Source organism: Phytobacter diazotrophicus (assembly GCF_052061655.1).
Lineage (GTDB): Bacteria > Pseudomonadota > Gammaproteobacteria > Enterobacterales > Enterobacteriaceae > Phytobacter > Phytobacter diazotrophicus.
The window spans coordinates 171,322-228,692 of the sequence record NZ_CM125428.1 but is presented as its reverse complement, the minus strand read 5'-3'; the positions used below and the strand labels follow the sequence as shown (position 1 = coordinate 228,692).

The 57,371-nt window shown below is 54.7% G+C and carries 50 protein-coding genes, 1 tRNA gene and 1 other RNA gene (1 of these 52 running past the window's edge); 23 read left to right on the top strand and 29 right to left on the bottom strand.

Features of this window, described 5'->3' with window-relative positions; genetic code table 11:
- The 4 genes in view from bcsB to bcsO are tightly spaced (at most 17 nt apart) and all read right to left on the bottom strand, a layout consistent with a single transcriptional unit that may run on beyond the window.
- A protein-coding gene (gene bcsB, locus ACS0RQ_RS01090; RefSeq protein ID WP_271849365.1) for a cellulose biosynthesis cyclic di-GMP-binding regulatory protein BcsB crosses the window boundary here: on the bottom strand, positions 1-1,063 show its beginning. 1,232 nt of this gene lie to the left of the window's left edge; only the first 1,063 of its 2,295 coding nucleotides appear in the window; the start codon lies at positions 1,061-1,063; its stop codon lies beyond the left edge, outside the window.
- The gene (gene bcsA / locus ACS0RQ_RS01085) at positions 1,060-3,174 is read right to left on the bottom strand and encodes a UDP-forming cellulose synthase catalytic subunit (RefSeq protein WP_110296465.1); all 2,115 of its coding nucleotides are present in this window, start codon (positions 3,172-3,174) and stop codon (positions 1,060-1,062) included. Before bcsA ends, bcsB begins: the two co-directional genes overlap by 4 nt.
- Before the next feature lie 17 nt (positions 3,175-3,191).
- Complete coding sequence (gene bcsQ / locus ACS0RQ_RS01080) at positions 3,192-3,995, bottom strand: cellulose biosynthesis protein BcsQ (protein ID WP_271849366.1); 804 nt, start codon at positions 3,993-3,995, stop codon at positions 3,192-3,194.
- Positions 3,986-4,573 (bottom strand): cellulose biosynthesis protein BcsO, encoded by a 588-nt coding sequence (gene bcsO / locus ACS0RQ_RS01075; RefSeq protein ID WP_271849367.1) that lies wholly within the window; start codon positions 4,571-4,573, stop codon positions 3,986-3,988. Before bcsO ends, bcsQ begins: the two co-directional genes overlap by 10 nt.
- A 574-nt stretch (positions 4,574-5,147) precedes the next feature.
- On the opposite strand from bcsO, the gene ACS0RQ_RS01070 reads away from it, so the two are divergent.
- Positions 5,148-6,059: a LysR substrate-binding domain-containing protein gene (locus ACS0RQ_RS01070; protein ID WP_271849368.1), complete on the top strand. Its 912-nt coding sequence runs from the start codon at positions 5,148-5,150 to the stop codon at positions 6,057-6,059.
- On the opposite strand, the gene ACS0RQ_RS01065 is transcribed toward ACS0RQ_RS01070, so the two are convergent.
- Positions 6,051-6,869, bottom strand: coding sequence for an oxamate carbamoyltransferase subunit AllH family protein (locus ACS0RQ_RS01065; RefSeq protein WP_271849369.1), 819 nt, complete (start codon positions 6,867-6,869; stop codon positions 6,051-6,053). The two genes, ACS0RQ_RS01070 and ACS0RQ_RS01065, sit on opposite strands and share 9 nt — an antisense overlap.
- Before the next feature lie 239 nt (positions 6,870-7,108).
- On the opposite strand from ACS0RQ_RS01065, the gene ACS0RQ_RS01060 reads away from it, so the two are divergent.
- The 6 genes from ACS0RQ_RS01060 to ACS0RQ_RS01035 all read left to right on the top strand — a co-directional run bounded on the left by ACS0RQ_RS01060 (position 7,109) and on the right by ACS0RQ_RS01035 (position 13,062).
- Positions 7,109-7,771, top strand: coding sequence for a cysteine hydrolase family protein (locus ACS0RQ_RS01060; RefSeq protein ID WP_271849370.1), 663 nt, complete (start codon positions 7,109-7,111; stop codon positions 7,769-7,771).
- A gap of 67 nt (positions 7,772-7,838) precedes the next feature.
- Positions 7,839-9,386, top strand: a complete 1,548-nt coding sequence (gene fdrA, locus ACS0RQ_RS01055) for an acyl-CoA synthetase FdrA (protein ID WP_271849371.1) — start codon at positions 7,839-7,841, stop codon at positions 9,384-9,386.
- Positions 9,387-9,389: 3 nt separating this feature from the next.
- On the top strand, positions 9,390-10,790 hold the full coding sequence (locus ACS0RQ_RS01050; RefSeq protein WP_271849372.1) for a YlbE family protein: 1,401 nt from the start codon (positions 9,390-9,392) through the stop codon (positions 10,788-10,790).
- A gap of 101 nt (positions 10,791-10,891) precedes the next feature.
- Positions 10,892-11,020 (top strand): hypothetical protein, encoded by a 129-nt coding sequence (locus tag ACS0RQ_RS01045; protein WP_271849373.1) that lies wholly within the window; start codon positions 10,892-10,894, stop codon positions 11,018-11,020.
- 28 nt (positions 11,021-11,048) lie between these two features.
- Complete coding sequence (locus tag ACS0RQ_RS01040; RefSeq protein WP_039080203.1) at positions 11,049-11,444, top strand: allophanate hydrolase-related protein; 396 nt, start codon at positions 11,049-11,051, stop codon at positions 11,442-11,444.
- 19 nt (positions 11,445-11,463) lie between these two features.
- Positions 11,464-13,062, top strand: a complete 1,599-nt coding sequence (locus ACS0RQ_RS01035; protein ID WP_271849374.1) for a regulator — start codon at positions 11,464-11,466, stop codon at positions 13,060-13,062.
- A gap of 126 nt (positions 13,063-13,188) precedes the next feature.
- Here ACS0RQ_RS01035 and dppF read toward each other — a convergent pair whose 3' ends face one another.
- From dppF to ACS0RQ_RS00980, 11 genes are all read right to left on the bottom strand, one after another.
- Positions 13,189-14,199: a dipeptide ABC transporter ATP-binding subunit DppF gene (gene dppF, locus ACS0RQ_RS01030; protein ID WP_039080201.1), complete on the bottom strand. Its 1,011-nt coding sequence runs from the start codon at positions 14,197-14,199 to the stop codon at positions 13,189-13,191.
- Entirely contained in the window at positions 14,196-15,179 is a 984-nt protein-coding gene (gene dppD, locus ACS0RQ_RS01025; RefSeq protein WP_271849376.1) for a dipeptide ABC transporter ATP-binding protein, read from the bottom strand. The genes dppF and dppD overlap by 4 nt, the downstream gene beginning before the upstream one ends.
- A gap of 10 nt (positions 15,180-15,189) precedes the next feature.
- On the bottom strand, positions 15,190-16,092 hold the full coding sequence (dppC, locus tag ACS0RQ_RS01020; protein ID WP_039080199.1) for a dipeptide ABC transporter permease DppC: 903 nt from the start codon (positions 16,090-16,092) through the stop codon (positions 15,190-15,192).
- Between the two features lie 9 nt (positions 16,093-16,101).
- Positions 16,102-17,121: a dipeptide ABC transporter permease DppB gene (gene dppB / locus ACS0RQ_RS01015; protein WP_039080198.1), complete on the bottom strand. Its 1,020-nt coding sequence runs from the start codon at positions 17,119-17,121 to the stop codon at positions 16,102-16,104.
- A 168-nt stretch (positions 17,122-17,289) separates the two neighbouring features.
- A complete protein-coding gene (gene dppA, locus ACS0RQ_RS01010; protein ID WP_039080197.1) occupies positions 17,290-18,897 on the bottom strand; it encodes a dipeptide ABC transporter periplasmic-binding protein DppA in 1,608 nt (535 codons plus the stop codon).
- 698 nt (positions 18,898-19,595) lie between these two features.
- A non-coding RNA gene (locus ACS0RQ_RS01005) (RtT sRNA) lies at positions 19,596-19,729 on the bottom strand.
- 32 nt (positions 19,730-19,761) lie between these two features.
- Positions 19,762-19,838 (bottom strand) — tRNA-Pro (locus ACS0RQ_RS01000).
- Between the two features lie 90 nt (positions 19,839-19,928).
- A complete protein-coding gene (eptB, locus tag ACS0RQ_RS00995; protein ID WP_271849377.1) occupies positions 19,929-21,611 on the bottom strand; it encodes a kdo(2)-lipid A phosphoethanolamine 7''-transferase in 1,683 nt (560 codons plus the stop codon).
- A 214-nt stretch (positions 21,612-21,825) separates the two neighbouring features.
- A complete protein-coding gene (locus ACS0RQ_RS00990; protein ID WP_110296458.1) occupies positions 21,826-22,257 on the bottom strand; it encodes an organic hydroperoxide resistance protein in 432 nt (143 codons plus the stop codon).
- A gap of 138 nt (positions 22,258-22,395) precedes the next feature.
- Positions 22,396-23,598 (bottom strand): L-lactate MFS transporter, encoded by a 1,203-nt coding sequence (locus ACS0RQ_RS00985; protein WP_271849378.1) that lies wholly within the window; start codon positions 23,596-23,598, stop codon positions 22,396-22,398.
- Between the two features lie 244 nt (positions 23,599-23,842).
- The gene (locus ACS0RQ_RS00980; RefSeq protein ID WP_334634028.1) at positions 23,843-24,556 is read right to left on the bottom strand and encodes an autotransporter domain-containing protein; all 714 of its coding nucleotides are present in this window, start codon (positions 24,554-24,556) and stop codon (positions 23,843-23,845) included.
- Positions 24,557-24,700: 144 nt separating this feature from the next.
- Between ACS0RQ_RS00980 and tag the strand changes: the two genes are divergently transcribed.
- Together tag and ACS0RQ_RS00970 are read left to right on the top strand one after the other, a co-directional pair.
- The gene (gene tag, locus ACS0RQ_RS00975) at positions 24,701-25,282 is read left to right on the top strand and encodes a DNA-3-methyladenine glycosylase I (RefSeq protein ID WP_039080192.1); all 582 of its coding nucleotides are present in this window, start codon (positions 24,701-24,703) and stop codon (positions 25,280-25,282) included.
- Complete coding sequence (locus ACS0RQ_RS00970) at positions 25,260-25,706, top strand: N-acetyltransferase (RefSeq protein WP_039080191.1); 447 nt, start codon at positions 25,260-25,262, stop codon at positions 25,704-25,706. The genes tag and ACS0RQ_RS00970 overlap by 23 nt, the downstream gene beginning before the upstream one ends.
- Here the strand turns inward: ACS0RQ_RS00970 and ACS0RQ_RS00965 are convergent.
- Entirely contained in the window at positions 25,669-28,017 is a 2,349-nt protein-coding gene (locus ACS0RQ_RS00965) for a molybdopterin guanine dinucleotide-containing S/N-oxide reductase (protein ID WP_337259750.1), read from the bottom strand. The two genes, ACS0RQ_RS00970 and ACS0RQ_RS00965, sit on opposite strands and share 38 nt — an antisense overlap.
- Between ACS0RQ_RS00965 and ACS0RQ_RS00960 the strand changes: the two genes are divergently transcribed.
- The 6 genes from ACS0RQ_RS00960 (at position 28,012) to ghrB (ending at position 33,534) form a co-directional block, all read left to right on the top strand.
- Positions 28,012-28,302 carry a hypothetical protein gene (locus ACS0RQ_RS00960; RefSeq protein ID WP_146158920.1) on the top strand — a complete coding sequence of 97 codons (291 nt, stop codon included), beginning with the start codon at positions 28,012-28,014 and terminating at the stop codon, positions 28,300-28,302. The two genes, ACS0RQ_RS00965 and ACS0RQ_RS00960, sit on opposite strands and share 6 nt — an antisense overlap.
- Positions 28,214-29,230, top strand: a complete 1,017-nt coding sequence (locus ACS0RQ_RS00955; RefSeq protein WP_334634020.1) for a LacI family DNA-binding transcriptional regulator — start codon at positions 28,214-28,216, stop codon at positions 29,228-29,230. The genes ACS0RQ_RS00960 and ACS0RQ_RS00955 overlap by 89 nt, the downstream gene beginning before the upstream one ends.
- A gap of 112 nt (positions 29,231-29,342) precedes the next feature.
- Positions 29,343-30,092 carry a sugar phosphate isomerase/epimerase family protein gene (locus tag ACS0RQ_RS00950; protein WP_271849380.1) on the top strand — a complete coding sequence of 250 codons (750 nt, stop codon included), beginning with the start codon at positions 29,343-29,345 and terminating at the stop codon, positions 30,090-30,092.
- A gap of 4 nt (positions 30,093-30,096) precedes the next feature.
- A complete protein-coding gene (locus tag ACS0RQ_RS00945; RefSeq protein ID WP_334634024.1) occupies positions 30,097-31,035 on the top strand; it encodes a sugar kinase in 939 nt (312 codons plus the stop codon).
- A 223-nt stretch (positions 31,036-31,258) separates the two neighbouring features.
- Positions 31,259-32,539: an MFS transporter gene (locus ACS0RQ_RS00940; RefSeq protein ID WP_271849382.1), complete on the top strand. Its 1,281-nt coding sequence runs from the start codon at positions 31,259-31,261 to the stop codon at positions 32,537-32,539.
- A 20-nt stretch (positions 32,540-32,559) separates the two neighbouring features.
- Positions 32,560-33,534, top strand: coding sequence for a glyoxylate/hydroxypyruvate reductase GhrB (ghrB, locus tag ACS0RQ_RS00935; RefSeq protein ID WP_071195041.1), 975 nt, complete (start codon positions 32,560-32,562; stop codon positions 33,532-33,534).
- Between the two features lie 124 nt (positions 33,535-33,658).
- Here the strand turns inward: ghrB and tnpA are convergent, their stop codons facing one another.
- Positions 33,659-34,117 (bottom strand): IS200/IS605 family transposase, encoded by a 459-nt coding sequence (gene tnpA, locus ACS0RQ_RS00930; protein WP_038918153.1) that lies wholly within the window; start codon positions 34,115-34,117, stop codon positions 33,659-33,661.
- 193 nt (positions 34,118-34,310) lie between these two features.
- Positions 34,311-35,021, bottom strand: a complete 711-nt coding sequence (locus ACS0RQ_RS00925; protein ID WP_271849254.1) for a DUF3053 domain-containing protein — start codon at positions 35,019-35,021, stop codon at positions 34,311-34,313.
- Positions 35,022-35,398: 377 nt separating this feature from the next.
- Between ACS0RQ_RS00925 and ACS0RQ_RS00920 the strand changes: the two genes are divergently transcribed.
- Entirely contained in the window at positions 35,399-35,692 is a 294-nt protein-coding gene (locus tag ACS0RQ_RS00920; protein ID WP_271849253.1) for an HTH-type transcriptional regulator, read from the top strand.
- 44 nt (positions 35,693-35,736) lie between these two features.
- Here ACS0RQ_RS00920 and ACS0RQ_RS00915 read toward each other — a convergent pair whose 3' ends face one another.
- The 4 genes from ACS0RQ_RS00915 to ACS0RQ_RS00900 all read right to left on the bottom strand — a co-directional run bounded on the left by ACS0RQ_RS00915 (position 35,737) and on the right by ACS0RQ_RS00900 (position 41,014).
- Positions 35,737-37,356, bottom strand: a complete 1,620-nt coding sequence (locus tag ACS0RQ_RS00915) for an ABC-F family ATP-binding cassette domain-containing protein (RefSeq protein ID WP_271849252.1) — start codon at positions 37,354-37,356, stop codon at positions 35,737-35,739.
- A 256-nt stretch (positions 37,357-37,612) separates the two neighbouring features.
- Positions 37,613-39,682 (bottom strand): glycine--tRNA ligase subunit beta, encoded by a 2,070-nt coding sequence (gene glyS / locus ACS0RQ_RS00910; RefSeq protein ID WP_271849251.1) that lies wholly within the window; start codon positions 39,680-39,682, stop codon positions 37,613-37,615.
- A 9-nt stretch (positions 39,683-39,691) separates the two neighbouring features.
- The gene (gene glyQ / locus ACS0RQ_RS00905) at positions 39,692-40,603 is read right to left on the bottom strand and encodes a glycine--tRNA ligase subunit alpha (protein WP_004126458.1); all 912 of its coding nucleotides are present in this window, start codon (positions 40,601-40,603) and stop codon (positions 39,692-39,694) included.
- A gap of 105 nt (positions 40,604-40,708) precedes the next feature.
- Complete coding sequence (locus tag ACS0RQ_RS00900) at positions 40,709-41,014, bottom strand: YsaB family lipoprotein (RefSeq protein ID WP_271849250.1); 306 nt, start codon at positions 41,012-41,014, stop codon at positions 40,709-40,711.
- 175 nt (positions 41,015-41,189) lie between these two features.
- Here ACS0RQ_RS00900 and ACS0RQ_RS00895 point away from each other — a divergent pair, with 175 nt between their 5' ends.
- Entirely contained in the window at positions 41,190-42,185 is a 996-nt protein-coding gene (locus ACS0RQ_RS00895) for an acyltransferase (protein WP_271849249.1), read from the top strand.
- A gap of 36 nt (positions 42,186-42,221) precedes the next feature.
- Here the strand turns inward: ACS0RQ_RS00895 and yiaA are convergent, their stop codons facing one another.
- The 5 genes from yiaA to xylA all read right to left on the bottom strand — a co-directional run bounded on the left by yiaA (position 42,222) and on the right by xylA (position 47,198).
- Complete coding sequence (gene yiaA, locus ACS0RQ_RS00890; RefSeq protein WP_271849248.1) at positions 42,222-42,653, bottom strand: inner membrane protein YiaA; 432 nt, start codon at positions 42,651-42,653, stop codon at positions 42,222-42,224.
- A 93-nt stretch (positions 42,654-42,746) separates the two neighbouring features.
- The gene (locus ACS0RQ_RS00885) at positions 42,747-43,667 is read right to left on the bottom strand and encodes a GlxA family transcriptional regulator (RefSeq protein ID WP_193794658.1); all 921 of its coding nucleotides are present in this window, start codon (positions 43,665-43,667) and stop codon (positions 42,747-42,749) included.
- Positions 43,664-44,203: an isochorismatase family protein gene (locus ACS0RQ_RS00880; RefSeq protein ID WP_271849247.1), complete on the bottom strand. Its 540-nt coding sequence runs from the start codon at positions 44,201-44,203 to the stop codon at positions 43,664-43,666. The genes ACS0RQ_RS00885 and ACS0RQ_RS00880 overlap by 4 nt, the downstream gene beginning before the upstream one ends.
- Positions 44,204-44,336: 133 nt before the next feature.
- The gene (gene xylB / locus ACS0RQ_RS00875) at positions 44,337-45,791 is read right to left on the bottom strand and encodes a xylulokinase (RefSeq protein ID WP_271849246.1); all 1,455 of its coding nucleotides are present in this window, start codon (positions 45,789-45,791) and stop codon (positions 44,337-44,339) included.
- A gap of 84 nt (positions 45,792-45,875) precedes the next feature.
- Complete coding sequence (xylA, locus tag ACS0RQ_RS00870) at positions 45,876-47,198, bottom strand: xylose isomerase (protein ID WP_039080173.1); 1,323 nt, start codon at positions 47,196-47,198, stop codon at positions 45,876-45,878.
- A gap of 360 nt (positions 47,199-47,558) precedes the next feature.
- Here xylA and xylF point away from each other — a divergent pair, with 360 nt between their 5' ends.
- From xylF to xylR, 4 genes are all read left to right on the top strand, one after another.
- Positions 47,559-48,551: a D-xylose ABC transporter substrate-binding protein gene (gene xylF / locus ACS0RQ_RS00865; RefSeq protein WP_039080172.1), complete on the top strand. Its 993-nt coding sequence runs from the start codon at positions 47,559-47,561 to the stop codon at positions 48,549-48,551.
- An 83-nt stretch (positions 48,552-48,634) separates the two neighbouring features.
- Positions 48,635-50,176, top strand: coding sequence for a xylose ABC transporter ATP-binding protein (locus ACS0RQ_RS00860; RefSeq protein ID WP_039080171.1), 1,542 nt, complete (start codon positions 48,635-48,637; stop codon positions 50,174-50,176).
- Positions 50,154-51,335, top strand: a complete 1,182-nt coding sequence (gene xylH, locus ACS0RQ_RS00855) for a xylose ABC transporter permease XylH (protein WP_039080170.1) — start codon at positions 50,154-50,156, stop codon at positions 51,333-51,335. Before ACS0RQ_RS00860 ends, xylH begins: the two co-directional genes overlap by 23 nt.
- A 93-nt stretch (positions 51,336-51,428) precedes the next feature.
- On the top strand, positions 51,429-52,607 hold the full coding sequence (gene xylR / locus ACS0RQ_RS00850) for a D-xylose utilization transcriptional activator XylR (protein ID WP_271849245.1): 1,179 nt from the start codon (positions 51,429-51,431) through the stop codon (positions 52,605-52,607).
- Between the two features lie 79 nt (positions 52,608-52,686).
- Here xylR and ACS0RQ_RS00845 read toward each other — a convergent pair whose 3' ends face one another.
- Positions 52,687-53,514 carry a protein bax gene (locus ACS0RQ_RS00845; protein WP_039080168.1) on the bottom strand — a complete coding sequence of 276 codons (828 nt, stop codon included), beginning with the start codon at positions 53,512-53,514 and terminating at the stop codon, positions 52,687-52,689.
- A gap of 317 nt (positions 53,515-53,831) precedes the next feature.
- Here ACS0RQ_RS00845 and ACS0RQ_RS00840 point away from each other — a divergent pair, with 317 nt between their 5' ends.
- The gene (locus ACS0RQ_RS00840; RefSeq protein ID WP_271849244.1) at positions 53,832-55,862 is read left to right on the top strand and encodes an alpha-amylase; all 2,031 of its coding nucleotides are present in this window, start codon (positions 53,832-53,834) and stop codon (positions 55,860-55,862) included.
- Positions 55,863-56,082: 220 nt separating this feature from the next.
- Positions 56,083-57,336, top strand: a complete 1,254-nt coding sequence (gene avtA, locus ACS0RQ_RS00835; protein WP_039080166.1) for a valine--pyruvate transaminase — start codon at positions 56,083-56,085, stop codon at positions 57,334-57,336.
- The last annotated feature ends 35 nt before the right edge of the window (positions 57,337-57,371 follow it).

The following is a 57,371-nucleotide window of genomic DNA, read 5'->3' as shown; positions in this document are numbered from 1 at the left end:
GGATCAGTTCTGACAGTTTTACCGGACGATCGGTTGGGATCCAGCGCGGCGCATCGTAAGGCTTACTCGCCGGGATCGTTTGGGGGGTAACATCTACCGACGGCGTCTGCATGGCGAAATTGCCGCGGGTTAAACGCCATGCCGCCGCGCGCAGGCTGGCATCATCTTTACCCACCACCAGCAGCAGTTTATAAACCGGGTTTGCCGGGTTATCGACCACTTTGAGTAGCGGCTGCTCGGTAGTCGGTAGCGTCAGGCCACCAATTTGCTCGCCCGGATGACCAATCAGGATACCGTTCTTTTCCGGCAAGCGGTCATGATAGGCGGCAAACGATACGCCACGGTAGTCTGCCTGGATCCCCATCCACGATGAGATCAGCGCACTGGCGCTTAAGGTATCGGCGCTCAGCTTCGCCGGGAAGGCCATACCGATCGCCGCCGGGGTCATTTGCATGCTGTCAAAGAACGGGCGCGGGAAGTGGCTTAAATCAGCGCCAATGTCCAGTTGTTGCCCTTCCAGCTCGAAATGGGAATCCGCCATGATGATGACACGATATTTATCACTCAGATCGCGCTGGCACTGCATGGCATCGCCATCGTTGATTTTAAAGCTCAGGTTGTTGCTCGACACCATCAGCGCTGAGGGAATATCCAACTGATAACGCGCGGTGTCGCTGTCGGTCACGGTCAGCGGTACCGTCCCCAGCGGCTGACCATTGAGCATCAACTGCATGGTGGCATTGCGCGCCACCATCGCGGGCGAGACTTTCAGGTTCAGTTCAAGGCGCGCCGTGGTAATCACCTGGTCCACGGGCAGGGTAAAGGAGGCGCCCCCCTGGAACTGACCACCCGTCAGGGAAATCCCTTCCGGGAAACCCATCTGCGCGAGACTGATGCTGTTAACCACCGAAGGAATAAATACCGGTGCGCCCGGCGGCGGCACGGGTGGCGTCTCCGCCGGCTCGTTTAATTTCAGTAGCGACTCGATGGAGGTGTCTTCGGCATGCAGCGGCATCATAAAGAGTGCGCCGACCAGCACAGCCAGTGTTGTCAGACGTTTCATGCGTTGCCCTCCTCCTGGGAAGCGGCCTGGTCCTGGCCGGCGCGCAAACGGCGGTTTTCGCGACGGTCTTTCCAGGTCAGCCAGAAGAGGTCAAACACACAACGCATAATGGTCCCCAACGAACGGAACGGGTTGTCCTGAGGTTTCGGTGGGTGAATCCATGCATCCGCACGGGAGAGCACCACGCGCACCAGTTCACGACGGCGGGCCAGCGGGATGTCTTCAAACATCAGACGAATCGATTCTTCATCCGTGGCGATGGTTTTTACCGGAATGAGGATCGCGCCGGATTGCAGCAGCAGCTCAATCTCTTCAATCTCATCATCGAGATGGCGATCATCCGGTGCCACAATACGGCAGCCGCCCATCGACAGGTCAGCGGTATGGCTGCGCGTCACCACGCCGCTGGCATGGTGGAGCAGTACCGGGATTTCCGCATCAATTCGAATGGTTTTACGCGTCTGTCGGGTTTCGCGCGCAACGGCAATCGCGGCCAACAGAAAGATCAGACTGTACAACCCCCAACCGACGTTTAGGGCGATAACGCGCGGATCCACGCCAAAGTAGTCATGAGCACAGGCGCGAACGATACCGGCAATCACCCCGGCCGCCAGCAGCAGGGCGATAATCAAATGCGGGCGCACAACGCTAAAATCAAAGTACCCCACGTCCAGCAGCGCACCCTTGTCGGTCACGTTGAATTTGCCGCGTTTCGGGAAAAACATCGTCACCACAGTCGGCAATGCAATGTGGAAGGCCAGCACCAGGTCGTAGATCTCCCCCCAGAAGCTATAGCGATAGCGCCCGTTCATGCGCGAGTTGACGTAAATCGCGAGGAACAGATGCGGGAGCGCATAGGCGAAAACCAGGCTCGCTGAGGAGTGAATGATGTTCAGGTTAAACAACAGATAGGCCAGCGGCGCGGTCACAAACGCAATACGCGGCAGCGCGAACTGATAGTAAAGCATGGCGCTCAGGTAGCACAGGCGCTGTTGGATAGTCAGGCCGCGACCAAACAGCGGGTTATCCAGACGGAAAATCTGCGTCATCCCACGCGCCCAGCGGGTACGCTGGATAACGTGCAGCACCAGACGTTCAGTCGCCAGACCGGCAGCCAGTGGGATATCCAGGAATGCCGAGCCCCAACCACGGCGCTGCAACTTGAGCGCGGTGTGAGCATCTTCGGTAACGGTCTCTACGGCAAAACCGCCAATCTCTTCCAGCGCGCTACGGCGAATCACCGCACAGGAGCCGCAAAAGAAGGTGGCGTTCCAGTTGTCGTTGCCCTGCTGAATTGGCCCGTAGAATAGTGTCCCTTCGTTAGGGATGTTACGCCCAACGGAGAGGTTACGCTCGAACGGGTCCGGCGAGTAGAAATAGTGAGGTGTCTGCACCAGCGCCAGTTTCGGATCTTTCAGAAAACCGCCGACCGTCGCCTGCAGGAAGATGCGTGTCGCAACGTGGTCGCAGTCGAATACGGTAATCAACTCACCCTGCGTCAGCTTCATGGCGTGGTTGAGGTTACCGGCTTTGGCGTGATTATTGTCGTTACGTGTGATGTACCCAACGCCAACGTCTGCGGCAAAAACAGCAAACTCGCGGCGTTTGCCGTCATCCAGCAGGTAGATATTCATCTTATCACGAGGATAATCAATGCATTGCGCCGCCAGCACCGTATCACGCACCACATCCAGTGGCTCGTTATAGGTAGGAATATAGACATCCACCGTCGGCCACTGGCTCATATCATCCGGCAGCGGCACAATCTCGCGTTTTAACGGCCAGACCGTCTGCAGATAGCTTAGCAGCAACATGACCCAGACGTAGACCTCCGCCAGAAACAGCCCCATCCCAAGAATGGTTTCAATTTCGGAATTAAAATGCAGGGTTTGCGTCAGGCGGAAATACATATAGCGCGTCGATAATAAAATCGACATGACCACCATAATGACAGACACACTGCGTTTTTTGCTGAATCCCATTAAAAACAGCACACCGATACTGAGCAGACCAAAAATATACTGTTTCTGGCTGTCCATAGGCGTAATGATGACCAGCAGCGCAACAGGTAGCATTGCCAGTACCAGCAAAACATAAAGAAACTTTTTCATAGGTTGCCCTGCGCGAATTAGAAGCCAGACATTTTCGGTTTACTGTGAACCGTGCCGTCTCCGATTTTTACGCCTAATATTCCGGCGACTCTTTTTGCAATGAGCTCAATATCGAATGCAGCGGCGGATGCAGGACTAAAGTCGAAAACCGATTGCTGCGAAGCATTCGCTTCTATGACGCTTTCATCACGATGAATAACGCCTAAAAGCTGATTACCTAATTTCTGTTCCATGAATGCGGTGACATCCCGGCTGACCTGGCGACGGTTGTCGCTCTGGTTGAGCACGAAATAATGGCCCGCTTTTCGATTGAGGACATCCCCGGTAAGACGGTGATTTTCAACGTGAGGCAACAGGGAAAGAGAGGCGGTGTCAGCCTGCATGATGACCAGATGCAGATCGGCCAGGCGCGACATAGCTTTCAGTGCAGCAGAGGGGCCGGGAGGAAAATCGGCCACAATGATCAGGCCCGGATAATTCAGCAACGTGTTGAGGCCGCGAATCAGAAAATGTTCGTCATTCGTCAGACGTTCTTCAAATACCAGGCGTTGATCTTCACTGGCTTCGCCATAAGGCAACACAAAGATATTCCCGCCTGCGGTCAAGACGAACTGACTCCAGTCCGAGGACTCAGCCGCTTTGGCGACATAACCACGCTCGTCAGACAGCGGCACGCCAAAGTGCAGACGCAGTGCGTTCTGCACGTCAAAATCCAGCGCCAGGACCTTACTGCCAGAACGCGCAAGGGCGTAAGCCAGATTAGCCGTGAGCGTCGTTTTCCCAACACCACCCTTCGGTGAACAAACACAAATCAACGGCATGAAGCGATCCTTTCTAGCAAAGATTGTAAAGGTTGGTTTTTTTCTACGGTGGGTTTTGCTTCTGGCGCTTTCGTTGCAAACAGCCGGGAATAATCAGCTGTCGCAGACGGAGCAGGTGCGGTGGTGGTCGTTGGTACAACCGGGTTAGCCACCGGTTGGGCAGAAGGCGCAACGGGTGCCGCCGATTGCGATGCAAGTTGTCCGGCAACTTCGCGGAAAATAGACGGGGCGGTCACCGCCGGTAACGCTGCGTCGACAGAGGGAAGAACGCTTTCGGTGCTGTTTTCGGTATTCGCGGTCTTTTCAGTGCCTTCTGTGGCTTCAGTACTTTCGACACTCACGACAGGCTCATGACGTTCGTCGCTCGCGAAGACATCCGGGGCGACAGCCTGCGGTTGCGGCAGCGAAACGTGTCCCCCGATTGCCAGTTTAGACTCCTCTGTTGCAGGAGCCAGCTGATTCATGATCGCCCAACTTCCATGGTCAGGAGAGAGGTTCTGCGCCGACAGATCCTTGAATTCGTATTTTTGGTTGCGGGTCTTATCCTTAAACCTCTGCAAATCATCATAATGGTTCATAGCTATACTCATGATTTACAAAATAAACTATATACCCACCACCTACATAACCTGAGCGATCAGTTATTGGTAGATTCGTTTTATAATTAGGCTGCTCACCTGTTGTGTGGGTACGTAGATGCTTTGGCTATTAACAATTCGCCTTATTATCGCGTGGCTAAATTACATCTGTGCTAACACGCTGTTTATTTCTAGCAAATATATAAATTTCACCTGTACACATGCTATCTTTTTTTTCCCTAAAAATCATTAAAGTAGTTAATAGCAACTCGCCACGTTGAACATCTACCTAAGAATCAACTTAATGTGGATAACTGACACAAAAAACCAAATAATACACGGCAGGCAGGGTTTTACGCCAGTATGAATAGTGTTCGATTTAATTATTTGTTACCCGCTGAAATATATAGAAATACTTATTTGATTTAGAACCAGGATAAAAAACGGCAACTCACGATAGCGATGAGAATTAGCGTAACACGCCTGTTTTTAGTAGGGACCGGATGAGCAAGCTGGTCTGGATGCAGGTAATGCGTTAAAAAATAACAACGCGCTATCCGGCAAGGGAGACGGCATGTTGATTAGTGCACAAGCATTGAATGTAATCATCACCATTGCTCGCTGCGGTAGTTTTGCCGCAGCCGCAGAGGAACTGCATAAAGTACCGACGGCACTCAGTTATACGGTTCACAAGCTGGAAAGTGAATTGGGACTCAAGTTATTCAAACGCCTCGGGAAACAGCTCGAATTAACGGAGGCTGGCCGTTATTTCATTAATAAAGGCCAGATTATCCTGACTCAACTGGAGGATCTCCAGTTTGCCACCCAGCGTATTGCCGCTGGTGTCGAGACTCGCCTCAATATTACTCTTAATAATATTGTCAGCCTGCGACCTGTGTACACGCTGCTATCAGAAAGCGAATTACTTTTCCCGCAAACCGAAATTCATATCGCGATTGATGTACATGATGGCGTCTGGGACGCCTTACTGGAAAAACGGGCGGATATCGCCATTGCCGCGCCCAACCAGGTCGCCTTACCCGGTGAAATATGCTGCCTGGAAATTGGCACGGTCGAATGGCTCTTCGCCATCGCGCCCGATCACCCTCTTACCGCCATTCATCGTCCGCTGCGTGCCGACGATCTGCGTCCTTATCCTGCGGTGTGCATCCCCGATACCTCGGTAAAACTTGAGCCTAAAGTTGCCTGGCAGCTACGGGGACAAAAAGCGGTGGTCGTGCCTGACTATCATGCGAAAATCTCTATGCATCTCCAAGGGCTGGGCATTGGTTTTTTGCCGCGCCATATTTGCCAGCACTATATTGATGATGGCCGACTCGTACATCTGCATGTTGAAGAGAGCAAACAACCGACGCCGCTGTTTCTGGCCTGGCAAAGCCGCCCGCCGCGCCCCTGTTTTAACTGGTGGCTGCAGCAATTAAAACAGCCGGAGGTGCAGAAAGGGTTATTTACGCCATTAAGCTAAGGCGTGCGCTGCCGTGAGGATGCCCGTCAGCATATCGTGACCAGAAGAGTGCCCATACCCGGCGACGCGGGCGATGGTCTGCGGCCCTGTCTCGCTTTCACCTCTCGCCAGCGCCAGCAGTTGGGCGCTGTAATGATGATTACAGCCCTGCTCCAGCATGGCGCGGCTGATATCGGTCGTACGGTCGAGTAAGGGGAGCAGCGCTGCGTTGAATGCCGCTGCGTGCGCAAAGCGCCAGTTATGGAGAACCAGCAACACGCCCAGCAGGAAATCATCTCCGGCGGGGGTGAGCCCCTCCCCCCGACCAATAAAGCCCATAAGAAGTTCGTTAAGCTCCCCTTCACCCGTGCACAGCCAGTGGATCAGCGAGGTCTGTGCGCGTATTAACGTCACGTCCGTACGCAGCGCGAGGCGAATGCCTTTTTCCGGCTGATGGCTGAAAAAGGCGGCGATCTGTGCTGCCAGGCGCGCCAGCATTTGCGCTTCGCCACAGGGTATTAGCCGCGTGGAAATCGGCATGGCTGAGCCCAGTTCGATACGCGCTTTTGTGCCGTACAGGCAGGTTTCATCACGCCAGCACAGCCGTTCCCCAACGCTAAAAAAGGGGCGCAGGTCAACGCAGTCAGTCACCATTCCCGCCGGGGCCAGCGGCATACCGCTCGCCTGCACCACCCATAGCTTCCCTTGTGGCGTTTGCACGTTACAGGCGCGCTGAAAAACCGAATGGACCCGAAGCCAGGGAACCATCGGGCGCCAAGGGGGTAACGCGTCGCAGAGTTGTATCGCCGCAATATCTCTTCCTGAGGTCATGATTACGCCTGTCAATAGGTGCGAGGTCACAAATCCGCTATCTTGTTTTGGGTGATTTTTTTACCCAAATCCGACGCTTGTACGCCTAAAGCCTCGCCAGTACACGATTTACGCATTATGGCGTTTTCACGTACAGAGATGCCTCATATTTTTTGAGGTTCAGGCAGAAAAGCTTTTTGCGCACACGGCGTTATCACTTCGTACACTCCAATTAAAGGCGAATCAACAAAGGAACGTTTATGCGCACGATTAAAGCTCAACCTTTTAACTTTCAGTTCGATCCCGCCACCACTGCACTTGTGGTGATTGATATGCAGCGCGACTTTGTTGAACGCGGTGGTTTTGGCGAAGCTCTTGGCAATGACGTCTCCCTTGTTCGCCGTGCGATCGAACCCTGTGCCGCATTGCTGAAAAGCGCTCGCGAGGCGGGTCTGCTGGTTATTCATACCCGGGAAGGACACCGTGCTGACCTCAGCGATTGCCTGCCCGCCAAACGCACCCGTGGCGGTAAAACCTTTATTGGCGAGCCCGGTCCGATGGGCCGCATTCTGGTGCGAGGCCAGCCGGGCCACGACATTATTCCCGAACTCGCGCCACAGGCCGGCGAGCCGGTGATTGATAAGCCAGGCAAAGGCGCGTTTTACGCCACTGACCTGCATCTCATTCTGCAATCTCACCGCATCGCCTCTCTCATTATCTGCGGCGTCACCACCGAGGTGTGTGTGCAGAGTACCGCCCGTGAAGCCAACGATCGCGGCTATGAACTGGTGATTCCGGAAGATTGCTGCGCCTCTTACTTTCCGGAATTTCATCAGGCGGCGCTGGCGATGATCAAAGCCCAGGGCGCCATTGTCGGCTGGGTGAGCCATTCAGCGGAGGTCATTGCGGCGCTGCGCCCATGACGCTCCGGCAGACCGATACAACGTAGTAAGCAGCAAAGCGAGTACCGTTTTTGCCCGAGGATAAAAGATGACACTGCACTATCAATGTTTCCCGAACCTGTATAAGGACTCCGTTTCCCTTATGCAGATCTCCGCCAAACTCAACGCGCTGGATGGGGTAGAGCAAGCATCTGTCGCCATGGCGACCCCGGCTAATATTGAACGCATGCGCGACGCGGGCATGGACATTGTCATCGACGCGCGCCCTAACGATCTGTTAATCGCGCTGGAAGCCAGCGAAGCTGCTGCGCAAGCGGCGCTGGAACTCGCGGCCTCCTTGCTGCGCCCGTCGGCAGTCGAGCCTGTTTCCGGCGCGACAAACCGTATACCTGTCAGTATCGCTATGGGTCTGCACGACGCGCTGGAGGCCAATTTTGCCCTGATTTCTGTGCCAGGCCGCTATGCCGCTGCCGAAGCCTTGAAAGCGCTGAGCAACGGTCTGCACGTGATGATATTCAGCGATAACGTTCCGGAGGATCAAGAAGCCGCCATCAAGCGTTATGCCAGTCAGAACCAGTTGTTGGTCATGGGGCCGGATTGCGGTACCGCCTTTATCAACGGTATGCCACTGGGCTTTGCCAATGTGGTACGACGCGGCGCTATTGGCCTGGTGGCAGCATCCGGGACCGGACTACAAGAGGTCAGTTGCCATATTCACCATCTTGGCGCTGGCGTGTCGCAAGCCATCGGCACGGGCGGGCGCGATCTGCACGAAGCCATCGGCGGTCTGAGCATGATTCAGGGCATCACCCTGTTAGCAGAAGATCCTGAAACACAACTTATTGTTCTTATTTCTAAACCACCAGCACCAGGGATTATGCAAAAAGTACTGGCCTGCGCACGCCAGTGTGAAAAACCCGTCGTCGTCCATTTTCTGGGCGCCGACGAGCACAGTTTGCAATATGAAGGCGTCATACCCGCACTCAGTCTGCGTCACGCAGCAGAGATTGCGGTAGCCACGTTAGAGGGTAAAAAGGCGCCCAACGAGACCAGCACCAGGGAATCTCTCCTCGTCAAAGCCCGGGGCAGCATCGGGGCAATGGCGGCAAAACAAAAAGACATTCGCGGCGTATTCGCCGGTGGCACATTCTGTTACGAAGCACAACTCGCCCTGCTGGCGGCGGGGCTGTCATGTGAATCCAACGCCCCGGTTCGTGGGGCCACGGAGTTACGCAGCCGCCAGCAGGGTACCGGACATAGTCTGGTCGATATGGGGGATGACGAATTCACCCAGGGCCGACCGCATCCCATGATTGACCCCAAACTGCGCAACGCACGCCTGCTGTCGGAAGGTCGCGATCCCACCACGGCGGTTCTGCTGTTTGACATTGTTCTGGGCTACGGCGCCAGCGCAGATCCTTGCGCCACGTTATTGCCCGTACTGGACACGCTGCGGCAAGAAGCCGCTCAAGCGCAGCGACACCTTTTGCTGATTGCGCACGTTTGCGGGACCGAAGACGATCCTCAGAATCGTCAGCAGCAAATTGAATGTTTAGAACAGGCTGGCGTTCTGGTGGCGGACAGCAATATCGAGGCCGCGCGACTGGCGGCTTTTGTAGCCCTTCAACGGAAATAGATTATGACGACGTTATTTCAACAACCGCTCAGCGTGCTCAACCTGGGTCTGGAGAGTTTCGCCAATAATCTGCGGGATGCAGGGGGGGACGTGTTGCATCTGCAATGGCAGCCCGCAGCATTCGGCGATGAAGAGGCTAACTGGATGTTGGCGAAATTAATGGCGGATACCCGCGTGGATGCGGCAAATGACATCGCGTTGCAGCGCTACCTGGATGCGCAACCGGTGCTGATCGGAATCAGTACAGCGCAGGAAGCCATTCCGGCGCTGGCAGCAGAACGCAAAATTTTGCACGCAGGTCCGCCCATCGCCTGGGCAGACATGTGTGGCCCGATGCAAGGGGCGATTGCCGGGGCGATTGTGCTTGAAGGGTGGGCTGACAACGTTGAGCAGGCCATGCTAATGGCGGCAAATAGCGAGGTCGCGCTGGAACCCTGCCATCACCATCACGCCACCGGGCCAATGGCGGGGATCATCAGTCCTTCCATGCCTGTCTGGATAGTAGAGAACAAAACGCATGGCAACCGGGCCTACTGTAATTTCAACGAAGGACTCGGGAAAGTGCTGCGCTTTGGCGCCAATCACGAAGAGGTCCTGACCCGTCTGCGCTGGATGGCCAATGTACTGGCGCCTGTGCTCAAGAAAGCCCTTGCCATGAGCGGCAATATAGAACTTAAGCCAATGATTGCCCAGGCGCTACATATGGGTGATGAATGCCATAACCGCAACGTCGCGGCCAGCGGGTTGTTCTTTCGCCGCCTGGCCTCCCATCTGGCCCGCATTGAAAAGGGCCCGGAAGTGCTGGAGTTTATCGCGGCCAACGATCACTTCTTCCTGAATCTCTCCATGGCGGCCTGTAAATCGATGCTCGATGCCGCCAGCAATGTCCCGCACAGTTCCATGGTCACGGTGATGGCACGCAACGGCGTCAACTTCGGTATCCGTCTTTCCGGGACCGGCGATCGCTGGTTTCAGGCTCCGGCTAATCCGGTTGATGGCCTGTTCTTCCCCGGTTTTGGCGTTAATGATGCGGCGGCGGATCTGGGCGACTCGGCCATTACGGAAACCGCTGGTATTGGTGGTTTTGCCATGGCGGCGTCACCGGCTATCGTGAAATTTGTTGGTGGCACCCCGGCCGATGCGGTGAGACACAGCCAGGCCATGCATGAAATTACCTTAACCACCCAGCCAGCCTTTACCCTGCCCGCCCTCAATTTTGTGGGCAGCGGCTGCGGCATTGATGCGCGGCGCGTTGTCGATAGCAATATTCTGCCCATTATCAATACCGGTATCGCCCATAAGCTGGCAGGGGTCGGGCAAATTGGCGCGGGCATTACCACCGCACCGCTGGCCTGCTTCATTGCCGGGCTGACCGCCCTGTCGCAAGGGAACGATCGTGTGTAGCGGTAAGGTCGCTGTCGGCGGCAACGCAGCGCTGGCTTAGCCAGCTTTCACTCGCCGAAGCAGAAGCGCTGCTGCAAAGCCGAGAATTTGGCGCAGGCAGCATGGCCCCGAAAATTGAAGCCATGCTGACTTTCTTACGCGCTCAGCCGCAGGGGCTGGGCCTGATTACCACGCCGCAGGGCATTTCCCGCGCGCTAAGCTGCAAGGGTGGCACCCGTTTTACCCGCTAACGCTGCACACTTTTCAGAGCAAAAAACCATGATAAGTAATAAGATTTTACTGGCCGTTAATGGCACATTAATGCGTGGCCTTGTGCTTAATCCTAATATGATTGCCGCACAGGCTGAGTTTGTTCGTGAAGACACTACCGCCGCCTGCTACCGCTGCTGGAGCATTAATGATAATCACCCAGGCATGATTCGCACACCCGGAGAGGGCGGGCAAATTGCGCTGGAAATTTGGGCGGTGCCGCCTGCCGGGCTTGGCGAGATCCTGCTAAAAGAACCTGCCGGATTGTGTGTCGGTAAGGTCGAGTTGAGTGACGGTAGTGAAGTACTGGGTGTGCTGGCCGAACCCTGGCTGGTAGAAGGACAAAAAGAAATTACCTCTTTGGGAGGCTGGAGAGCTTATACCGGCCACTTTATGACTGCTTGATAACGTCAGGAGTAGGATCATGGCGCAAGGAAATCTCGCTCATCGGCCACAGCTTTGGGTCGCTGGCGATTTAAATGCTTTTTTTGGTCTGTTCACGAATGTGTTATTGAATGTGCTGGTGCTCTCCGGGCTGGCACTGTACGTCGCGCAAATCCCGACAACAACGGTTTATGGTCGTATCCTGCCTGCTCTGGGCATTGCACTTCCCCTCGGAAATCTCTTCTATGCCTGGCTTGCCTGGAAATTAGCCCAGCGCGAAGGCCGCAATGATGTTACCGCCCTGCCTTATGGCCCCAGTGTGCCGCATATGTTTATCGTGGTCTTTGTGGTGATGCTGCCTACGCTGCTGGTTCATAAAGACTGGATGCTGGCGTGGAAGCTGGGTCTTATCTGGGCGATGTTTGTCGGTATTATTGTCCTGCTCGGCGTTGTCGTTGGCCCGACCATCCGTAAATATACCCCGCGTGCCGCTATGCTCGGGACGCTGGCCGGGATCGCGATTGCTTTTATCGCGATGCGCCCGGCTTATCAGATGTTTGATACCGCATGGATTGGCGTCATCTGCTTCGCCATTATCCTGCTCAACTGGGTCGGGAATGTCCGTCTGCCGTTCGGTTTACCAGGCGGGCTGGCCGTGGTCATCGTTGGCTGTGTGCTCGGCTGGGGGGCTACGCTGCTGGGTCTGAGCGACATCATGAACCCGGCTGCCGTAAAAGAAGCAACCGGCAATTTTGCGCTCCATCTGCCTTCCCTTACCGGCGATGTGTTCAGCGTGCCGTCGGAGCTGGTCTGGCCGCTGCTGGTGACGGCTATCCCGCTGGGTATCTTCAACTTTACTGAAATCCTCAATAACGTGGAATCTGCCGCCGTAGGTGGCGACAGCTATAACCTGCGTGCGGTGCTGGCGGCAGATGGCGTGGGGGCGATTGTCGGTGCGCTGCTCGGCTCGCCGTTCCCGCCTGCGGTCTATATCGGCCACCCCGGCTGGAAAGCGATGGGCGGGCGTATCGGTTATTCGCTGGCGACCGGTATTGCGATGGCGATTGTCTGTTTCCTGGGGCTTACCGCACTGCTGCTGTCGATCATTCCGCTGGTCGCGATAGTGCCGATTCTGCTGTTTATCGGGCTGGTGATTGGCGCACAGGCGTTCCAGGTGTCGCCGAAACGTCATGCGCCCGCCATTATTCTGGCGCTGGTACCGAATATCGCGGAGTGGGCGAAAACGCAGGTCGATGGCGCACTGAATGCAGCTGGAGCCAACACGGTGAATCTGCCTGCTGAGGTGATGACCAATATGGCCAATAACGGCGTGCTTTATAACGGTATGGCCACCACCGGTGGGGGTGCCGTGCTGGCAGGGCTGATGATGGGGGCGATTGCCGCGTTTATCATTGACCGTCGTTTTAACTGGGCGGCGGTCTATGCCGCGGCTGCCACGGTGCTTTCCTTCTTTGGTTTTATTCATGGACACCAGATGGCGGTTAACGCCTCGCCAACGGTGACTTTCGCCTATGCGGTGGTGACGGTGATGCTGACCTTCCTCGCCTGGCGTCAGGTGCGCGAGCAGGGCAAACTGGACTGGTCGCCGATTGATAACGACAGTGAGCCGATGAGCTAAAACCCGCAGTCCCCGGTGGCGCCGCGCTTACCGGGGCTACGAGCGGTAACCCGGATAAGCAATTCGCGCCTCCGGGGAGGGATAAAAAAACCGGAGCACATGGCTCCGGTTTTTTATTTCAGCGCATTACGCCTGTGGCTTCTCGCCGTTTTCATCCTGATCGACCGCGAAGCAGGCAACCAGTTGGCCGCCGTAGTCTTTGAGCTGCGGCTGCAACTGGGTGCAGGGACCGAAGCGGCGGCGGCAGCGGGCGTTAAACGCGCAACCCGGCGGCGGACTCAGCGGGCTCGGCAGCTCGCCGGTCAACTTGATGCGCTCGCGGCGATCGTCCGGGTTCAGGCGCGGCGTCGCAGAGAGCAGCGCCTGGGTGTACGGATGACGCGGATTAGAGAAGATCTGGTCCTTGGTGCCCTTCTCGACGCAGCGGCCCAGATACATCACCATCACTTCATCGGCAATGTGTTCCACCACAGACAGGTCGTGGGAGATAAACACATAGGACAGCCCCAAATCCTGCTGCAAGTCCATCATCAGGTTCAGCACCTGCGCGCGAACAGAAACGTCCAGCGCGGAGACCGGTTCGTCGGCAATCACCACGTCCGGGTCCAGCATCAGACCACGGGCAATAGCGATACGCTGACGCTGACCACCGGAGAACATGTGCGGGTAACGGTCGTAATGCTCGGTTTTCAGGCCGACTTTCGCCATCATCGCCAGCGCTTTCTCACGACGCTCCGCCTTGCTCAGGGAGGAGTTAATCAGCAGCGGTTCTTCCAGAATCTGTCCCACTTTTTTGCGCGGGTTCAGCGAACCGTACGGGTTCTGGAACACGATCTGGATTTTCTGGCGACGCAGTTTCTGCGCATGCGGATCGTGTTTCAGCAGATCCTGCCCCTGGTAGTACAGCTCACCACCGGTCGGGGTTTCGATCATTGTAAGCAGACGGCCCAGCGTGGATTTACCACAACCGGATTCACCGACCACAGCCAGCGTTTTGCCACGTTCCAGGGTGAACGATACGCCGTCCAGCGCTTTTACCAGGCGTTCCGGGGCAAACAGCCCCTTCTTCACCGGGTAGTGTTTTTTCAGGTCGATAGCCTGCAACAGCGGTTGCGTGGCGGCCTCGTGCGTACTCATAGTGTGGGCCTCCCGGCATCATCGAGTGGGTAGTGACATTTCGACTGGCGTCCACCGTCAACGGTGTTCAGCGCAGGCTCTTCGGCGCGGCATCGGTCCGTTGCATAGGGGCAACGCGGATTCAGCAGACAGCCATTCGGGCGGTCATACTTACCGGGTACGACACCTGACAGCGACGCCAGACGCGCTTTATCCTGCGCAAACTCCGGCAATGCCCGCAGCAGTGCCTGGGTATACGGATGACGCGGTGCGCGGAAGATATCTTTCGCCGCCCCGGTTTCCACCACCTGGCCTGCATACATCACGATGATTTTGTGTGCCGCTTCGGCCACCAGCGCCAGGTCATGGGTGATCAGGATCAGCGCCATGTTCTCTTTTTGCTGTAGCTCCAGCAGCAGCTCAATAATCTGCGCCTGAATAGTCACGTCCAGCGCAGTCGTTGGCTCATCGGCAATCAGCAGTTTCGGCTGACACGCGATCGCCATCGCAATCATGACACGCTGACTCATCCCACCGGAGAGCTGATGAGGATAAACGTCCAGCCTTGATGCCGGATCGGGAATACCGACCTGGTTGAGCAGATCAATCGCGCGCTGGCGGCGGGTGTGCTTGTTGCCACCCTGATGCACTTTGATCGCTTCCATAATCTGGAAACCGACAGTGTAGCAGGGGTTCAGGCTGGTCATCGGATCCTGGAAGATCATCGCCACTTCGGAACCCACCAGACTGCGGCGCTCTTTTTCCGAAATGCGTTTCAAATCCTGACCGTTAAACTCCAGATTTTCCGCCATTACGCGGCCTGGGAAGTCAATCAACCCCATGATCGCCAGCGAGCTGACCGATTTACCAGAGCCAGACTCACCCACGATGCCAACTACTTCACCCTGATTCACACTGTAGCTTACGCGGTCTACTGCGCGAAACTCGCTGCCTTCGTCGCCGAAGTGCACCGATAATTTATTAACATTTAATAACGCCATCTCGAACCTCTTACTGCTTCAGTTTGGGGTCGAGCGCATCACGCAGGCCGTCACCCATCAGGTTAAATGCCAGCACCGTCAGCAGGATCGCCAGACCAGGGAAGGTCACGACCCACCAGGCACTTTGCGCGAACTGCAACACGTCGGAGAGCATAGTACCCCACTCCGGTGTTGGCGGCTGCGCGCCCATGCCAAGGAAGCCGAGGGCGGCCATGTCGAGAATGGCGTTCGAGAAACCGAGCGACGCCTGAACAATCAGCGGCGCAAGGCAGTTAGGGAAAATATTGACGAACATCTGACGCATCGCGCCAGCCCCCGCCACGCGGGAAGCCGTCACGTAATCGCGGTTAACTTCCACCAGCACCGCGGCACGGGTAAGACGTACATAGTGCGGCAAGGCGACGAAAGTGAGCGCTAACGATGCGTTGACTATCGAAGGACCAAATATCGCCACCAGGACCAGCGCCAGCAGCAGGCTCGGCAGTGCCAGCATGATGTCGACAACACGCATGATGATGCTATCGATGACACCGCCAAAGTAGCCCGCCACCAGACCGAGGATAATCCCCATGATCAGTGACAACACCACCACCAGACAGCCGACCAGCAGCGACAGGCGCGCACCAAACATCAGACGCGACAGGGTATCGCGGCCTACGTCATCGGTACCCAGAATATGCGACCATGTGCCGCCATCCTGCCAGACCGGCGGCGCCAGCAGCGCATCGCGGAACTGATCCGCCGGGTTATGCGGTGCCAGCACGTTCGCGAAGATAGCGATAAGCAGCATCACGATCACGTAAACCAGACCAACAACCGCGCCTTTATTACGTTTGAAATAGTGCCAGAACTCCTGCAGCGGAGTCATCGGGACCGGTGCAGAGATAACTTTATTTTCAGTAACTTGTGACATGATGGCCCCTTACTTCTTGTGACGAATACGCGGGTTCACCACGCCGTAGAGCAGGTCGACCAACAGATTGACGAGAATGATCATCGTCGCGACCAGCAATACCCCACCCTGCACAACCGGATAATCGCGGCGTTGCAGCGCGTCAATCAACCAGCGGCCCAGGCCCGGCCAGGAGAAGATGGTTTCCGTCAGGATCGCACCAGCCAGCAATGTCCCGACCTGCAGACCGATAACGGTCACCACCGGCAACATCGCGTTACGCAGCGCGTGGACGATGATAACGCGCATACGGGTTAACCCTTTGGCGCGCGCGGTACGGATATAGTCTTCGCCCAGCACTTCCAGCATCGAGGAGCGAGTCATACGGACGATAACCGCCAACGGGATTGTCCCCAGCACGATAGCAGGCAGAATCATGTGCGCCAGGGCATCGATGAAGTTACCCTGCTCGCCCCAGATAGCCGTGTCGATCAGCATAAAACCGGTAAGCGGGTTGCTGTCATCAAGGAACACCATGTCACTGACGCGCCCGGATACCGGCGTCAGGTTCCAGTGTACCGACACCAGCATGATCAGCATCATGCCCCACCAGAAGATAGGCATTGAGTAACCGGTCAGCGCGAGGCTCACGGCGGTATGATCAAAAATGGAACCACGCTTCACAGCAGCCATTACGCCCACCGGGATACCGACAGCCACCGCGAAGATCATGGCGCAGACGCCGAGTTCCAGCGTCGCTTTAAAACGCGGTACGAACTCGTCCCACACCGGAAGACGGCTCTTAAGAGAGATCCCTAAATCACCATGCAACACGCCCCACACATAGTTGACGTATTGCTGCCACAGCGGCTTGTTGAGACCAAGCTCTGCCAGCAACTGGGCATGACGCTCAGGAGAGATACCACGCTCACCTGCCATGATCATCACCGGGTCACCGGGAATCATATGAACGAAGGCAAAGGTGAGAAGGGTGATACCGATAAACGTCGGGATAACTAGCCCCAGACGTCGGAGGATGAACTGCAACATAACCCGGATTCTCTGTAGTGACGCATGCACCTGGCGGTAGTGCGTCTGTATTGCTCACAAATGTTTGGATAAACGGGAAAATCCCCTCTATCCAGGCCTTTTCCCGGAGGAATAAGGAACAAAAACCCTCCCCCCGGAAAGGGAGGAGGGACTCAGGCATCGTGCCTATTATTCAACTGACACGTTTTCGAAGTGGTGTTTGCCCAGCGGATCAACCACGTAGCCTTTGACTTCTTTACGCACCGGCTCATACACGGTGGAGTGCGCGACAATCAGTGCCGGAGCCTGGTCATGCATCACTACCTGAGCCTGTTTGTACAGTTCAATACGCTTGTTGTGGTCGTCAGTTGCGCGAGCCGGCTGAATCAAGTCTTCAAACGGCTTGTAGCACCAGCGAGAGTAGTTGGAACCGTCTTTCGCCGCAGCGCAACTAAACAGGGTTGCGAAGAAGTTATCCGGATCCCCATTGTCGCCGGTCCAGCCCATCATTACAGCCTGGTGCTCACCCGCTTTGGCGCGTTTCAGGTACTCGCCCCACTCGTAGGTAACGATCTTGGCCTGAACACCGATTTTCGCCCAGTCAGCCTGAATCATCTCAGCCATACGGCGAGCGTTCGGGTTGTACGGACGCTGTACCGGCATCGCCCACAGTTCAACGGTGAAGCCCTGCTCGTGGCCGGATTCTTTCAGCAACTGTTTCGCTTTCTCAACGTCGTAGGTGTAATCCTTAACGTCGTCGTTATAGCCCCACATTGTCGGCGGAATCAGGTTTTTCGCGGCTACGCCAGCACCCTGGTAAACGGCTTTGATGATCGCTTCTTTATTTACCGCGTAAGTCAGCGCCTGACGCACTTTCACGTCATCAAACGGTTTCTTCTCGGTGTTGAAAGACATGTAACCGACGTTCAGGCCAGCCTGCTCCATCAGATTAATGTTTTTGTCTTGTTTCATACGAGCGATGTCAGCCGGGTTCGGGTACGGCATAACCTGGCACTCGTTTTTCTGCAATTTGGCATAACGTACGGAAGCGTCAGGCGTGATGGAGAAGACCAGACGGTCAATCTGCGGCTTGGTGCCCCAGTAACCTTCAAACGCTTTGTACAGAATACGGGAATCTTTCTGGTACTGTTGCAGTTGGAACGGACCGGTACCGATCGGATCCAGGTCTACTTTGTCCGGCGTACCGGCTTTCAGCATGTTGTCGGCATATTCTTTGGACAGAATAGACGCGAAGTCCATTGCCAGGTCAGCCAGGAATGGAGATTCCGGACGGGTCAGCACGAATTGAACGGTGTTGTCGTCGACTTTCTTCACTTCGCTAATCAGGTCTGGCAGGCCCATACCTTCAAAGTATTCGTAGCTGCCGCCAGAGACTTTATGGTACGGGTTCTGGGCATTTTTCTGACGATCAAAGGAGAATACGACGTCGTCCGCGTTGAATTCACGCGTCGGTTTGAAATCTTTGTTGTCCTGCCACTTCACGCCTTTACGCAGGTGGAAAGTGTAGGTTTTGCCATCGGCGCTGATATCCCACTTCTCAGCAAGACCCGGAATGACCTCAGTAGTACCAGTTTTGAACTCAACCAGACGGTTATAAATCGGCACAGAGCTGGCATCGTAAGTAGTACCAGAAGTAAAAAGCTGTGGGTTAAAGCCTTCAGGCGAGCCTTCTGAACAATAAACCAGGGTTTTTGCCTGCACGCTGGCCGCCACAGTCATAGCCACCAGGCTAAGACCAAGCTTCAGCATCCCTGACTTCTTCAAGGAAATACTCATTATTCTGCTCCAATGTGATATGTGTTGTTACCCTTGCGCTGGGTTATCCGACAGGCCGTTATTAGATTTTTGCCTGGACTTATCGGAAGCTATGAGAGACGGGAAATCCTTTCACGAGATTGACTGAGTTGCAGTGCAGATTCTCCATGAAATGCCCCTCATGCCCTACAATCTGTCAATAGAATGTCAAAACGTCAATACAGGTAACGGGGATTTACATCGTTGATGAGAATCAACAAACAAAGTTAAAAAAAACTTCAAGCTGCTATTTTCAGCAGGTAAATTTGTGCTATGCCGTTATGGGCAGAATAATAAGCTTGAGAATCATCTCAGGTTGGTGTTTAACGTTTGAGCAGATTATGAAAAATTTCTTGCGGAATGATGAATATGTGAGCGATTAATACCGCGAACGTTAAAACGCACAGCGTAAAATGCTAACTCTATCCATAAGCAACGCGAAAAAAGATCGAACTATATATAAAAAAATACAATGGATTATGTCACAAAACCGTGACGTGGCAGGGTGAAATAAGGTTATGGAACGGTAACAGAAGCAGATGGTTTTTCCCCTAACCTTCTTTCCAGGGAGTGAGGGGGGAGATGCGGTTCAATAGCACCACCCCGGCGGCGCTTTGCTTGCCAGGGCTACAAAACCACAGATGCAAAAAAACCTGCTCGTTGAGCAGGCTTTTCGAATTTGGTCGGTGATAGAGATTACTCGCCACTGCGTGGCTCGCCCTGCGGGCCGTTGCTGACGCAACGTTCTCTCGCTTCGCTCGGGTCGAACCTCCCTGCCCCCGGAGGTTCTCATCCTCATTGGCACAGATGCAAAAAAGCCTGCTCATTGAGCAGGCTTTTCGAATTTGGTCGGTGATAGAGGATTCGAACCTCCGACCCCTTCGTCCCGAACGAAGTGCGCTACCAGGCTGCGCCAATCACCGAATGCGGGGCGCATCTTACTGCCACACACCCCGACCGTCAATCCCTTAATGTAAAAAAGCCAACTGACTGGCGAGAAAGCCGCCAGCGCCTCAATTTACCTTGTTAGCAGGTACGTGGCACCAGTTGTTATTTTCATTAATCCCGCCGTTTGGCGAGGTATATCCCAGGCAGCCCATGATGGTGTCGTACAGTTCAACATGGCGGCGCGGCACCTTGATCTCCGCCTGCTGTTTGAGCTGTGCAAACATCTTCGCCTTGTCCGGGTTTTGCAGATACTTGTCCGACATCCATACCATCATCGGCACGCGGAACTGCTCCGGTGGCGCCATCTTACGCGGCGTACCGTGCAGATGTTCCTTCTCATTAATCGACTCACCGTGGTCCGCCGCATAGAAGATAATCGCTTTCTTATCACGCAGCTTGTCGATTACGTTGTCGATAAAATAGTCCACATAGGTGACGGAGTTATCGTACGAATTGATCAACTCTTCTTTGCTGCATTTATCGTCCACCCCCACACACTCCGGCGTCCACTGTGCGAAGCTACGGGGATAGCGCTGGGTATAATTGAAGTGCGAACCTTTGGTATGCAGGATAATCAGATGCTTGCCCTGCTTGTTATTCGTTAGCGATTGCTGCAACTCATCAATTAACAGCATATCGTCAACGCTCTTGCCCCGGTTACGCGGCTCCGCGCCAATCTGTTCACGATAGGCAATGTTGTCTGCCATCGTGTTGCTGTAAAACCACATCTCGCTTTGCATCGCATACAGGTCGGAAGAGAAGCCCATCTGTTTCAGCACGGAAAAGACGTTTTGCTCTTTTAACGTGCGCTGGGGATTATCCTCCACCCCACCTTCACGTACGAACATACACCGCAGCGACAGCTTGGTGGCGGTATCACACGAGTAGCCTCGGAAAGCGACCAGGTTCTTCTCCTGCGCCAGCTTTGGCGTGGTGTTACGCGAGTAACCGAGCAACCCCATGTGATCCCAGCGCGTCGTTTCGCCAATGATGAACACGACATAGGTGTCATTGATGTCGTCCGGCGCGACATAACTGAATTTCGCCGCCGGGTTGATCAAGGAACGATGATCCGACGACTCGTCTACCTGCGCCCAGGCGTACAGCCCAAGTGCTGAAAGCCAGTTGGAAGGGAGATAGGAGTTCGCCACCACGCCGCCATAGCTCGGCATGTCCACGCCCGATGTCCGTTCTTCTTCCTTCTGCTGCAAATCCAGAAGGCGAATGGGTCCCCATACCAGCAGCGCGGCCAGGACGACCAGGGTCACGCTCTGCACACGCTGGCCGCGCGTACGCAACTGGCGCAACAGGGTGTAGCGACAGCGGTTATTCCAGATAGACAACAGCGGCATAACACTGACAATCGCCACCCAGGCAATGAGCTGCCAGCCCACCACCTCTTTGGAGAGATCGATGTCTGTGGTCATCACCGAAGCGATAATGCCATAGCCAATAACCACATTCAGGAAGGTCATATAATAACTGGCTGCTGCTGAAAACAGCACCACCAGCGATGCCAGTACACGCCAGGCCCGGCGCCCGAACAATGAGAGCACACGTAATAAAAAGAAAGTCACCAGAACAGTGGCAACCAGTTCAACAACCGCAGAGAGTCCTTTCCAGACGGTGAACGCTTGCGCATAACCATCAAACCGACGGTAGAAAACTGCGCTATTCATAAACAAGCCAATATACAATGCCAGCAGAAAACTCAATTTCTGCTGAGTCATTGCTTTTAAATAACTCATGCAAGCAACCCTGGAAAAAGGGAAAACAAAGCCGCTCAGCGCTCGTAGCAGCACCGATCAGGCATTAAACGCAAGGGAAGTTAATTGAGGAACTTCTTAAGCGCGGATAAGTAGACCACAAGGGCGGGAAAAAGTGTCTGTCCGAATTGTGATCCGGTCATACATTTACAAAATTATATAACCGGAAACACACTATCTGACACCTGAATAGTATTCAGGCAGTGATCACGTTCAGCTTAACGTCAATATTGCCGCGGGTCGCGTTGGAATAAGGACACACTATGTGGGCTTTTTTCACCAATTCCTGTGCTATCTGATGATCCATTCCCGGCAGATGAATATCCAGTTGCGCTTCAATACCAAACCCGGTCGGCAAAGGGCCAATGCCCACGGTGCCTTCAATATAAGCCTCTTGCGGTAGGCGCTGTTTTTCTACCGACGCGACATGTTTTAACGCTCCGAGAAAACAGGCCGAATACCCGGCGGCGAACAGTTGTTCCGGGTTCGTCACCTCTCCACCGGCTCCCCCCATCTCTTTTGGCACGCCCAGTTTCACATCCAGAACGCCATCTGACGAGATGGCTCTGCCGTCACGGCCTCCGGTGGCTTTCGCCTTCGCCCGATACACCACTTTTTCTAACGACATATGCAACTCCTTCTGTTGAAAGACCTGCTATTAAGAATAGTCGTTGTCAGGGGAGCTTCAGAAAAGCCCGCACGTAAGGGTAATAAAAAACCGCCGACAGTTTATGGCGGCGGTTTTTTGTAAAGCCGGGGGGGGGAATCAGGCATGCGCTGGTTTATACACGCTGCGCTGCGGCTGACGGATGGTCGTGGAAAGTGCCAGGGAGACAATCAGGAGCGCGAAGATGACGCAGAAAGTGACATAGAAACCGCCAAACAGCGAAGCGATAATCGAACCACAAATACTGCCGATACCAAAACCTAAGTAAATCACACCGTAGTTTTTCGCGAGGTTGTTCAGACCAAAGAACTCGCTGACCAGCGACGGGAACACAGTAATAGTGCCGCCGAAATTGAAAGCTACGCAGGCTATCGCCGCGAAAAAAGAAACCGCATTCAGTGGCGCAAACAGCAGGGCTGCCATACCAACCAGTGAAATCACCTGGCCAATGGTAATAACGCGGATGCGGGCGATTTTATCGGACAGAATGCCCAGCACCAGGCGACCGGTGAGGTTCGCAATAGAAATCACGGTGACCGCATTGGCGGCCGTTGCCACATCAAGATGCACCATGCCCTGCGCAATATCTTTCGCTACGCCAATCACATACAGGCCACTCATGCAGGCGGTCAGGAACATTACGGCTAACATCCAGTATTGCGGTTTACGCATCGACTGCGCCAACGTGAAATCATTTTCCACCACACCATTGACCGCACCCACTGTTTGTTGCGGAGCGTCAGTCATCAGCATCGCACCGCAAACAATCATCACCAGCGCCATCGCCCCCCAGATCATGAAGGTCTGTTCCAGGCCAACGGTGGCCAGCAGGTGGCTGTCGATGAATTTAAAACCCAGGCTGCCCAGGCCATAAGCCCCGATGGCAAAGGCGGAAATCAGCCCTTTACGTTCCGGGAACCATTTCACACAGTTGGAAAGGGTGAGCAGGTAACCGGCACCATCCGCCAGCCCCACAAGCACACCCGCACTTAGCCACAGCATCGTCAGGTTGTTGGAGTGGGCGGTCAGGAAAAAGCCAATACCCAACAGCACGCCAGACGCTATGGTCACCCGTTTTACGCCAAAACGTTCCTGCAGTTTCCCGGCGATGGAGGAGGATAACGCCAGCCCCAGACTTAACAGACCAAATGAAAACGCAACCTGACTTACCGGCTCGCCCAACTTGTCTGCCAGCGCGCTATTAAACAGGCTCCAAGTATAAACAGATCCCAACGCAAATTGTGTGATGATGGTACCAGCCAGCGTCAGCCAGCGTGTGCGATTCAAGGATGATGTATTCATGGCAGTTGTCCTGCAGAGAAAATTAAGGGAATTCACTGCGGACAACAATAACGAAGCGCATTTCATGCCAGGGCTAAAAAGGCATGAAATGCAGTAAGCGGGGAATGAAATGCATATATGCAGGAATGAATGACATTTCGAAAAACAGACTCACCTCATTTCCTCAGGTGAGTTAGTACATACTATCGATACAGGGCGCGTGTTTATTGTTTCTTAATTGTGATCACTTTGTATTAAATGATCTTTAAAAACGGGCGCTGACGCCCATGCTATAGAGATAATTCGGCCCGGTGAGCGAGTTTTCCGACTGCGACATTGAGGCATAAGCGGCGAAATGTTGATTAAGCAGCATATCGGCACCGACAGACACATCCAGCCAGTTACCGTACTGGTTCGCGGCGGTCAGGCGACTCAGTCCGGATTGTGATTTCCAGACGTTCTCCCCGAACTGTTGGTTGTAACTAATTTGCGCCCATGGGCGAAAGTCACCAATATGGCTATCCACGCGCCATCCCAGGGAACTGACAGTCGCGTGCCAGAGCGGATCGCTGTATTGCGACGTAGTCGCGCTGTCGCCATATTCATTGTACATTGAGGTCGTAGAGCCATCGTAATGCCAGACGGCCACCGGCCCGGTCATCACATTGCCTGTGAGTGGAATATTCAGGCCAATACTCATGGTGCTGACGGCATCCATCGGCGTTTTATCTGGCAGATTAAAGGCAACACCAGGCCCACTCTGCGCCGAGCGAATGCGTTCTTCCAGGATATCGTTATAACGTGGCTGGTGATCGCTATCCCATGTATAGCGTTGCGGCATATTATTTTGCGAATCGATCGCGATATATTCTTGTTGCCAGGCAAATGCAGCATGGCTAAAAAGCAGACAAGCAGACAAGCAGGCACTACCGCTATCAAACGGCCACTGTTTTTTATTTTCATCAATGCGACTCCACAAAAGAGCCAAAACGGCGTATTTGTTATCGTTTTTGTTGGGCAAAAGGCGAGGGTAGATATCCCTTACCTAACTATTGTCTTTTTAGCAGTCGCGTCAAGCCTGCAACTTACATAATTTTGATCAACATCAGCAACGGAGAAGGATATGCAGCGTTGTGGTTGGGTGACTCAAGACCCCCTTTATCTTGCTTATCACGATAAAGAATGGGGCGTACCGCAAACAGACGGTAAAAAATTGTTTGAGATGATTTGCCTTGAAGGACAACAGGCAGGTTTATCATGGATTACGGTACTCAAAAAACGCGAAAATTACCGTAATGCCTTTCATCAGTTCGATCCTGAAAAAGTGGCCGCGATGGGGCCAGAGGATGTCGAACGCCTGATGCTGGATGCCGGAATTATTCGCCATCGCGGCAAAATTGAGGCGATTATCGGCAATGCCCGCGCCTTGCTTGCCATGGAACAAAACGGCGAGCCTTTCGCCCCGTTTGTCTGGTCGTTTGTTGAAAACGAGCCGCAGGTTACCCAGGCCGCCACACTCGGCGACATTCCCACCTCAACGCCCGCGTCCGACGCCCTGTCAAAGGCGCTAAAAAAACGCGGCTTCAAATTTGTCGGCACCACCATCTGCTACTCCTTTATGCAAGCTTGCGGTCTGGTTAATGACCATATTACGGACTGTTTTTGTCATCCCGGAGGTCGGCATGATCCGAGAGTGGCACAGTAAAGATTTGTCTCCTCTGTTGAGCCTGTGGCTTGAAAGCACCACCTATGCGCACCCGTTTATTGCGGCAACCTACTGGCAAGACAGCGAGATGCTGGTGCGGGAAGTTTATCTCCCGTCTGCCCGCACCTGGGTCTGGGAGGAAGAAGGCAAGCTGTACGGCTTTATAAGCGTAATGGACTCGCAGTATATCGGGGCTTTGTTTGTCTGCCCGAAGGCACTGCGCAAAGGGATCGGCACCGCACTGCTTGATCACGTCAAGCAGTGCTTTAATGCCTTAAGCCTGGAGGTGTACCAGAAAAACGAGCGGGCGGTGAATTTCTATCACGCGCAGGGCTTTCGCATAGAGGACAGCGCCTGGCAGGAAGAGACGCAGCACCCGACCTGGATTATGAACTGGCAGGCGGATCAAACGCCGTCAGCGTAAGTGCCGGACCGCTGTATTTTTCCATCCATACCAGTGCGGTATTCCCCGCACAGCCATTCCCCAGCTTTGAGCTGGGGAGATCTTTTGTCAGCACATTAACCGCGCCGTTTTTACAGATCCCCCCTTCGGCACGCTCAAGGTCCGGCCAGGCGCCCTGGTGAATACAGATCACTCCGGGCTTGATCCCCTCGCTGACTACGGCGCCTGCCAGCACCTGTCCGCGTTGGTTCCAGACACGCACCAGATCGCCATCAGCGATGCCGCGCGCTTTCGCGTCGCTCGGATGCAACGTCACCGGTTCGCGCCCCGCCACCGCATACTGCTCGCGAAGTGACGAATAGTTAAGCTGGCTATGCAGACGATGCGCCGGGTGAGCAGAAAGAAGCTGCAACTGCTCTGGTCGGGCATTACCGTGCCATTCATCTGGCTCAAGCCACATCGGATGCGGCGGGCAGTCGGCATAACCAAAACCAGCAATGCGCGCCGAGTAAATTTCGATTTTACCACTGTCGGTTTTGAGCGGATGCGCCTGCGGGTCACGGCGGAAATCAGCGAAGCGTACAAAGCGGGCATTCTCTTCGCTTTCTGGCATTTCAATCAGGGCATTCGCTTCCCAAAACTCGGCAAACGGCGGCAGGGTAACGCCCTGCGGGGCACCTCGCTGCGCTGCGATGTTGTAGAAGGTTTCCAGCCATTCGAGGTCGCTTTTACCTTCGGTAAAGCGCTCACGCCCGCCCGCTTCCCAACGCTCGCTAAGATCGGCGAACACCTCGAAATCGTCACGCGCTTCATCGCGCGGGGGCACCACACGCTTCATCGGCACCAGATGCTGGTTGCTGTAGTCGCCCGTCATGGTCATATCGTTACGTTCAAACGATGTGGTGGCAGGCAGGACAATATCCGCGTGTTTTGCCGCCGCCGTCCAGAAACACTCAGAAATGACGACCAGTTCCGGCTTCTGCCAGGCACGAATCAGTCGGTTCGTGTCCTGATGGTGGGTAAAGTTGGCGCCACCCGCCCACCAGATAAATTTAATATCCGGGAAGTGTCGGTCCATACCATTGTGCTGGTAGAAGGCTCCCGGTTTTTCCAGCGCTTCAATAATGCGCGCCACGGGGATTTTTTCGACCGCTTCAATGCCGTCTTTAACGCACCCCTGCATCGAGGCCAGGACCGCCGCCCGGCGCGTAGGGTTACCGCCGTTGGCAAAATGATACGACAGGCCAAAGCCGCCGCCGGGGATCCCAATCTGGCCCAGCATCGCCGCCAGGGTCACCAGCATCCAGTGTTTCTGCTCGCCAAACTGCTGGCGCTGCATTCCCCAACCGGACATCAACATCGTGGTGTTTTCGTGGAAAAGTTTTGCCAGTTCACGAATTTTCGCCGCAGGAATACCGCAAATATCCGCCGCCCACTCTGCCGTTTTCGCCACGCCGTCGCTTTTCCCGGTCAGGTAATCTGCAAAGACGCTATAGCCTTGCGTACAGCGCGCCAGGAATGCCTCATCCTGCCAGCCGTTTTCCACTAGCGTATGGGCGATACCGAGCATCATCGCCACATCGGTTCCCATGTGCGGTGCTAACCACTCCACGCTGTCGCCAAAGAAATCGACGGTCTCCGATCGCATCGGATCGATGCAGATCAGCCGTTTGCCGCTTTTGCGTAAGGCATCGAAATAGCCGATACCCTGCTCATCCGAGGCATTCCAGGCAATTTTCAGCGTATTCAGCGGGTTGGCACTCCACAGCACCACCACATCGCTATGCTCCAGGACCAGCGGCCAGCTGGTTTGCTGCTGATACACCTCGTTGCCGCCGACCACGTACGGCATGATCGCCTGCGCAGCACCGGTGGAGTAGTCCCCCAGATGGCCAGTATAGCCACCAGCAAGGCTCATATAACGCTGCAACAGTGTCGCCGCTTTGTGCAACACACCGTTCGAGCGCCAGCCATACGATCCGGCGAAAATGGATGCCGGGCCATGTTCTTCGCGAATGCGTTTGTGCTGCTGATGGATGAGGGCAAGCGCATCATCCCAGGAGACACGGACGAATTCATCCTCGCCGCGAACGCCCTGCGGGCTGTCCGGAGATGCCAGAAAGCCTTTACGAACCATAGGAAAGCGGACGCGGGTTTTACTGTGGACCTGGTCGCGCACCACCGTTTGCAGCGAGTTAGGGTGGTTCGTGGGAAGCGCCCCGCGTGATGACAGCACCGTTTCGCCGTCGGTTTCGACCAACATCGGCCCCCAGTGGGCTGCCGTAAGAACTGTTTTAAGTGCAGAGTTTGCCAAAGCGCGCTCCTGATGCATGCAGGTGGCGACAGCGTCGTTTCGCTGTCTTATGAAATAATGGATGTCGCGCTCTATCATCCACACGCGCGGCAAATTGGCAAAGAATTAAACGGCATGATGGCCACGCAGAAGGCGATAAGCGGGATGTTCCCCCTTGCCAGTGCGGATTTTCGCGCTATCGTGTGGTCTCACAACTACCGCGAGGGAAGCATTTATGGCGAAAACGACGCGCCCGACCATCAGCGATGTCGCGAAAGCGGCAAAAACGGGCAAAACCAGCATTTCACGCTATCTGAATGGTGAAAAACATCTCCTCTCGGATGCCTTGCTGGCGCGAATTGAACATGCCATTGCCGAACTCGATTATCGCCCCAGCCTGATGGCACGCAACCTCAAGCACGGGCGCACTCGCCTGATTGGTCTCATTATTGCCGATATCACGAACCCCTATTCCGTACATGTGCTGAGCGGGATCGAAGCGGCCTGCCGGGAAAAGGGCTTCACCCCGCTGGTCTGTAATACCAACAACGAAGTCGATCAGGAGCTGCACTACCTGGACCTGCTGCGTAGCTATCAGGTAGAAGGCATCGTGGTGAACGCGGTGGGGATGCGCGAAGAGGGGCTAAACCGCCTGCAGCAATCCTCCCTGCCCATGGTGTTGATTGACCGTAAGATCCCCGATTTCGCCTGTGACGTCGTGGGGTTAGATAACACCCAGGCTGCCACCACCGCAACTGAACACCTGATTGAACAAGGCTTTGAAGCCTTGATGTTCCTCAGCGAACCGCTGGGCACGGTGAATACGCGGCGGGAACGTCTGGATGCCTTTCGAACCACGCTCGCCCGCTACCCCGGCGTGGTGGCAGAAAACGCCGAAACGCCGCTACACGAAGCCAGCCAGATCGATAACGCCCTGCGCCAGTTCCACTCCCGCCACCGTGGCATGCGCAAAGCGGTGATCTCTGCCAATGGCGCATTGACGCTGCAAGTTGCCCGCTCGCTGAAACGCATTGGTCTGCACTGGGGTAGCGATATCGGCCTGCTCGGCTTTGATGAGCTGGAATGGGCTGAGCTGGCGGGGGTCGGTATCACTACCCTCAAACAACCGACCTGGCAAATTGGCTATGCCGCGGTAGAACAAGTGGTTGAGCGTATCGAAGGCAACAGCGATACCGTCCGCGAGCGGGTCTTTTCCGGGGAGCTCATCGTGCGCGGTTCAACTGCACGATAATTAACCTTCGTGATGACGATCATAAATTCGATGCACTGTGCTTTTCTTTGGAACCGGTTCCATCTAGCGTTACAGACAAGCAAATTGTCTTTAACTCCTGGGAAGCCGGAAGATGAAAAGAAAAATCATCGTTGTCACCGCCGCCTATGGCAGCGAACAAATTAAGGCGATGGGCGGCCAGCAGGCCGTCCTGCCGCTGATTGCCAACGCAGGTGCAGACGGCGTGGAGATACGCCGCGAACTGTTAAGCGATCAGGAATTGAACAGCCTCTCTACTCTGGCCGCCACCATTGAAGACCACCGTTTACTGGCCTGTTACTCCGCGCCATACGCGCTGTGCCTGCAAGACGGTTCTCTGAACCCGCACTTGCCTGCCCTGCTTGAAGAAGCGCGTACGCTCAAGGCACTGTGGCTCAAAGTCTCTCTCGGCCATTATCAGCGTAAAGACGTGCTGGAAACCCTACGCGGCTGGCTTGCAGAGAGCGGCATGGCGCTGGTGGTCGAAAACGATCAGACCGAATGCGGACAACTGGCGCCGATGCAGCGCTTTAAAGCTGCCTGCAATGTACTGGCGCTGCCGGTGACGCTCACCTTCGATACTGGCAACTGGGTATGGGTCGGCGAGTCGCCGGAAGCGGCAGCGCATCTTCTGGCCCCCGCAGTGAGCTATATTCATGTGAAGGCTGCCATTCCACACCATGAGAATTATCGCGCCGTCGCACCCGATAAAGCCGATGAACGCTGGCTTGCCCTGTTAAAGCAGCTACCGCCCGATGCCCCGCGTGGGATTGAATTTCCACTTGAAGGCGACGACCTGACCGCCGTCACCCGTCACTACGTCGAATTGTTACGTGAGGAGTAACGCCATGCATAACTCGCTTGATGTCATCACGATTGGCGAAGCCATGGCCATGTTTGTCGCCACCGAAACCGGCGATCTTGCCGATGCAGAACATTTTGTGAAGCGCGTTGCGGGCGCGGAGCTGAACGTGGCGACGGGTCTGGCGCGGCTGGGAATGAAAGTCTGCTGGATCAGCCGCGTAGGCGATGACAGTTTTGGACGTTTTGTTCTTAACTCGCTGAAAAAAGAGAATATTGACACCAGCGGCGTCACCGTTGATGGACGCTTCGCAACGGGCTATCAGCTAAAATCGAAAGCCGAAAATGGAACCGATCCCATTGTGGAGTATTTCCGTAAAGGATCGGCGGCAAGCCACCTTTCAACGGACGATTTTCACGCCGTAGCCTTCAACGAAGCGCGCCACCTGCATTTGAGTGGCGTGGCGGCAGCGCTCTCTTCGACATCCTATGAACTGCTGGAATATGCGGCAGCGGCAATGAAAGCTCAGGGCAAGACCATTTCTTTCGATCCGAATCTGCGCCCGGTGCTGTGGAAAAGCGAAGCAGAGATGGTAGAGAAACTTAACCGCCTCGCTTTCCAGGCTGACTGGGTGTTACCGGGGCTGAAAGAGGGCGTGATCCTGACCGGACAGCAATCTCCAGAAGGCATCGCTGATTTTTACCTGCAACGCGGCGTTAAAGCCGTAGTGATTAAAACTGGCCCGGATGGCGCCTGGTATAAAACCGCCAGCGGCGAGCAAGACGCGGTCGCTCCCGTGAAAGTGGATAACGTGGTTGACACCGTCGGTGCCGGAGATGGTTTCGCCGTCGGTGTGATTAGCGCTCTGCTGGAAGGCAAGACGCTGCAACAGGCCGTTCGGCGCGGCAACAAGATTGGCTCGCTTGCCATTCAGGTGCTGGGGGATAGCGAGGGGCTGCCCACACGTGAAGGACTGGGTGAATGATTCCCCTCACCCCTGCCCTCTCCCACAGGGAGAGGGAGAAAAATATCGCAGCGGACTTATCCCCTCTCCCTTGAGGGACGGGAGAAAAACATCGCAGCGGACTTATCCCCTCTCCCTTGAGGGAGAGGGTTAGGGTGAGGGGGTAAACCCATCACTAAAAGTAACAAAGCCACCCTGGACCCTACAAACAGGCGGCGCAAACCTCAACCATAGAGGCAACATTATGAAAAGCTCGACAAATGCAGCAAAACGCTGGCTTTACATCATGCCGATTGTTTTCATCACTTACAGTCTGGCCTACCTCGACCGGGCGAACTTTAGCTTCGCCTCCGCCGCCGGGATCAACGACGACTTAGGTATTACCAAAGGGGTCTCCTCTCTGCTTGGCGCGCTATTCTTTCTGGGCTACTTCTTCTTCCAGATCCCCGGAGCGATTTATGCGGAACGCCGCAGTGTTCGCAAACTGATTTTTGTCTGCCTGATTCTGTGGGGCGGCTGCGCGTCATTGACCGGGATGGTCACCAATATCCCGATGCTCGCCGCCATTCGCTTTATTCTCGGCGTGGTAGAAGCCGCGGTCATGCCAGCCATGCTGATTTATATCAGCAGTTGGTTTACCAAATCGGAACGTTCACGTGCCAACACCTTCCTTATCCTCGGTAACCCGGTCACCGTGTTGTGGATGTCTGTGGTCTCTGGTTACTTGATTCAGGCGCTCGGCTGGCGCGAGATGTTCATCATTGAAGGGGTTCCGGCCATCATCTGGGCTTTTGCCTGGTGGATGCTGGTCCGCGACAAACCCACTCAGGTTGGCTGGCTGTCAGAGGACGAAAAATCTGCCCTGCAAACACAGTTGGATCAGGAACAGCAAGGCATCAAAGCTGTGCGTAATTACGGCGAAGCTTTCCGCTCCCGTAACGTTATCCTGCTGTGTATGCAATATTTTGCCTGGAGTATTGGTGTTTACGGTTTCGTACTGTGGCTGCCGTCCATCATCCGTAACGGCGGAGCCAATCTCGGTATGGTCGAAGTGGGCTGGCTCTCCTCCGTTCCGTACCTGGCTGCGACCATAGCGATGATTCTGGCCTCCTGGGCATCGGATAAGCTGCAAAACCGTAAGCTGTTCGTCTGGCCACTGTTGCTGATTGGCGGCTTCGCGTTTATTGGCTCCTGGGCAGTTGGAGCAAACCATTTCTGGGCCTCTTACACCCTACTGGTGATCGCCGGTGCTGCCATGTACGCCCCCTACGGCCCGTTCTTTGCGATCATTCCCGAAATGCTGCCGCGTAACGTTGCGGGTGGCGCCATGGCGCTTATCAACAGCATGGGCGCGCTCGGCTCATTCTTCGGTTCCTGGTTCGTTGGCTACCTTAATGGCGCAACGGGCAGCCCGGCAGCCTCGTACATTTTTATGGGGGTGGCACTTTTTGCATCTGTATGGCTTACTTTAATTGTGAAGCCTGCTAACGATAAAACAATTCCAGCGGGCGCTCGTCACGCCTGAATCTTAACGAGGGAGAAGCCATGAAGCCGTCCATCATCCTGTATAAAGCATTGCCTGATGACCTGAAACGCCGTCTGGAAGAACATTTCACCGTCACGCAGGTGGCTAACCTGCGCCCGGAAACGGTGGAGCAACATGCCGACGCGTTCGCCAGTGCCGAAGGCCTGCTGGGTTCCAGTGAAAAGGTGGACGCCGCATTGCTGGCAAAGATGCCGAAACTGCGCGCCGCATCGACCATTTCAGTGGGTTACGACACCTTTGATGTGGACGCGCTGAATGCAAAAAATATTCTGCTGATGCACACCCCGACCGTGCTGACCGAAACTGTGGCCGATACCATCATGGCGCTGGTGCTGAGTTCCGCACGTCGGGTGGTGGAAGTGGCGGAGCGAGTGAAGAAAGGCGAATGGACCAGGGGTATTGGTCCGGACTGGTTTGGCGTTGACGTCCACCACAAAACGCTTGGCATCGTGGGAATGGGCCGCATCGGCCTGGCGCTGGCGCAACGTGCGCACTTTGGTTTCGGTATGCCGATTCTCTATAACGCACGCCGCCAGCATCAGGAAGCGGAAAGCCGTTTCCAGGCCCGCTACTGCGATCTGGATACGCTGCTTAAAGAGTCTGACTATGTGGTTCTCGTCCTGCCGTACACCCAGGAAACACACCATCTGATCAACGCAGAGAAATTCGCCATCATGAAATCATCGGCGATTTTCGTCAACGCGGGTCGCGGTTCGGTTGTCGATGAGAAAGCCCTCATTGAGGCGCTGAAAAAAGGCGAGATTCATGCGGCCGGTCTGGATGTGTTTGAGAAGGAACCTTTACCGGTAGACTCCCCTCTGCTGACCTTACCCAACGTAGTGGCACTGCCGCATATTGGTTCTGCCACTCACGAAACACGCTACGGTATGGCCGCCTGCGCGGTAGATAACCTCATTGATGCGCTGAATGGCAACGTCGAGAAAAACTGTGTTAATCCGCAGGTTTTAAAATAAGTTTTCTCCGGCAGAAATAAATATCCTCCGGCATAGCCGGAGGTTTTTCAGATGCGCCTGTAAGGCTCTGTTACCAGCCGCGCCCTAACAGGCGCATACGATCTGACATTTGCATCAAACTTCCTTACTTACGGCCCGTAAACGGGCTGCCCGGATAAGGGATCGACAACTGCTCACCCATTTTATCCTCTTCAAGCTGGTGCTTTATGTATTCCTGTATCTTCGCTGTGTTCTTCCCTACCGTATCCACGTAGTATCCCCGACACCAGAACTCCCTGTTCCTGTATTTGAATTTCAGATCTCCAAACTGCTCATAAAGCATCAGACTGCTTTTCCCTTTCAGATATCCCATAAAGCCGGATACGCTCATTTTGGGCGGGATTTCCACAAGCATATGGATATGATCTGCACAGCATTCAGCTTCCAGGATCCGTACGTTTTTCCACTCACACAGCTTTCTTAAAATGCTGCCTATCGCCAGACGTTTCTCTCCGTAGAACGCCTGTCTTCGGTATTTCGGCGCAAAAACTATGTGATATTTACAGTTCCATCGGGTGTGCGCTAAGCTCTTTTCGTCCCCCATCGGGACCCCCTTTTGATTTCTTGTTGAACTTTTGCAGTTGCCAGACCGCAAGCTGTTTTAACAAATCAAAAGGGGTTTTAATAACTGGCTTAAAGCTGAAAGCTTTCCGGAACCCCCAGCCTAGCTGGGGGTTTTCTATAGACAACAAAAAAGAGGCGATTATCTCGCCTCTTTTTTATTATGGGTTCCACGCTTACTGCGTCGCATTCACCGTTGCGGTCCAGGCTTGCATAAACGCCTGATGCTGAGACGCCAGCGGCCCAATCAGTGAATTATACTGGCTGGCCTGCTGTGAGGTCGGGAACTGGATGCCATTGGCAACAAAGCTCACCTGCGTACCCTGCTGAGCAATAAAATCACCCACCTGCACCAGTTGCTGCGTGAAAGTCTGTGCCGCCGGGATCAGGGGTTGCAGCGCGTTAGCCGGAGCGGTTACCACTTTCGAATACACCTGCTCGAAGACCGGTTTCAGGTCATCCGCCTGTTTCAGCCCCGCGTGAGCTGTATCAGCCTGCACTTTCGCATTCTGCAATTGTTGACTCAGCACGCCGAGAGAACCATTTGCCTGACGCAACGGTTCACGCTGAGTCATATAATCCTGCGGTACGCGAATCGCGTTTACGCTATCCACCACCGGACGCAGACCAGAATCCATCGCCTGATTCACCTGCTGGGAATAACCATACAGAATGGCGTAATCAGAGACGAACGGGCCAAATTGTTTTTTCTGGTCAGCCGTCAGCGCGGGAAGACGTTCACTGCTACGCATCGCCGTATTTTGCAGAAAATCGATAAATGCCTTGCGCTGATCGCCTTCTTTATCAAAACACCCACTCAGGCCAACTACCATTAACAACGCCGCAAGAGGCGCAAACCAGCGAGAGCAGGACTTACCTGTCGCCATTTTAATACTCCTTTCACCCAAAAATGCGCACAACGAAACACGCGTGCCTGACGGCTTACAAGGATAGTCCAGGTCGGCGTCTCAGGATACCCTTTTCCATGCTTTCTTATTCATGTCGGGACACGCTCAGGTTAGACCTCACGCCGTTTCGTCATGCGATTTTTTGCTAACGATTTACAAAAAAATACGTATTTATTCCTGGGCTTGCGTAATCAAGCAATTAACGTTTAGCGAAACGTTTGAATATGCATTTCAAAAGCATGAAAGGTCCTCTTTTCCACGATATATCCTGGTCACGCCCTCCCGCCCGCGTTTTTAACGACTATTCTTACTTGTGCTGTATCACTATCCGCTGTGTGTTTTTAGAGGAGTTCTCAATGGAATATAAAGATCCGATGTTTGAGCTGCTGAGCAGTCTGGAACAGATTGTCTTTAAAAAAGATGTAGCGCAAGCGGTTACCCTGACCCAAAAGCCTAATTCTTTCAATGAGTTTGAACAATTACGACGTGGCACTGGGTTAAAAATTGATGATTTTGCACGTGCAATGGGTGTTAGCGTAGCAATGGTGCAGGAATGGGAATCAAAACGTGTTCGTCCTTCAGTGACCGAAATGAAGCTGATGCGCCTGATCCATTCAAATCCGATGCTCAGTAAACAGTTAATGGAATAAATCTGGCAGTCAAAACCCCCGCAATGTCGGGGGTCAATATCCTCTTACTTCCTTTCACAGCGCCATCTATCTTCTCGCCACTCAATCTGATGCGTTAAATTTAGCGCGTTCAGAAATGCCTCATCATGTGAAACCACCACTACTGCGCCCGGAAATGTCGACAATGCCAACTCAATCGCCTGCGTCGAAGTCAAATCAAGATGGTTCGTGGGTTCATCAAGCAAAAGCAGTTGTGTCGCCTCACGACGCCAGAGTACGCAGGCCAGCGCCGCTTTCAGGCGTTCTCCACCGCTTAATGCCGAAAGCGGCAACGTCACTTTCTCTGCCCCCAGATGCAGTTGCGCCAGTCGGGTTCTTAGTATGCCCTCGTCGAGCGGCGTATCCGCGGCGCTAAGGTGCGCCAGGGCCGGGAGGGAAAGATCCAGTTGCGACAGATGCTGGTCGAGGTACGCCGTCGCCACCGATACCTGACACGTACCTGATAGCGGCTTTTCTTCTCCGAGCATGACGCGCAACAGGGTCGATTTTCCACAACCGTTTGGCCCGCGTAGCGCTACACGCATCGGCCCGTCCATTCGCCAGCTCAGGGGAGAGGAATTGCCATAAGGCAAGATGAGATTGTCCATGACCAGCACCTGTTTACCCTCAGCCACCTGGCTGCCCGGCAGAGTAAACAAGACTGGCGCATCGTCTTCAACTCGCTCGCGGGCCTGTGCGACCGCGGCATTCAGTACCTCGTTCTGCTCACGGTGCTGCCGACGCAGCGTGCCAGTCCGCTCCTTCGCGACTCCTTTGTATTTCACCCGCTCGAACGAGGCAATATTAAGCGTGTCGACAGTTCGCAGAGTCTGGGCTGAACGCCGCTGGCTGGCATCATGCTCCTTTTGCTGGCGGTTACGTAGCCGACGACGCTCGGTAGCCGCATGCTCAAGCGCCGCGTGGGCTGCCTGCTGCTCGGCTTCGCGTTGACGCTGATAACCAGCATAATGGCCGCCATAGCTGCGTAATCCGGCGGGAGATAATTCAAGGATGCGCGGCATCAAGGCCAGCAGTTCACGATCGTGGCTCGCCACCAGTGTTCCACCCTGCCGACGGGAAAGTCGCGTATAAAGCCATTCTCGCCCTTGTCTGTCGAGATGGTTGGTCGGTTCATCAAGCAGCAGGTAATCGGCGTCTGCCATCAATGCCGCGCACAGCAGGGCACGAACCCGTTCGCCGCCGCTAAGCGTTACGGCAGGTCGCTCGGGGTTGAACGGAGGCAGACTGGCATCCATAAAGGCCCCGGTCAGGCGCTCCTCAAGATCCCAAAAGCCTTCCATACGTTCGAGATCTTCTGGCAGGTAATCACCCGATTCGATACGCCGCCGTGCAGCAAACACCGCGTTATAACCCAGCAATTCAGCAAGCGTTGTCGACGGGGAAACCGCGTGTTGTTGAGCGACGTAAGCCACAGTACCAAAACGTTCGATATGTCCGGATGCGGGGAGGTCCAGCCCCGCCAGCAGGCGCAATAAGCGGGTTTTACCGCAACCGTTGCGCCCGACCAGGCCACACAGCGCGGGTTCGAGCGAAAGTGAAATCGGGCCAAAAAGTGTCACGCCCGTCGCAAACTGACAGGTGACCTGATGCAAAATAAATAAGGGGGATTGGGCGCACTGAGCCATAAGCACTCCTGAGTGAAATCAATACATCCCCTGCTCGCCATAAGCGCGAAGCAAGGATTCGAAGTCAGCAGGTGTGTTTATCCATTTTCAGTGGGCCTCAGTGAGACGAGGGATTCGTCGGGGCAAAGGATAGCCGCAGACCGGACAGGATTTCAAGGTTAAATTTTAGGCTTTTATTCGAGATCGCTTTGAAGAATAAAGATTCAGATAATAAAAAACCCGCCCGCAGGCAGGTTTTTATTTATCGACCACGCAATTACTGCAGCAGGGAAATATCCGCGACCTGCAGGAACAACTCGCGCAGTTTGGACAGCAGCGTCAGACGGTTCAGACGAACGTCTTTATCTTCCGCATTCACCATCACGTTTTCGAAGAACTCATCAACCGGCTCACGCAGGGATGCCAGTTCGACCAGCGCTTCCTGGTAACGGCCTGCGGCAAAGTACGGCTGCAGCTTGTCGCGCAGAACGACCAGATTGCCCGCCAGTTTGATCTCTGCCGCTTCTTTCAGTACGGAAGCATGCACGATGTCGTTCAGCGTCTCGTCTGATTTCGCCAGAATATTAGAGACACGCTTGTTGGCCGCAGCCAGCGCAGAGGCCTCTTCCAGCGTGCGGAAGTGAGATACCGCTTTCATGCGCGCATCGAAATCCGCCGGACGGGTCGGACGACGCGCCAGCACGGCCTGGATGGTGTCGACGGTATAGCCTTCGTCCTGATACCAGGCGCGGAAACGGCCCAGCATAAAGTCGATAACGTCGTCGACCACTTTGGCATTCGTCAGCTTGTCGCCATACAGACGCACCGCTTCTTCGGTCAGCGTTTGCAGATCCAGGTTGAGGTTCTTCTCAACGATGATACGCAGCACGCCCAGCGCGGCACGACGCAGCGCAAACGGGTCTTTGTCCCCTTTCGGGTGCTGACCGATACCAAAGATACCCGCCAGAGTGTCCATCTTATCGGCAATCGCCAGCGCACAGGCAATCGGGTTAGACGGCAGGTCATCGCCCGCAAAGCGCGGCTGATACTGCTCATTCAGCGCAACCGCAACATCTTCCGCTTCCCCGTCATGGCGCGCGTAGTGCATGCCCATCACACCCTGGGTGTCGGTGAACTCAAAGACCATATTGGTCATCAGGTCGCACTTAGACAGCAGGCCCGCGCGGGTCGCGTGATTCACATCAGCGCCAATCTGCTCTGCAATCCAGCCCGCCAGCGCCTGAATACGATCGGTCTTGTCGCGCAGCGTACCCAGTTGTTGCTGGAACAGCACGGTTTGCAGACGCGGCAGATGGTCTTCCAGACGTTTTTTACGGTCGGTATTGAAGAAGAACTCAGCGTCCGCCAGACGCGGACGAACCACCTTCTCGTTACCGGAGATGATTTGTACCGGATCTTTGGACTCAATGTTGGCCACAAAGATAAAGTTCGGCAGCAGCTTGCCGGCATTGTCATAAACCGGGAAGTACTTCTGGTCACCCTTCATGGTGTACACCAGCGCTTCGGCAGGCACCGCGAGGAATTTCTCTTCGAATTTCGCCGTCAGCACGACCGGCCATTCCACCAGCGAGGTCACTTCTTCGAGCAGGCTGTCGCTCAGGTCAGCGTTGCCGCCAATCTTACGCGCCGCTTCTTCTGCGTCTGCTTTAATTTTGGCTTTACGCGCGTCGTAGTCAGCCACAACTTTGCCGCGCTCCAGCAGGATTTCAGGATACTGGTCGGCATTGTCGATGGTGAACTCCGGCTCGCCCATAAAGCGGTGACCGCGAATCACGCGATCGGACTGGACGCCCAGAATAGTTGCCGGGATGACTTCGTCGCCCAGCAGCAGAGTCACGGTATGAACCGGACGCACGAAGTGGACGTCGGACGCGCCCCAGCGCATCAGTTTCGGAATCGGCAGCTTCGCCAGCGAGGTGGCAATCATGTTCGGCAGCAGCGCCTCGGTGCTCTCGCCTTTTACATGAGCACGATACAGCAGCCATTCACCTTTGTCGGTGGTCAGACGTTCGGCCTGGTCAACGGTGATACCGCAACCGCGCGCCCAGCCTTCTGCCGCTTTGCTCGGATTACCGCTGGCATCAAACGCCTGGGCAATCGCCGGGCCGCGTTTCTCAACTTCACGGTCAGGCTGAGAAGCCGCCAGATTCGCCACTTTCAGCGCCAGACGGCGCGGTGCGGCAAACCATTCGATTTTACCGTGCGCCAGGCCAGCGTTATCCAGCTCAGCGGTCACGTTCGCAGCAAAAGATTCAGCCAGGCTGCGCAGGGCTTTTGGTGGCAGCTCTTCGGTGCCAATTTCCACCAGGAAAGTTTTCTCAGACATGGCCGCCTCTTATTTATTCTTGTTGCACATCGGGAAGCCAAGAGCTTCACGGGAAGCGTAATAGGCTTCTGCTACCGCTTTGGTCAGCGTGCGAATGCGCAGAATATAGCGCTGACGCTCGGTGACGGAGATGGCTTTACGCGCATCCAGCAGGTTGAAGCTATGAGCGGCTTTCAGAATACGTTCGTACGCAGGCAGCGGCAGCGGATTTTCCAGCGCCAGAAGCTGCTGGGCTTCTTTCTCGTACTGCTCAAAGCAGGAGAACAGGAAGTCGACGTCGGCGTATTCGAAGTTGTAGGTGGACTGTTCCACTTCGTTCTGATGGAACACGTCGCCGTAGGTGGTTTTACCCAGCGGGCCATCGCTCCAGACCAGGTCGTAAACACTATCTACGCCCTGAATGTACATCGCCAGACGTTCTAAGCCGTACGTAATCTCACCGGTAACCGGCTTACATTCCAGACCGCCAACCTGCTGGAAGTAAGTGAACTGGGTCACTTCCATACCGTTCAGCCACACTTCCCAACCCAGCCCCCAGGCACCCAGCGTCGGGTTTTCCCAGTTGTCTTCCACGAAACGGATGTCGTGGATGGTCGGATCCATACCCAGCTCTTTCAGAGACCCGAGGTACAGCTCCTGGATATTGTCCGGAGACGGTTTAATCACGACCTGGAACTGATAATAGTGCTGTAAACGGTTCGGGTTTTCGCCATAACGGCCGTCGGTCGGACGACGAGAAGGCTGCACGTAGGCAGTCGCCATCGGTTCTGGCCCCAATGCGCGTAAGCAGGTCATTGGGTGAGATGTGCCGGCGCCGACTTCCATGTCCAGAGGTTGAACAATGGTGCAGCCCTGACGAGCCCAGTAATCCTGTAAGGTCAGGATCAGGCCCTGGAAGGTCCTGGTATCAAACTTTTGCATATGATTTCGTGCTGGATACGTGTGGATTTAAAGGAAGGGGCCAGTATACCCGCTGACCGGAAGATATACAGTACGAAACGGGCCTGTTTATGGAAAATTGAAGAACTAGCGCATCGAGAGATGTAAAAACTGGCCTTCCGGGTCAAAAGAGCAGACAAACCCCTCCTTCCGGGGGGTAACACCACGCATTTCATAGCTACTCTGAAACTGTTCGAAGCTGGTAACCGCGATGGCTTGCGAGTCGGTATTGTAGCGATGCGCCGCAGATTGCTTGCAGAGCTGTTCCATTTCGAGGGAGTGCGCCGGGCTCACTTTCGCTTTTTGCGCACGTTGCGCAGGCATTTCTTGTGGCGCGCTGCATCCCGCCACCAGCAAGAACAACAAGGCTGACGCCATATTTTTGATCATCATTTTTTTACCGTCAGGCTAAGCTGCTGTTATTTTTAGAAGGTAGAAGGGCTAAGCAGTGAATTTTGCAAAACTGCCGTAACATCACAAGTATGGGCAGGAAAACTCAGAATTATCCAGAAAGAAAGTGCGTTAAATCGTAAGTCAGAGGGTATTTAACGGGAAAATTGAGGAACAGATGTCGTCGAAAATTTACTGGATTGATAATCTGCGAGGGATCGCCTGTTTGATGGTAGTGATGATCCATACCACCGCCTGGTACGTGACTAACGCGGCCAGCGTGAGCACCCTCGACTGGGGTGTCGCCAATCTCCTCAATTCAGCTTCTCGCGTCAGCGTGCCGCTCTTTTTTATGATCTCAGGTTATCTCTTTTTTGGCGAACGCAGTGCCCAGCCGCGCCATTTTTTGCGTATCGGTTTATGCCTGCTGTTCTACAGCACGATCGCCTTTATCTACATCGTCTTATTTACCTCAATTAACAGCGAGTTATCACTACGAAACCTGCTACAAAAACCGGTTTTTTATCATCTGTGGTTTTTCTTTGCGATTATCGTTATCTATCTCGTCTCGCCGCTTATTCAGGTAAAACAGGTTAGCGGGAAGATGCTGCTGGCGCTGATGGTCGTCATTGGCATTGTTGCCAACCCCAATACGGTGGCGCAAAAAATAGGCCATTTCGAATGGCTGCCCATTAATCTGTATATCAATGGCGACACGTTCTATTACGTGTTGTACGGCATGCTGGGCCGTGCGTTAGGAATGATGGATACGCAGAAAAAGTCACTCACTGTACTGAGCGCGACTGTTTTTGTCGTCGCCGCCTTCGCCATTTCTCGCGGCACCTTGCATGAACTGAAATGGCGTGGCAATTTCGCCGACACCTGGTATGTCTATTGTGGCCCGCTGGTGTTTATCTGCGCCATGTCGCTGTTCACCTTCGTCAAAAACACCCTTAGCGCGCGGGCGCTGCCGGGGCTGGCGATCATCTCCCGCCACTCGCTGGGAATCTATGGTTTTCATGCCATTATCATTCATGCGCTACGCACCCGTGGCGCTGAAATTCAGACCTGGCCGGTGCTCGATATTCTGTGGATTTTTACCGCAACACTGCTCATCAGCCTGGGCTTATCGATGCTGTTGCAGCGTATTGATACGCGGCGTTATGTGAGCTAAACGAGCAGCCCGGCCAGCAACGCCGAGCGATTGAACTTATTCCTCCGCCTCAGCGGATACGACTTCCGGTTCGGTTTGATCCCAGCCATCACGGACATTTTTTTGCACGGCGACAATGCCAAACAGACTAAGAAAGAAGGCCAGTCCGTAAAACCCTTTCTCACTAAGCAGCAGTGTCGCATTCCACAATCCGACAAGCAGCAAGCCGATAGAAAGAATAAACGTTATCAGGCACATAAAGTAATACATCTGCGTGGTGGGAATACCTTCGTAGCGGTCTCTGACCGTTTTTTGATAGGAGGCTGCGGCAAAAAGTCCCAGAAGCAGCACCGCAAAGTAATAACCCCGCTCATTCAGTTGCATCTCGGCATTCCACAAACCTACCAGATAAGACGCCACGCCCCCCATCAGGGCAACCCACGACACGATATTGAACGCGGGAGAAACATGTACTGCGTTTTTTTCCATAAATAACACCCTCCGTTTTGGTAACCCATAGTAAAGGTATGGGGGCAAAGCGGGAGAGGGAGAGCAGTTTTTCAGAAAACACCAATAGTGGCGTTACCCGGCGGCGCGCTGACGCGCGCGGTGCAACTGGCGGGGTGAGGAAAACCCGGCGGCCATCGCGGCCTGCTCCGTACCCCGTCCCTGTATTAGCCACTGTTCAGCCACCGCCAGACGTAGTTGTTCCAGATAATCACGCACGCTGATGCCCAGATGTTGCTGAAACAGGCGTGTTAAATGCCGTGGGCTCACGTGGGCCTGCTCAGCAATATCCGCCAGTTGCCAGGGTTTTTGCGGCTCGGCGGTAAGCACATCCTGGGCACGGTGAACCGCCGGGTGGAGATGATTGCGATAGCGCAACCACGGCGAGAGCTGTGGGTCATCGCCGGAACGACGGAACCAGACCACCATCTCGCGGGCCACCGCCAGCGCCGTTTCTGGCCCGCACAGCCGGTGAATAATGTGCAGCGTCAGGTCAATACCGGAGGTAATCCCTGCACTGGTCCAGATCCCTCTGTCTTCAATGAAAATCCGGTTCTCTTTGACCAGTGCGGCGGGTGCCGCCGCCCTCAGACGAGCTATCACATCGTGGTGCGTGGTGCACTGAATCCCCGTCATCAGCCCTGCTTTTGCCGCTAATAGCGAGCCGGAACAGACACACATCAGCAGCACCTTCTGGCTGTGGATCAGCGGTTGCATACGCATCAGCCAGTGGCGGACGGTATCAGCCTGGGGCGTGGCAAAATAGTGTGCGGACTGATGAACGCCGGGCAATACCAGCAGACTGCCTTCCGGCAGGCTGTCCGGTAGCGGCGCAATATTGCCCATCGTCAGGCCGATAGAGGTCGGCACCTCTGCGTCCGGTCCAATGTAATGCAAGCGAAAGGCCTCACCCGCCAGGGAGAAGGTTTCTGCCGGGCCGGTCATATCCAGCGCCAGCACGCCCGGCAACATCACGAACCAGACATCGGTGGTCATAGGGATCCCAGAGTTTCACTGACAGTTTTCACGGTGGCGAAACGGCCTTCGAGCACCGTTTCCGTACGATGACGCAGCGCGTCGCAGTCCAGCGTAATCCCTTTATGCGCCATCGGGAAGGTTAACGTCGCTTCACTGACAAAGGTCACTTTGTAGCCAAGATCTGACGCCACGCGGGCCGTCGTTTCGCAGCACTGTTCGGTGCGCATCCCGCAAATAATGACATGATTAATATCCTGTTTACGCAGCCAGTGATCCAGCCCGGTATCGGTAAAGGCATTATGCACATGCTTGTAGAAAGTCACCGCAGGCTGATGTTGCAAAAAGGCCATTGGCGCGACATAACCACTTTCCAGCGCGAACGGCCCGCCGTCAGCGACATGAAAAATGTCTACCACCGGCACATCCCGCGCAATACAGCCGGCAATCAGGTTCAACATGGCGTCGCGAAAAGCGGGAAAATTGTCCTCCTGCCAGCTATCGCGATGCAGGAAAGAGTTCTGAGTATCGATATTGATAAGGGCGGTACGTGACATTTTGGGACTCCTTACGCAGTGGATGTAGGGCTATTCTGGCAAGGAGTGAGCAAAGTGCTAAGACCAAAAAAGGACATCATCAGGTGGATTACAGACGAACATCCTCCCCGCGCAAACGGGGAGGACGCAGACGTTACGACATCAGCGGTAAAAGCTGCTGATAAATACGACGGAAGGTTTCGCGACGCGGTTGATACAACGCATGGCGCGCGGCATCCGGCTGGTGCTGCTGTTCAATCGGCAGTTGTGGCAACAGGCGAGTCACCGGGACATCCGGGTTGGCGGCAATTTGCGCCAGACGTGCCGCGCCTAAAGCCGGGCCGACATCGCCCCCCGTGCGGTAATCAAGCTGCTGCCCGCTGATGTCCGCCAGCATCTGGCGCCAGTAGCTGCTACGCGCCCCACCGCCGATAAGCGTGATGCTTTGCGGCTTCACGCCGCAGGCGTGCACCACATCCATCCCGTCGGCCAGCGCATAGCCCACCCCTTCGAGCACCGATTTCGCCAGTTCATTTGGCCCGTGCTGATGGGTCAGGCCAAAGAACACGCCTTTGGCTTCCGGGTTGTTATGCGGCGTACGCTCGCCGGAAAGATAGGGTAAGAACCAGAGATCGCCCGCGCTGTCATCCGCCTGTTCCGCTGCGGTAATCAGCGCCTGTACAGAATCCAGCCGGGTCAGCTTCGCGGCCCAATCCAGGCAAGAGGCGGCGCTCAGCATGACCGACATCAGATGCCAGCGTCCCGGTAGTGCATGGCAGAAACTGTGCACCGCGCTTTCGGGATTACTGAGGAAACCTTCGCTGACCGCAAAATAGACGCCGGACGTTCCCAGGGAGAGCATCGCCTGCCCGGCATCCGCCATTCCAACGCCGACAGCACCCGCCGCGTTATCGCCGCCACCCGCGACGACGGCAACCTGTGCCATGCCCCAGCGCTCTGCCACCTCCGGCAGCAAGGTACCTGTGATGTCGCTGCCTTCGAACAAGGCAGGCATATGGTCGCGGGTCAGCGCGCAGGCGGCGAGCATCTCATCGCTCCAGTCGCGTTTTGCCACATCCAGCCACATTGTACCGGCGGAGTCCGACATATCGCTGGCGTACTGTCCGGTCATTTGCCAGCGCAGATAATCTTTCGGCAGCAGGACTTTCGCCACGCGGGCAAACACGTCAGGTTCGTGGCGCTTCACCCATAATAATTTTGGCGCGGTGAACCCCGGCATCATCAGGTTGCCGGTTATCGCCCGTGAGTTTTTTACCTGCGCTTCCAGCAACGCACACTCTTCGGCGCAGCGCCCGTCATTCCACAAAATAGCCGGACGAAGTACCTGATTTTCGTTATCAAGCAGCGTGGCGCCGTGCATCTGCCCGGCCAGGCCAATGGCTTTCACCTGCTGTAATGAATGCTGTTCGCCGAGGGCGCGAATCGCCCGGTCCGTGGCCTGCCACCAGTGCAACGGGTCCTGCTCCGACCACAAAGGGCGCGGGCGCGACACCGTTAACTTTTCCGTTTGTGAGGCCAGTACGGTGCCCTGCTCACTGAGCAAAATTGCTTTTACCCCTGATGTGCCAAGATCAATCCCGATATACATAGATGGCTCCTTAAAAAACTGCCCGGTAACGCAATGCGTTCCGGGCCTGGTCGGTGTGCAGGCCCGAATGCAGGCCAGCGCCGGTTACTTGTCGAACAGGTAATGGTTTACCAGATTTTCCAACAGTTCCTGATGCCCGCTCTGATGGCGTGGCGCCAGGTTTTGCTGTTCAGCGTACTTCGCCAGTTCAGCAAGCGTTAGCTGGCCCTGCAGAATTTGCTGGCCAAGTTCACCATTCCAGCCGGCATAGCGTTTCGCGACGCGTTTATCCAGCTCACCGTCTTCACTCATCCGCGCGGCCACTTTCAGCGCCAGCGCCATGGTGTCCATTGCGCCAATATGGCCATAGAACAGATCGTATTTGTCGGTGCTCTGACGACGCACTTTGGCGTCAAAGTTCAGACCGCCAGTGGTAAAGCCGCCCGCTTTGATGATTTCATACATCACCAGCGCGTTCTCTTCCACGCTGTTCGGGAACTGGTCAGTATCCCAACCCAGTTGTGCGTCGCCGCGGTTAGCATCGACCGAACCGAAGATACCCAGCGCGATGGCAGAGGCAATTTCATGGTGGAAAGAGTGACCGGCCAACGTGGCGTGGTTCGCCTCGATGTTCACTTTAATCTCTTTTTCCAGACCGAACTGTTTGAGGAAGCCGTACACCGTTGCCACATCATAATCATATTGATGTTTGGTCGGTTCCTGCGGTTTTGGCTCAATCAGCAGCGTGCCACGGAAGCCGATTTTATGTTTGTGTTCGACAACCATCTGCATGAAGCGGCCAATCTGCTCGCGCTCCTGACGCAGATCGGTATTAAGCAGGGTTTCATACCCTTCACGACCGCCCCACAGCACGTAGTTTTCGCCACCCAACTGATGAGTTGCGTTCATCGCGGTGACGACCTGGGTCGCAGCCCAGCTAAATACTTCGGGATCCGGGTTAGTGGCAGCCCCTGCGCCATAGCGCGGGTTAGTAAAACAGTTAGCGGTACCCCAGAGCAGTTTCACGCCGCTCTGCTGCTGTTTTTGCGCCAGCACATCCACCATATGGGCAAAGTTATTCAGGTACTCTTTCAGCGAAGCCCCTTCCGGCGAGACATCGACATCGTGGAAGCAGTAGTAAGGCACATTCAGTTTGTGGAAGAACTCAAACGCTACATCCGCTTTACGCTCCGCCAGCGCCAGTGCGTCGCCCGGCTGTTGCCACGGCCTGTCGAATGATCCCACACCAAACATATCCGCACCGTTCCAGCAGAATGTATGCCAGTAGCAGGCGGCAAAGCGCAGGTGATCTTCCATTCGCTTACCCAGCACTAACTCGTCCGGGTTGTAATGACGAAACGCTAAAGGGTTGGTTGTTTTCGGGCCTTCATAACGAACACGTTCGAGCTGGTCGAAATAAGCATGCATAATGAGCTCCATAATCAGGTGTCGGCAAAGATTCATTTTCCAGGTAATACTGGATTCTCTCCTCGCCTTGCTCAATTACGTTATTTCACACTGACATTAAGAGAATACGCAAATGTGCGCCACCTCGCAAAATAAGCCATAACCAGGTCGGTTGCTTAATTGTTGCCGCCTGCAAAACCGTTTCCGCTTATTTTAAAATCAGATCACCGTCAAACTTCCACAAATAAACCAAAAAACATAACGCCGGGATAAAAACCAGGAATTGCCAGCCACCGTTTACGCGTTAAAAATTTGCAACGTTCATCGCAGTGCATGTTTCTTTTATCTCGCTTCGTCACCCTACAAAAAGGTATTACTATTATGAAGATAAAGAACCTTTGCCTTACTTTGTGTGCTTCTTTGCTGCTCGCCAGCATGGCGGGTCACGCAAAAGAAGTAAAAATCGGTATGGCGATTGATGACTTACGCCTCGAACGTTGGCAGAAAGACCGTGATATTTTCGTGAAAAAAGCCGAATCGCTGGGTGCCACGGTTTTTGTCCAGTCGGCTAACGGTAATGAAGAAACCCAGATGTCGCAAATCGAAAATATGATCAACCGCGGCGTTGATGTTCTGGTTATTATTCCCTACAACGGTCAGGTATTAAGTAATGTTGTAAAAGAGGCCAAACAAGAAGGGATTAAAGTGTTGGCCTATGACCGTATGATCAATAATGCCGACATTGATTTTTATATTTCCTTCGACAATGAAAAGGTTGGTGAATTGCAGGCGCAAAGCCTGGTCAGCAAAGTGCCTCAGGGTAATTACTTTTTGATGGGCGGTTCGCCCGTTGATAATAACGCTAAATTGTTCCGCGCAGGCCAAATGAAAGTATTAAAACCGTACATTGATAGCGGCAAGATTAAAATTGTCGGCGATCAGTGGGTCGACGGCTGGCTGCCTGAAAATGCGTTGAAAATCATGGAAAACGCCCTCACGGCGAACAACAACAAAATCGACGCTGTCGTGGCGTCTAACGATGCGACCGCAGGCGGCGCAATTCAGGCGCTGAGCGCTCAAGGCCTGGCAGGCAAAGTCGTCATTTCAGGCCAGGATGCCGACCTCGCCGGGATTAAACGCCTGATCAACGGCAGCCAGACCATGACGGTCTATAAGCCCATCACCCAACTGGCTAACACGGCCGCAGAAATCGCCGTTGAGCTCGGTAATGGCAAACAGCCAAAAGCGGACTCCACCCTCAATAACGGTCTGAAAGACGTCCCCGCCCGTCTGCTGACGCCGATTGAAGTCACCAAAGACAACATCGACGCCACGGTTATCAAAGACGGGTTCCATCAGAAAGATCAGCTCTAAGCCTCGCGGCGTGTCTCCCGACAGGAGGCACGCCGGAACATGTCTTCAGGCACTGTGAATACCTCGAATTACGTGGAGCAGTTATGCCTTATTTACTTGAAATGAAGAACATCACCAAGGCCTTTGGCGCGGTCAAGGCCGTTGATAACGTGAGTCTGCGGCTCAATGCAGGCGAAGTGTTATCCCTTTGCGGTGAAAACGGCTCCGGCAAATCCACGCTGATGAAAGTACTGTGCGGCATCTATCCCTGGGGCAGCTATGACGGCGAAATTGTTTTTGCTGGCGAAACCCTACAGGCCGGGCATATCCGTGATACCGAGCGTAAAGGCATTGCGATAATCCATCAGGAGCTGGCGCTGGTTAAGCACCTGACGGTGCTGGAAAACATCTTTCTTGGCACCGAAATCACCCATCACGGCGTGATGGACTACGACACCATGACGCTGCGCTGTGAAAAGCTGCTCGCCCAGGTCAGTCTTACGATATCCCCCAATACCCGTGTCGGCGATCTCGGGCTTGGGCAACAGCAACTGGTAGAAATCGCCAAAGCGCTGAATAAACAGGTCCGTCTGCTTATTCTTGATGAACCGACCGCCTCACTCACCGAGCAGGAAACGGCCGTCTTACTGGATATCATTCGCGATCTGCAAAACCACGGTATCGCCTGTATTTATATCTCGCACAAACTCAACGAGGTGAAGGCTATTTCTGACATCATCTGCGTGATCCGCGATGGTCAGCATATCGGCACGCGCGATGCCACCGGGATGAGCGAAGACGACATCATCACCATGATGGTGGGCCGCGAACTCACCGCGCTCTACCCCAACGAACCGCACACCACCGGCGATGAGATCTTACGTGTTGAGCATTTAACCGCCTGGCATCCGGTCAATAAACACATCAAGCGAGTCAATGACGTCTCTTTCTCCCTTAAACGTGGCGAAATTTTGGGTATTGCCGGGCTGGTGGGCGCCGGGCGAACCGAAGCGGTACAGTGCCTGTTTGGCGTCTGGCCGGGACGTTGGGAAGGCAATATTTTCCTTGATGGCAAACAGGTGCATATCCATAACTGCCAGCAGGCGATTGCCAGTGGTATCGCGATGGTGCCAGAAGACCGCAAAAAAGATGGCATCGTCCCCGTGATGGCCGTCGGTAAAAACATCACCCTCGCGGCGCTGGACCAGTTTTCCGGCACGTTGAGTAGCCTGGACGATGCAGCAGAGCAGCATTGCATTTTGCAGTCGCTGCAGCGTCTAAAAGTGAAAACCTCCTCCCCCGACCTGGCGATTGGTCGCCTGAGCGGTGGGAATCAGCAAAAAGCCATTCTTGCCCGCTGCCTGCTGCTCAACCCGCGCATTCTGATCCTCGACGAACCGACGCGCGGGATTGATATCGGCGCGAAATACGAAATTTATAAATTAATCAATCAACTGGTACAGCAGGGGATTGCCGTTATTGTCATCTCTTCCGAATTGCCCGAAGTGCTGGGGCTCAGCGATCGGGTACTGGTGATGCATGAAGGCAAGCTAAAAGCGGACCTAATTAATCATCAACTGACCCAGGAGCAGGTCATGGAAGCGGCGCTGAGGAGCGAACATCATGTCGAAAAGCAACCCGTCTGAAATGAAACTATCCGCCCCGGTACCGGGTGCCTTCAAAGGATTGAAGTCTCTGAATTTCCAGGTCTTTGTCATGATTGCGGCCATCGCTGTGATCATGCTGTTCTTTACCTGGATGACCGACGGCGCTTACCTGAGCGCGCGTAACGTCTCAAACCTGCTGCGCCAGACGGCCATCACTGGCATCCTGGCCGTTGGCATGGTGTTCGTCATTATCTCGGCGGAAATCGACCTCTCTGTGGGCTCGATGATGGGCCTGCTGGGCGGCGCGGCGGCGATTTTCGACGTCTGGCTGGGCTGGCCTTTACCGCTGACCATTGTGGTCACGCTGGTACTGGGTTTACTGTTGGGTGCGTGGAACGGCTGGTGGGTCGCCTACCGTAAGGTGCCGTCGTTTATCGTCACCCTTGCGGGGATGCTGGCGTTTCGCGGCGTGCTGATTGGCATCACCAACGGCACAACCGTCTCGCCCACCAGCGCGGCCATGTCGCAAATCGGGCAAAGCTATCTGCCTGATGGTGTCGGTTTCGGCGTGGGTGCGTTAGGGCTTGTCGCCTTCATTCTGTGGCAGTGGCGTGGACGACTGCGCCGCCAGGCGATGGGGCTGACCACCACCGCGTCCACCTCCGTCGTGGGTCGCCAGTCGCTCATCGCCGTACTGGTGCTCGGTGCCATTTGGCTGCTCAATGATTATCGCGGTGTTCCGACGCCGGTATTGCTGCTCGTCTTCCTGCTGCTGGCGGGGATGTTTATGGCTACGCGTACCGCGTTTGGTCGTCGTATCTACGCTATCGGTGGTAACCTGGAGGCCGCACGCCTGTCCGGGATCAACGTGGAACGTACCAAGCTGGCGGTGTTCGCCATAAACGGCTTGATGGTAGCGATTGCCGGGCTGATTCTCAGCTCACGTCTGGGGGCGGGTTCACCCTCGGCGGGCAACATTGCTGAACTGGACGCTATCGCCGCCTGCGTTATCGGCGGCACCAGCCTCGCGGGCGGGATTGGTAGCGTGGCGGGCGCGGTGATGGGGGCATTTATCATGGCGTCACTGGATAACGGCATGAGCATGATGGATGTGCCCACGTTCTGGCAGTACATCGTGAAAGGAGCCATTTTGCTGTTGGCGGTATGGATGGACTCCGCCACCAAACGTCGGGCGTGAAACCAGGAGCGATCACACTGCCGGAAGATTTTTCTCCGGCAGTGTGCCGAATATGATAATCAGAATTAATGATTAACCAGCGACGGAACCGATATGTTCGAGAAACGCCACCGCATTACGTTGTTATTCAATGCCAACAAAGCCTATGACCGCCAGGTGGTTGAAGGGGTTGGTGAATATTTGCAGGCGTCACAATCTGAGTGGGATATCTTCATCGAGGAAGATTTCCGTACCCGCATCGAAAACATCAAAGAGTGGCTCGGCGATGGCGTCATTGCCGACTATGACGATCCTGAAATTGAGCGCCTGCTGGCCGATGTCGACGTACCGATTGTCGGCGTCGGCGGCTCCTATCACGCACCGGAAAACTACCCTCCGGTGCACTACATCGCCACCGATAACTTTGCCCTGGTCGAGCAGGCCTTTTTGCATCTCAAAGAGAAAGGGGTGCACCGTTTTGCGTTCTATGGTCTGCCCATCTCCAGCGGTAAACGTTGGGCCGTTGAGCGAGAGCATGCGTTTTGTCAGTTGGTCGCACAGGAGAAATACCGCGGGGTGGTCTATCAGGGGCTGACCACCGCGCCTGAGAACTGGCAGCACGCCCAAAATCGGCTGGCGGACTGGCTACAAACGCTGCCACCGCAGACGGGCATTATTGCCGTTACCGATGCCCGCGCCCGTCACGTGCTCCAGGTGTGCGACCATCTGCATATTCCGGTGCCGGAGAAACTCTGCGTGATTGGCATCGACAACGAAGAGCTGACTCGCTACCTGTCACGCGTGGCGCTCTCGTCGGTTGCGCAGGGAACCCGGCAGATGGGCTATCAGGCGGCGAAACTGCTGCATCGCCTGCTGGACAACGAACCGATGCCGTTGCAGCGTCTGCTGGTTCCACCGGTACGCGTGGTAGCGCGACGCTCAACGGATTACCGCTCCCTGAATGACCCGGCGGTCATTCAGGCGATGCATTACATCCGTAATCACGCCTGTAAGGGGATCAAAGTAGAGCAAGTGCTGGATGCCGTCGGGATTTCACGTTCGAATCTGGAAAAGCGCTTTAAAGAGGAAGTGGGCGAGACCATCCATGCGGTGATCCACGCGGAAAAACTGGAAAAAGCACGCAGTTTGCTGGTTTCCACCTCCCTTTCCATCAACGAAATTTCGCAGATGTGTGGCTATCCGTCACTGCAATATTTCTATTCAGTATTTCGCAAAGAGTACGACAGCACGCCGAAGGATTACCGTGAACGCTACGGTGAGACACTGATTTAACGGGGCATTCAGGAACAGTGTATTCAGGAAAGAAAAACGCCTTCCGGGTGGAAGGCGTTGATACGATTACATGTGACTATTACATGTGCGAAGCGATGAGCTGCTGGTTGTCCTGATACATGGCAAACAGATAGTTGTTATAGCTTGCACCCTTCGTTGAATAGCCTTTCAGCTTATGAATCATGTTGCTGGCTGTCACTTCCTGGTCCGCTTTACGCAACTGCGCACGGGACTTACGGAAAGAAGCATAAGCCGGGTGAGTATTCAGATTCACCACATAAGCATCCACGGACTCTTTCACCGATTCAAAGTGCGAATAACCTTTCACTTTGCCTGGACCGTTTTTACAACTGCCTTTCCCGCATTTCATGCCGAACAGGTTGTTGTTGGTACGCGCCAGTTTTGACGTACCCCAGCCGCTTTCCGCCGCCGCCATGGTCGCGACCATGCTGTCCGGGATAATATCCACGCGTTCCATCAACGCATTCCACGGAATACGGCGGGTATTGCCAGACCAGCTCACCTTGTAGCGTTTGGCGATATCCTTCAAGCGTGTACGGTCAGCCGTCGACCATTGTTGGCTATATTGACGTGACATCAGCCAGTTACGGTCAGCGGTAATCGCTGCATTTTGACTGGTAATATAAGGCATGACCGTCCGGAGAAACGCTTTCTTTCTTGGTGCTCCGGAAGGGTATTTTCGCAAGTCAGGAAGTGAACTGCTATTTACACTATTGCGAGAATACTCTTGTTTACTGCTTGCCTGTTTTGTACCGGTCGTCTTTGAGATTGGGGCTTTGTGACTCGCTGTTTTGCTGTGCGTCTGCGCAAGCACCTCACCTGAAAATGCGATGGTGAGTAACATGAGTATCGTGGCCCCTAGTCGTCGCAAGGGAGTCGATATCATTAAGTCTCCTGGTCGGATATAAACATTCCAACACCTTATTTTTTACACAATTTTGAGAGCTGAATCTCAAATCATATCAAAAATAGCGCTTCAGGGCACGTACAGAAATAATCCAATTCCGAAAGCCTGTCATCTCAAACCTGCTACGTCGCGAAAACAACAGCATAGATTTGTGGCGGTTATCGCAAATTCTGCGCAAAATTTGCGCACGATCACTCACCCGGCGCTCTCCACCCTGGCGATTGCGCTCACGGGATGAGTTGCCCGCGCCGGGCTAATGACACAATGGTAAAAACGGATGCCTCGGGAAGGATCAGATGAAATACAGTGCCCTTTTTCTCCTGCTTACACCGGCCTTCGCCAGCGCTAACTGGTCGGCTCCCGGTCTCTCTGCCTTTTCCGATGATGGTACCGGAGTCTGGCGTAGCAACAGCACATTACAGAAAGGGTCATACCCGCTGACGCTGCACCTTGATCAGCAGTGCTGGCAGCCTGCCGCCGACATCAAACTCAACCAGATGCTCTCCCTTAAACCCTGTACAGGCGATGCCCCCCAGTGGCGCGTTTTCCGTGAAGGGAATTATCAGATTCAACTCGATACCCGCTCCGGCACGCCAACGCTAATGCTGTCGGTAAAAAGCGAAGCCGTTGCCCAGGCCGTTAATGTCGTGCGCCAGTGCCCCACCTGGGACGGTAAAGCCCTGACGCTGGATGTCAGCAAGACATTCCCGGAAGGGAGCATGGTGCGCGATTTCTACAGCCAGAAAACAGCGATGGTGCAAAACGGCAAGATAACGCTACAACCGGCTAACGGTAGCGGCGGCCTGCTATTGCTCGAACGCGCTGAAACCAATGCCCCTGCCCCTTTTAGCTGGCAAAATGCAACGGTCTATTTCGTGCTGACTGACCGCTTCGTCAACGGCGATCCATCGAATGACAACAGCTACGGACGCCATAAAGACGGGATGCAGGAGATTGGCACCTTTCACGGCGGGGATCTGAAGGGGCTTACCAGCAAGCTCGACTACCTGCAGCAGCTTGGCGTCAATGCCCTGTGGATCAGCTCACCGCTTGAGCAAATCCACGGCTGGGTAGGTGGTGGAACAAAAGGCGATTTTCCGCATTACGCCTATCATGGCTACTACACGCAGGACTGGACCCGTCTGGACGCCAACATGGGCAGCGAAGCGGATTTACGTACTCTGGTCGATGAAGCCCATAAGCGCGGTATCCGTATCCTTTTTGACGTAGTGATGAACCACACCGGCTATGCGACGCTGGCAGATATGCAGGAATTTCAGTTCGGCGCGCTGTATGTTCAGGGTGAAGAGCGCAAAAAAGTGCTCGGCGAGCGCTGGACAGACTGGCGGCCAGGCCCAGGGCAAAGCTGGCACAGCTTTAACGACTTTATCAATTTCAGCGACAAAGCGGCCTGGGAGAACTGGTGGGGCAAAAAGTGGATCCGCACCGACATTGGCGACTACGACAACCCCGGCTTCGATGACCTGACCATGTCGCTGGCCTTTCTGCCGGATCTGAAAACCGAATCCACCACACCGTCAGGATTACCGAACTTTTATCGTCATAAACCCGATACCGCCGCACGAGAGATCCCTGGCTACACGCCGCGAGATTACCTGACCCACTGGCTAAGTCAGTGGGTGCGTGATTACGGCATTGACGGTTTCAGGATCGATACCGCCAAGCATGTCGAACTCGCTGCCTGGCAGCAGTTGAAAACCCAGGCCACCGACGCGCTGGCCGAATGGAAAAAAGCGAACCCGCAGAAAAAACTCGACGACGCGCCGTTCTGGATGACCGGAGAATCCTGGGGGCACGGTGTCATGCGCAGCGATTATTACAACCATGGCTTCGACGCGATGATCAATTTTGATTATCAGGAACAGGCCGCGGGTGCGGTGAAATGCCTGGCGAATATGGATCTCGTCTGGCAGCAGATGGCAGAAAAGCTGCAGGGCTTTAATGCGCTGAGTTATCTCTCTTCCCATGACACGCGTCTGTTCCGCGACGGCGGTCAGGAAGCGGCAGAGTTGCTGATGCTGGCGCCAGGGGCAGTACAGATTTTTTATGGCGATGAAACCAGCCGGCCTTTCGGGCCGACCGGCTCCGACCCGCTACAGGGGACACGTTCGGACATGAACTGGCAGGACATCAACGGCAAGGCGGCGCCAACCCTGCAACACTGGCAAACGCTGGGGCAATTCCGCGCGCGTCACCCGGCACTGGGAGCGGGTAAGCAGACAACGCTTAGCCTGCCACAAGGATACGGCTTCGTGCGCGAGCACAACGGCGACAAAGTGATGGTGGTTTGGGCGGGGAATCGCTGAGTCTCTTCCTGCGTAGCGTTTACGCCGCCTTCCAGTATATTCCCCGGTAGCGCTGCGCTTACCGGGACGATAAACCCATCGGCATAGCAATATAAAAATCCACCAAAACATAAATTAACAAAATAAAACGTCACCTGACCCCATCTCATCCGATTTGCACAGCAGGGTATGTAGCGCTATGGTTAGCCATTTTTAAAATCGGCCCGACAGAACAGCAGCTATGACATTTTCACTTTTCGGCGACAAATTTACCCGTCACGCTGGCATCACCCGCCTGATGGAAGACCTTAACGATGGCCTGCGCACACCGGGCGCCATCATGCTCGGCGGCGGTAACCCGGCGCAAATTCCGGCGATGACCGACTACTTCCATAATCTGCTGGCAGAAATGGTCGAAAACGGCAAAGCCACTGATGCGCTGTGTAATTACGATGGCCCACAAGGGAAGACCGAACTGCTGACGGCGCTGGCAAGCATGCTGCGCGATGAACTGGGCTGGGACATTGAACCACAAAATATTGCACTGACAAACGGCAGCCAAAGCGCGTTTTTCTACTTATTCAATCTGTTTGCTGGTCGCCGTGCCGACGGAACCACCAGTAAGGTGCTGTTTCCATTAGCGCCTGAGTACATCGGCTACGCCGATTCCGGGCTGGAAGAAGATCTATTTGTCTCCGCACGCCCGAATATCGAACTGCTGCCGGACGGCCAGTTCAAATACCATGTCGATTTCGAACACCTGCACATCGGTGAAGAGACCGGGATGATCTGCGTATCGCGCCCGACCAACCCAACCGGTAACGTCATTACCGATGAAGAGCTGATCAAACTGGATGCGCTGGCCAATCAACACGGCATTCCGCTGGTTATTGATAACGCCTATGGCGTCCCCTTCCCGGGCATTATTTTTAGCGAAGCGCGGCCTTTATGGAATCCGAATATTATCCTCTGCATGAGCCTGTCGAAGCTGGGTCTGCCGGGAAGCCGTTGCGGTATTATCATCGCCAACGACAAGGTGATATCCGCCATCCGTAATATGAACGGCATTATCAGTCTCGCACCGGGCGGTATTGGCCCGGCCATGATGTGCGAAATGATTAAGCGCAACGATCTGCTGCGCCTGTCGGAAACCGTGATTAAGCCGTTTTACTACCAGCGAGTGCAGGAAACGATCGCGATTATTCGCCGCTACCTGCCAGAAGAGCGCTGCCTGATCCACAAGCCCGAAGGGGCCATCTTCCTCTGGTTGTGGTTTAAAGACCTGCCGATCACGACCGAGCTGTTGTACCAGCGTCTGAAAAAGCGCGGCGTGTTAATGGTCCCCGGCGATTATTTCTTTCCTGGGCTGGATAAGCCATGGCCGCACACGCACCAGTGTATGCGCATGAACTATGTGCCAGACCCGGAAAAAATCGAAGCCGGCGTGAAAATCCTCGCCGAGGAAATTGAAATCGCCTGGCGTGAGCACGCGTAATCAGCAATCCGGCCCTCTTGATGAGGGCCTCCTCT

What these genes read in the sequence shown, in the direction of transcription:
- dppB (WP_039080198.1), bottom strand. Translation starts at nt 17,121, where the DNA reads ATGTTGCAGTTCATCCTCCGACGTCTGGGGCTAGTTATCCCGACGTTT.
- eptB (WP_271849377.1), bottom strand. Translation starts at nt 21,611, where the DNA reads ATGAGTTATTTAAAAGCAATGACTCAGCAGAAATTGAGTTTTCTGCTG.
- ACS0RQ_RS00860 (WP_039080171.1), top strand. Translation starts at nt 48,635, where the DNA reads ATGCCTTATTTACTTGAAATGAAGAACATCACCAAGGCCTTTGGCGCG.
- ACS0RQ_RS00945 (WP_334634024.1), top strand. Translation starts at nt 30,097, where the DNA reads ATGCATAACTCGCTTGATGTCATCACGATTGGCGAAGCCATGGCCATG.
- ACS0RQ_RS01060 (WP_271849370.1), top strand. Translation starts at nt 7,109, where the DNA reads ATGCGCACGATTAAAGCTCAACCTTTTAACTTTCAGTTCGATCCCGCC.
- ACS0RQ_RS00950 (WP_271849380.1), top strand. Translation starts at nt 29,343, where the DNA reads ATGAAAAGAAAAATCATCGTTGTCACCGCCGCCTATGGCAGCGAACAA.
- ACS0RQ_RS00885 (WP_193794658.1), bottom strand. Translation starts at nt 43,667, where the DNA reads ATGACCACCGATGTCTGGTTCGTGATGTTGCCGGGCGTGCTGGCGCTG.
- glyS (WP_271849251.1), bottom strand. Translation starts at nt 39,682, where the DNA reads ATGTCTGAGAAAACTTTCCTGGTGGAAATTGGCACCGAAGAGCTGCCA.
- ACS0RQ_RS01045 (WP_271849373.1), top strand. Translation starts at nt 10,892, where the DNA reads ATGGCCCCGAAAATTGAAGCCATGCTGACTTTCTTACGCGCTCAGCCG.
- ACS0RQ_RS00965 (WP_337259750.1), bottom strand. Translation starts at nt 28,017, where the DNA reads ATGCATCAGGAGCGCGCTTTGGCAAACTCTGCACTTAAAACAGTTCTT.
- yiaA (WP_271849248.1), bottom strand. Translation starts at nt 42,653, where the DNA reads ATGGAAAAAAACGCAGTACATGTTTCTCCCGCGTTCAATATCGTGTCG.
- ACS0RQ_RS00960 (WP_146158920.1), top strand. Translation starts at nt 28,012, where the DNA reads ATGCATGCAGGTGGCGACAGCGTCGTTTCGCTGTCTTATGAAATAATG.
- xylF (WP_039080172.1), top strand. Translation starts at nt 47,559, where the DNA reads ATGAAGATAAAGAACCTTTGCCTTACTTTGTGTGCTTCTTTGCTGCTC.
- xylA (WP_039080173.1), bottom strand. Translation starts at nt 47,198, where the DNA reads ATGCATGCTTATTTCGACCAGCTCGAACGTGTTCGTTATGAAGGCCCG.
- ACS0RQ_RS01065 (WP_271849369.1), bottom strand. Translation starts at nt 6,869, where the DNA reads ATGACCTCAGGAAGAGATATTGCGGCGATACAACTCTGCGACGCGTTA.
- ACS0RQ_RS01035 (WP_271849374.1), top strand. Translation starts at nt 11,464, where the DNA reads ATGGCGCAAGGAAATCTCGCTCATCGGCCACAGCTTTGGGTCGCTGGC.
- ACS0RQ_RS01070 (WP_271849368.1), top strand. Translation starts at nt 5,148, where the DNA reads ATGTTGATTAGTGCACAAGCATTGAATGTAATCATCACCATTGCTCGC.
- ACS0RQ_RS00900 (WP_271849250.1), bottom strand. Translation starts at nt 41,014, where the DNA reads ATGATGATCAAAAATATGGCGTCAGCCTTGTTGTTCTTGCTGGTGGCG.
- ACS0RQ_RS00925 (WP_271849254.1), bottom strand. Translation starts at nt 35,021, where the DNA reads ATGGCGACAGGTAAGTCCTGCTCTCGCTGGTTTGCGCCTCTTGCGGCG.
- bcsO (WP_271849367.1), bottom strand. Translation starts at nt 4,573, where the DNA reads ATGAACCATTATGATGATTTGCAGAGGTTTAAGGATAAGACCCGCAAC.
- tnpA (WP_038918153.1), bottom strand. Translation starts at nt 34,117, where the DNA reads ATGGGGGACGAAAAGAGCTTAGCGCACACCCGATGGAACTGTAAATAT.
- bcsA (WP_110296465.1), bottom strand. Translation starts at nt 3,174, where the DNA reads ATGAAAAAGTTTCTTTATGTTTTGCTGGTACTGGCAATGCTACCTGTT.
- dppC (WP_039080199.1), bottom strand. Translation starts at nt 16,092, where the DNA reads ATGTCACAAGTTACTGAAAATAAAGTTATCTCTGCACCGGTCCCGATG.
- ACS0RQ_RS01040 (WP_039080203.1), top strand. Translation starts at nt 11,049, where the DNA reads ATGATAAGTAATAAGATTTTACTGGCCGTTAATGGCACATTAATGCGT.
- ACS0RQ_RS00940 (WP_271849382.1), top strand. Translation starts at nt 31,259, where the DNA reads ATGAAAAGCTCGACAAATGCAGCAAAACGCTGGCTTTACATCATGCCG.
- avtA (WP_039080166.1), top strand. Translation starts at nt 56,083, where the DNA reads ATGACATTTTCACTTTTCGGCGACAAATTTACCCGTCACGCTGGCATC.
- xylH (WP_039080170.1), top strand. Translation starts at nt 50,154, where the DNA reads ATGTCGAAAAGCAACCCGTCTGAAATGAAACTATCCGCCCCGGTACCG.
- ACS0RQ_RS00920 (WP_271849253.1), top strand. Translation starts at nt 35,399, where the DNA reads ATGGAATATAAAGATCCGATGTTTGAGCTGCTGAGCAGTCTGGAACAG.
- xylB (WP_271849246.1), bottom strand. Translation starts at nt 45,791, where the DNA reads ATGTATATCGGGATTGATCTTGGCACATCAGGGGTAAAAGCAATTTTG.
- ghrB (WP_071195041.1), top strand. Translation starts at nt 32,560, where the DNA reads ATGAAGCCGTCCATCATCCTGTATAAAGCATTGCCTGATGACCTGAAA.
- ACS0RQ_RS00990 (WP_110296458.1), bottom strand. Translation starts at nt 22,257, where the DNA reads ATGTCGTTAGAAAAAGTGGTGTATCGGGCGAAGGCGAAAGCCACCGGA.
- ACS0RQ_RS00915 (WP_271849252.1), bottom strand. Translation starts at nt 37,356, where the DNA reads ATGGCTCAGTGCGCCCAATCCCCCTTATTTATTTTGCATCAGGTCACC.
- xylR (WP_271849245.1), top strand. Translation starts at nt 51,429, where the DNA reads ATGTTCGAGAAACGCCACCGCATTACGTTGTTATTCAATGCCAACAAA.
- ACS0RQ_RS00955 (WP_334634020.1), top strand. Translation starts at nt 28,214, where the DNA reads ATGGCGAAAACGACGCGCCCGACCATCAGCGATGTCGCGAAAGCGGCA.
- ACS0RQ_RS00880 (WP_271849247.1), bottom strand. Translation starts at nt 44,203, where the DNA reads ATGTCACGTACCGCCCTTATCAATATCGATACTCAGAACTCTTTCCTG.
- dppA (WP_039080197.1), bottom strand. Translation starts at nt 18,897, where the DNA reads ATGAGTATTTCCTTGAAGAAGTCAGGGATGCTGAAGCTTGGTCTTAGC.
- ACS0RQ_RS00985 (WP_271849378.1), bottom strand. Translation starts at nt 23,598, where the DNA reads ATGAATACATCATCCTTGAATCGCACACGCTGGCTGACGCTGGCTGGT.
- ACS0RQ_RS01050 (WP_271849372.1), top strand. Translation starts at nt 9,390, where the DNA reads ATGACGACGTTATTTCAACAACCGCTCAGCGTGCTCAACCTGGGTCTG.
- glyQ (WP_004126458.1), bottom strand. Translation starts at nt 40,603, where the DNA reads ATGCAAAAGTTTGATACCAGGACCTTCCAGGGCCTGATCCTGACCTTA.
- ACS0RQ_RS00970 (WP_039080191.1), top strand. Translation starts at nt 25,260, where the DNA reads ATGATCCGAGAGTGGCACAGTAAAGATTTGTCTCCTCTGTTGAGCCTG.
- dppD (WP_271849376.1), bottom strand. Translation starts at nt 15,179, where the DNA reads ATGGCGTTATTAAATGTTAATAAATTATCGGTGCACTTCGGCGACGAA.
- ACS0RQ_RS00895 (WP_271849249.1), top strand. Translation starts at nt 41,190, where the DNA reads ATGTCGTCGAAAATTTACTGGATTGATAATCTGCGAGGGATCGCCTGT.
- ACS0RQ_RS00845 (WP_039080168.1), bottom strand. Translation starts at nt 53,514, where the DNA reads ATGATATCGACTCCCTTGCGACGACTAGGGGCCACGATACTCATGTTA.
- dppF (WP_039080201.1), bottom strand. Translation starts at nt 14,199, where the DNA reads ATGAGTACGCACGAGGCCGCCACGCAACCGCTGTTGCAGGCTATCGAC.
- bcsQ (WP_271849366.1), bottom strand. Translation starts at nt 3,995, where the DNA reads ATGCCGTTGATTTGTGTTTGTTCACCGAAGGGTGGTGTTGGGAAAACG.
- fdrA (WP_271849371.1), top strand. Translation starts at nt 7,839, where the DNA reads ATGACACTGCACTATCAATGTTTCCCGAACCTGTATAAGGACTCCGTT.
- ACS0RQ_RS00840 (WP_271849244.1), top strand. Translation starts at nt 53,832, where the DNA reads ATGAAATACAGTGCCCTTTTTCTCCTGCTTACACCGGCCTTCGCCAGC.
- tag (WP_039080192.1), top strand. Translation starts at nt 24,701, where the DNA reads ATGCAGCGTTGTGGTTGGGTGACTCAAGACCCCCTTTATCTTGCTTAT.